At 68.7% G+C, this 57,671-nt stretch carries 53 protein-coding genes (1 of these 53 running past the window's edge); 18 read left to right on the top strand and 35 right to left on the bottom strand.

Annotated elements, in window-relative coordinates; translation table 11 throughout:
* The 22 genes from ACIA77_RS11295 to ACIA77_RS11190 all read right to left on the bottom strand — a co-directional run.
* Positions 1-110, bottom strand: the beginning of a protein-coding gene (locus tag ACIA77_RS11295; RefSeq protein ID WP_395885708.1) for a DUF5047 domain-containing protein. Its footprint begins 862 nt before the window's first position; only the first 110 of its 972 coding nucleotides appear in the window; the start codon lies at positions 108-110; the stop codon falls past the left edge of the window.
* 176 nt (positions 111-286) lie between these two features.
* Entirely contained in the window at positions 287-1,672 is a 1,386-nt protein-coding gene (locus tag ACIA77_RS11290; RefSeq protein ID WP_395885707.1) for a hypothetical protein, read from the bottom strand.
* 11 nt (positions 1,673-1,683) lie between these two features.
* Positions 1,684-3,462: a hypothetical protein gene (locus tag ACIA77_RS11285; RefSeq protein WP_395885706.1), complete on the bottom strand. Its 1,779-nt coding sequence runs from the start codon at positions 3,460-3,462 to the stop codon at positions 1,684-1,686.
* An 853-nt stretch (positions 3,463-4,315) separates the two neighbouring features.
* Complete coding sequence (locus ACIA77_RS11280) at positions 4,316-4,591, bottom strand: hypothetical protein (RefSeq protein ID WP_395885705.1); 276 nt, start codon at positions 4,589-4,591, stop codon at positions 4,316-4,318.
* Positions 4,592-4,672: 81 nt separating this feature from the next.
* A complete protein-coding gene (locus ACIA77_RS11275) occupies positions 4,673-4,936 on the bottom strand; it encodes a hypothetical protein (protein WP_395885704.1) in 264 nt (87 codons plus the stop codon).
* A gap of 100 nt (positions 4,937-5,036) precedes the next feature.
* Positions 5,037-5,447 carry a hypothetical protein gene (locus tag ACIA77_RS11270; protein ID WP_395885703.1) on the bottom strand — a complete coding sequence of 137 codons (411 nt, stop codon included), beginning with the start codon at positions 5,445-5,447 and terminating at the stop codon, positions 5,037-5,039.
* Between the two features lie 8 nt (positions 5,448-5,455).
* Positions 5,456-5,635: an HNH endonuclease gene (locus ACIA77_RS11265; protein WP_395885702.1), complete on the bottom strand. Its 180-nt coding sequence runs from the start codon at positions 5,633-5,635 to the stop codon at positions 5,456-5,458.
* Positions 5,636-5,862: 227 nt separating this feature from the next.
* A complete protein-coding gene (locus tag ACIA77_RS11260; protein WP_395885701.1) occupies positions 5,863-6,219 on the bottom strand; it encodes a hypothetical protein in 357 nt (118 codons plus the stop codon).
* Positions 6,216-6,554, bottom strand: coding sequence for a head-tail connector protein (locus ACIA77_RS11255; RefSeq protein WP_395885700.1), 339 nt, complete (start codon positions 6,552-6,554; stop codon positions 6,216-6,218). Before ACIA77_RS11255 ends, ACIA77_RS11260 begins: the two co-directional genes overlap by 4 nt.
* Positions 6,555-6,618: 64 nt before the next feature.
* On the bottom strand, positions 6,619-7,905 hold the full coding sequence (locus ACIA77_RS11250) for a phage major capsid protein (protein WP_395885699.1): 1,287 nt from the start codon (positions 7,903-7,905) through the stop codon (positions 6,619-6,621).
* Between the two features lie 105 nt (positions 7,906-8,010).
* Entirely contained in the window at positions 8,011-8,571 is a 561-nt protein-coding gene (locus ACIA77_RS11245; protein WP_395885698.1) for an HK97 family phage prohead protease, read from the bottom strand.
* Positions 8,564-9,757 carry a phage portal protein gene (locus tag ACIA77_RS11240; RefSeq protein ID WP_395885697.1) on the bottom strand — a complete coding sequence of 398 codons (1,194 nt, stop codon included), beginning with the start codon at positions 9,755-9,757 and terminating at the stop codon, positions 8,564-8,566. The genes ACIA77_RS11245 and ACIA77_RS11240 overlap by 8 nt, the downstream gene beginning before the upstream one ends.
* 9 nt (positions 9,758-9,766) lie before the next feature.
* Positions 9,767-10,990, bottom strand: coding sequence for a terminase (locus ACIA77_RS11235; RefSeq protein ID WP_395885696.1), 1,224 nt, complete (start codon positions 10,988-10,990; stop codon positions 9,767-9,769).
* Between the two features lie 169 nt (positions 10,991-11,159).
* Positions 11,160-11,414, bottom strand: a complete 255-nt coding sequence (locus ACIA77_RS11230) for a hypothetical protein (RefSeq protein WP_395885695.1) — start codon at positions 11,412-11,414, stop codon at positions 11,160-11,162.
* A gap of 1,369 nt (positions 11,415-12,783) precedes the next feature.
* Positions 12,784-13,077 (bottom strand): endonuclease domain-containing protein, encoded by a 294-nt coding sequence (locus ACIA77_RS11225; RefSeq protein ID WP_395886191.1) that lies wholly within the window; start codon positions 13,075-13,077, stop codon positions 12,784-12,786.
* A 1,722-nt stretch (positions 13,078-14,799) separates the two neighbouring features.
* A complete protein-coding gene (locus ACIA77_RS11220) occupies positions 14,800-16,389 on the bottom strand; it encodes a recombinase family protein (RefSeq protein ID WP_395885694.1) in 1,590 nt (529 codons plus the stop codon).
* 223 nt (positions 16,390-16,612) lie between these two features.
* Positions 16,613-16,873 (bottom strand): hypothetical protein, encoded by a 261-nt coding sequence (locus tag ACIA77_RS11215; RefSeq protein ID WP_395885693.1) that lies wholly within the window; start codon positions 16,871-16,873, stop codon positions 16,613-16,615.
* A gap of 447 nt (positions 16,874-17,320) precedes the next feature.
* Positions 17,321-17,530 carry a hypothetical protein gene (locus ACIA77_RS11210; RefSeq protein ID WP_395885692.1) on the bottom strand — a complete coding sequence of 70 codons (210 nt, stop codon included), beginning with the start codon at positions 17,528-17,530 and terminating at the stop codon, positions 17,321-17,323.
* Positions 17,531-18,172: 642 nt separating this feature from the next.
* Positions 18,173-20,680, bottom strand: coding sequence for a S8 family serine peptidase (locus ACIA77_RS11205; RefSeq protein WP_395885691.1), 2,508 nt, complete (start codon positions 20,678-20,680; stop codon positions 18,173-18,175).
* A gap of 218 nt (positions 20,681-20,898) precedes the next feature.
* Positions 20,899-22,119, bottom strand: coding sequence for an MFS transporter (locus ACIA77_RS11200; protein ID WP_395885690.1), 1,221 nt, complete (start codon positions 22,117-22,119; stop codon positions 20,899-20,901).
* On the bottom strand, positions 22,116-22,760 hold the full coding sequence (locus ACIA77_RS11195) for a GntR family transcriptional regulator (protein ID WP_395885689.1): 645 nt from the start codon (positions 22,758-22,760) through the stop codon (positions 22,116-22,118). The genes ACIA77_RS11200 and ACIA77_RS11195 overlap by 4 nt, the downstream gene beginning before the upstream one ends.
* A gap of 55 nt (positions 22,761-22,815) precedes the next feature.
* Positions 22,816-25,146, bottom strand: coding sequence for a glycoside hydrolase family 2 protein (locus ACIA77_RS11190; protein WP_395885688.1), 2,331 nt, complete (start codon positions 25,144-25,146; stop codon positions 22,816-22,818).
* Between the two features lie 274 nt (positions 25,147-25,420).
* On the opposite strand from ACIA77_RS11190, the gene ACIA77_RS11185 reads away from it, so the two are divergent.
* The 7 genes from ACIA77_RS11185 to ACIA77_RS11155 all read left to right on the top strand — a co-directional run bounded on the left by ACIA77_RS11185 (position 25,421) and on the right by ACIA77_RS11155 (position 34,710).
* A complete protein-coding gene (locus ACIA77_RS11185; RefSeq protein WP_395885687.1) occupies positions 25,421-29,464 on the top strand; it encodes a carboxypeptidase regulatory-like domain-containing protein in 4,044 nt (1,347 codons plus the stop codon).
* A gap of 105 nt (positions 29,465-29,569) precedes the next feature.
* A complete protein-coding gene (locus tag ACIA77_RS11180) occupies positions 29,570-30,733 on the top strand; it encodes an NAD(P)/FAD-dependent oxidoreductase (RefSeq protein WP_395885686.1) in 1,164 nt (387 codons plus the stop codon).
* Positions 30,730-31,008 carry a (2Fe-2S)-binding protein gene (locus ACIA77_RS11175; protein WP_395885684.1) on the top strand — a complete coding sequence of 93 codons (279 nt, stop codon included), beginning with the start codon at positions 30,730-30,732 and terminating at the stop codon, positions 31,006-31,008. Before ACIA77_RS11180 ends, ACIA77_RS11175 begins: the two co-directional genes overlap by 4 nt.
* Positions 30,989-32,368, top strand: a complete 1,380-nt coding sequence (locus ACIA77_RS11170; protein WP_395885683.1) for an FAD-dependent oxidoreductase — start codon at positions 30,989-30,991, stop codon at positions 32,366-32,368. The genes ACIA77_RS11175 and ACIA77_RS11170 overlap by 20 nt, the downstream gene beginning before the upstream one ends.
* Positions 32,361-33,620: an aconitase X gene (locus ACIA77_RS11165; protein WP_395885682.1), complete on the top strand. Its 1,260-nt coding sequence runs from the start codon at positions 32,361-32,363 to the stop codon at positions 33,618-33,620. The genes ACIA77_RS11170 and ACIA77_RS11165 overlap by 8 nt, the downstream gene beginning before the upstream one ends.
* Complete coding sequence (locus ACIA77_RS11160) at positions 33,608-34,033, top strand: aconitase X swivel domain-containing protein (RefSeq protein WP_395885681.1); 426 nt, start codon at positions 33,608-33,610, stop codon at positions 34,031-34,033. Before ACIA77_RS11165 ends, ACIA77_RS11160 begins: the two co-directional genes overlap by 13 nt.
* Positions 34,034-34,374: 341 nt before the next feature.
* Positions 34,375-34,710, top strand: coding sequence for a hypothetical protein (locus ACIA77_RS11155; protein WP_395885680.1), 336 nt, complete (start codon positions 34,375-34,377; stop codon positions 34,708-34,710).
* Positions 34,711-34,714: 4 nt separating this feature from the next.
* On the opposite strand, the gene ACIA77_RS11150 is transcribed toward ACIA77_RS11155, so the two are convergent.
* Positions 34,715-35,941, bottom strand: coding sequence for an amidohydrolase family protein (locus ACIA77_RS11150; protein ID WP_395885679.1), 1,227 nt, complete (start codon positions 35,939-35,941; stop codon positions 34,715-34,717).
* A 16-nt stretch (positions 35,942-35,957) separates the two neighbouring features.
* Positions 35,958-37,367 (bottom strand): MFS transporter, encoded by a 1,410-nt coding sequence (locus tag ACIA77_RS11145; RefSeq protein ID WP_395885678.1) that lies wholly within the window; start codon positions 37,365-37,367, stop codon positions 35,958-35,960.
* A 112-nt stretch (positions 37,368-37,479) separates the two neighbouring features.
* Here ACIA77_RS11145 and ACIA77_RS11140 point away from each other — a divergent pair, with 112 nt between their 5' ends.
* The 5 genes from ACIA77_RS11140 to ACIA77_RS11120 all read left to right on the top strand — a co-directional run bounded on the left by ACIA77_RS11140 (position 37,480) and on the right by ACIA77_RS11120 (position 41,959).
* Positions 37,480-38,388 (top strand): dihydrodipicolinate synthase family protein, encoded by a 909-nt coding sequence (locus ACIA77_RS11140; protein WP_395885677.1) that lies wholly within the window; start codon positions 37,480-37,482, stop codon positions 38,386-38,388.
* Between the two features lie 3 nt (positions 38,389-38,391).
* Complete coding sequence (locus ACIA77_RS11135) at positions 38,392-39,393, top strand: proline racemase family protein (RefSeq protein WP_395885676.1); 1,002 nt, start codon at positions 38,392-38,394, stop codon at positions 39,391-39,393.
* Positions 39,390-40,283 (top strand): ornithine cyclodeaminase family protein, encoded by an 894-nt coding sequence (locus ACIA77_RS11130; protein WP_395885675.1) that lies wholly within the window; start codon positions 39,390-39,392, stop codon positions 40,281-40,283. The genes ACIA77_RS11135 and ACIA77_RS11130 overlap by 4 nt, the downstream gene beginning before the upstream one ends.
* Positions 40,280-40,954, top strand: coding sequence for a GntR family transcriptional regulator (locus ACIA77_RS11125; RefSeq protein WP_395885674.1), 675 nt, complete (start codon positions 40,280-40,282; stop codon positions 40,952-40,954). Before ACIA77_RS11130 ends, ACIA77_RS11125 begins: the two co-directional genes overlap by 4 nt.
* Before the next feature lie 372 nt (positions 40,955-41,326).
* On the top strand, positions 41,327-41,959 hold the full coding sequence (locus ACIA77_RS11120) for a class I SAM-dependent DNA methyltransferase (protein WP_395885673.1): 633 nt from the start codon (positions 41,327-41,329) through the stop codon (positions 41,957-41,959).
* Here the strand turns inward: ACIA77_RS11120 and ACIA77_RS11115 are convergent, their stop codons facing one another.
* Complete coding sequence (locus tag ACIA77_RS11115; protein ID WP_395885672.1) at positions 41,960-42,856, bottom strand: oxaloacetate decarboxylase; 897 nt, start codon at positions 42,854-42,856, stop codon at positions 41,960-41,962.
* A 103-nt stretch (positions 42,857-42,959) separates the two neighbouring features.
* Here ACIA77_RS11115 and ACIA77_RS11110 point away from each other — a divergent pair, with 103 nt between their 5' ends.
* Genes ACIA77_RS11110 through ACIA77_RS11095 form a run of 4 tightly spaced genes read left to right on the top strand, consistent with a single transcriptional unit; the run spans position 42,960 to position 48,288 of the window.
* Complete coding sequence (locus ACIA77_RS11110; protein ID WP_395885671.1) at positions 42,960-43,625, top strand: GntR family transcriptional regulator; 666 nt, start codon at positions 42,960-42,962, stop codon at positions 43,623-43,625.
* Complete coding sequence (locus ACIA77_RS11105) at positions 43,622-45,796, top strand: hydantoinase/oxoprolinase family protein (protein WP_395885670.1); 2,175 nt, start codon at positions 43,622-43,624, stop codon at positions 45,794-45,796. Before ACIA77_RS11110 ends, ACIA77_RS11105 begins: the two co-directional genes overlap by 4 nt.
* A 3-nt stretch (positions 45,797-45,799) precedes the next feature.
* On the top strand, positions 45,800-47,677 hold the full coding sequence (locus ACIA77_RS11100; protein WP_395885669.1) for a hydantoinase B/oxoprolinase family protein: 1,878 nt from the start codon (positions 45,800-45,802) through the stop codon (positions 47,675-47,677).
* Positions 47,674-48,288 (top strand): isochorismatase family protein, encoded by a 615-nt coding sequence (locus ACIA77_RS11095; RefSeq protein WP_395885668.1) that lies wholly within the window; start codon positions 47,674-47,676, stop codon positions 48,286-48,288. The genes ACIA77_RS11100 and ACIA77_RS11095 overlap by 4 nt, the downstream gene beginning before the upstream one ends.
* A 131-nt stretch (positions 48,289-48,419) precedes the next feature.
* Here the strand turns inward: ACIA77_RS11095 and ACIA77_RS11090 are convergent, their stop codons facing one another.
* From ACIA77_RS11090 to ACIA77_RS11070, 5 genes are all read right to left on the bottom strand, one after another.
* Positions 48,420-48,620, bottom strand: a complete 201-nt coding sequence (locus tag ACIA77_RS11090) for an antitoxin (RefSeq protein ID WP_395885667.1) — start codon at positions 48,618-48,620, stop codon at positions 48,420-48,422.
* Between the two features lie 117 nt (positions 48,621-48,737).
* A complete protein-coding gene (locus tag ACIA77_RS11085; protein ID WP_395885666.1) occupies positions 48,738-49,037 on the bottom strand; it encodes a putative quinol monooxygenase in 300 nt (99 codons plus the stop codon).
* Between the two features lie 50 nt (positions 49,038-49,087).
* Positions 49,088-49,357, bottom strand: a complete 270-nt coding sequence (locus tag ACIA77_RS11080) for a hypothetical protein (protein WP_395885665.1) — start codon at positions 49,355-49,357, stop codon at positions 49,088-49,090.
* The gene (locus ACIA77_RS11075; RefSeq protein WP_395885664.1) at positions 49,354-49,584 is read right to left on the bottom strand and encodes a non-oxidative hydroxyarylic acid decarboxylases subunit D; all 231 of its coding nucleotides are present in this window, start codon (positions 49,582-49,584) and stop codon (positions 49,354-49,356) included. Before ACIA77_RS11075 ends, ACIA77_RS11080 begins: the two co-directional genes overlap by 4 nt.
* A 23-nt stretch (positions 49,585-49,607) precedes the next feature.
* Complete coding sequence (locus ACIA77_RS11070; protein ID WP_395885663.1) at positions 49,608-51,029, bottom strand: non-oxidative hydroxyarylic acid decarboxylases subunit C; 1,422 nt, start codon at positions 51,027-51,029, stop codon at positions 49,608-49,610.
* A gap of 117 nt (positions 51,030-51,146) precedes the next feature.
* On the opposite strand from ACIA77_RS11070, the gene ACIA77_RS11065 reads away from it, so the two are divergent.
* On the top strand, positions 51,147-51,554 hold the full coding sequence (locus tag ACIA77_RS11065) for a MarR family winged helix-turn-helix transcriptional regulator (RefSeq protein WP_395885662.1): 408 nt from the start codon (positions 51,147-51,149) through the stop codon (positions 51,552-51,554).
* Between the two features lie 50 nt (positions 51,555-51,604).
* On the top strand, positions 51,605-52,699 hold the full coding sequence (locus ACIA77_RS11060) for a CaiB/BaiF CoA transferase family protein (protein WP_395885661.1): 1,095 nt from the start codon (positions 51,605-51,607) through the stop codon (positions 52,697-52,699).
* Between the two features lies 1 nt (position 52,700).
* Here the strand turns inward: ACIA77_RS11060 and ACIA77_RS11055 are convergent, their stop codons facing one another.
* The 5 genes from ACIA77_RS11055 to ACIA77_RS11035 form a co-directional block, all read right to left on the bottom strand.
* On the bottom strand, positions 52,701-54,032 hold the full coding sequence (locus ACIA77_RS11055; RefSeq protein ID WP_395885660.1) for an MFS transporter: 1,332 nt from the start codon (positions 54,030-54,032) through the stop codon (positions 52,701-52,703).
* Position 54,033: 1 nt separating this feature from the next.
* On the bottom strand, positions 54,034-54,408 hold the full coding sequence (locus tag ACIA77_RS11050; RefSeq protein ID WP_395885659.1) for an MmgE/PrpD family protein: 375 nt from the start codon (positions 54,406-54,408) through the stop codon (positions 54,034-54,036).
* A 342-nt stretch (positions 54,409-54,750) separates the two neighbouring features.
* Positions 54,751-54,915, bottom strand: a complete 165-nt coding sequence (locus ACIA77_RS11045) for a hypothetical protein (protein ID WP_395885658.1) — start codon at positions 54,913-54,915, stop codon at positions 54,751-54,753.
* 133 nt (positions 54,916-55,048) lie between these two features.
* Positions 55,049-56,407, bottom strand: a complete 1,359-nt coding sequence (locus ACIA77_RS11040; RefSeq protein WP_395885657.1) for an MmgE/PrpD family protein — start codon at positions 56,405-56,407, stop codon at positions 55,049-55,051.
* A 55-nt stretch (positions 56,408-56,462) separates the two neighbouring features.
* Entirely contained in the window at positions 56,463-57,398 is a 936-nt protein-coding gene (locus ACIA77_RS11035; protein WP_395885656.1) for a LysR family transcriptional regulator, read from the bottom strand.
* Positions 57,399-57,671 lie beyond the last annotated feature (273 nt).

Here is a 57,671-nt window from a genome sequence, read left to right as displayed (position 1 = left end):
TCAACGTAGATTTCAGACCCATACGGAGTGCCCGGGTCCGAGGCCCGTTGGGGCCAGGGATAAATGGTGGTGAAGTCCAAGGTTGCCTGAACATCGGCGGTCATGTCCAAGGTCACATCCCCGGACAAGATGGGAAGCTCCCCCGTGTCCGAGACTCCAGGAATTGGAATCCCGGTTGGGGTCACACCCGTCTGGCCCGGGGTTACGAGCCTGGCCCTGGCCACCATGTGGTGAGGACCCCGGAGGGTCGCAAGGAAGGATTCAGAAACAGGCCTCACGACACCTCCTAAGGCACGATGACTTCGGCCTGGACAACCAGGTCCATCAAATTGAAATAGGTCGACACAGACGAGGCCACGGTGTTGTACGAGGCATAGAGCCCAGGCAAGTCCGCGTAGGTGATGGTTCCGCCGTACACGGTGGGTGCCGGTATGGAGACCTCAACCACGTCCAGGTCAAAGAACCTGCGCTTACCCCGGTGACTGGTCCTGCGCCACGAATAGCCGGAGGTCACGAAGTACAACGTGGGCACCACGGAATCCGGGTCCGGGGTCTGAAGGAACAAAGCGTCCCCGGCCGCAAGACGGGCATCCAGGTCCGAGGCCCCGTCCGCGTCATCCACCATGATGGTCAAGGAGAACTTGCGGGACGAAGCCACGTCCGAGACCACAACCGGCATGGTCCGGCCGATGACATCGAAGGTCCCAGACCGGGAATCCCGGGACAGGGGCCCAACCTCGGACACAATGACCGCAGTGTTCAAGCTCGGACGACGCGGGTTCTTCAGCCAAGCCGTGTCCAACATGGGGGTCACGGTGGCCGTGGCCTGGGTGATGTAGTCCTGCTTCCCAAAGAAGAGGCTCACACCCTTGGACACAGCGGCTGAACCCCCGGTCACGGTCAAGTTCGTTGGCGTGAAGCTAATCTCAGCATCCGGGGCCTGAACCGTGTACTCCCACCACATGGCCGAAGTCGTGGCCCCGATAGCCGAGGTCCAGTCTCCGATTTCTGCGAACCCCCGCCCGGTTGTGGCGCCAGTCCACGCGTTCTGTTTCCAGGCAAGCCACAGGTTCAAGGTCGCCGGGGTATCGACATTCAAGGCGGGAAGTGCCACATTCTGGTTCGAACCATTATCGTTCTTGGCCACGGACCGAGGGAATTGACTAGCATTGTGGAAAGCCGTAACCTGGGCCATGACATCCGACCCGGAAACCCCGCCCGTGAACGATACGGTGGGGGCCGTGTCTCCGGTGACGTAGCGCTTGGAGAACAAGGCCACGTTTCCGAAGTCCACAATCTTAGTCCAACCGGTCGGGGTGTTCACGTCCGTACCCGATACACTTCCGATTGAGGCGAACAGGAACATCGTGTCCCCGGGCAGAAGGCCCGTAGCCGGAAGCGGAGGGGTCAGGTTCGTGTTGTCCCCGGTGACCGTGGTTCCCGGACTAGGAACCGAGGTGATGGGGCCCGAGTCCACGAACGAAACCCGGTAGGTGTTGAGAACCCCGGCCGTGAACTCGTAGTCATCCAGGAAGCCCGGGGCCAAGGGCACAACGTCCCCGCCCCGGACCGTGGTCCAGTTCAAGCCGTCCGTGGACCGCTCCACAACCGCATAGTCAGCCGTGGCCGGGGCCCCGGAGAATGAGACCCGAACCCGGGACAGGTCCGTCATGTAGGTAGCGGTTACCGCCACGCCACACCCCCAATTCCGGCACCCACAAGCCTGGCCGTGCCACGGTTCTGTTCGTCAAGCTGGACTTGAATTCGCTGAGCAATACCCTCACCCAAGTCAAGGTTCAGGGTGATTTCAGTCGGACCCCCAAAGGTCTGGGAGTTCGAGACCACACGACCCGTCTGACCGGGGATGAAGAGTTCGGGGCCACGCTCACCAACAATGTGGGGCTTGCCTCGAAGGGCCGTACCACCACGAGCCAGGTACGGGATATCCGGAATGCCCGGGATACCGACCACACCGGTCACGTTGTTGATACCGTGAATCGCACCGTTCAGGAGCCGAATGGCCCCGTTCAGGGCAGACTTCAAGCCGTTACCAATCCCAGACCAAATCCCGGAGAAGAAGCTCCCGACGCTGGACCACACACCCTTAATCGTGTTCCAGGCGCTGGAGAAAATGTTCTTCACAGCGTCCAGGGCCATGGACACCCCGGTTTTGATGCCAATCCAAATGGCTTGGAACCAGGCCACAGCCCCGTTCCACACACCAACGACCCAGGCCCAGGCCTGTTTCATCCGGTCCCACACCCACGAAGCAGCAGCCGTAACCGCATCCTTCACCGTGTTCCACAGGTTCACGAAGAAGTCCGAGATAGGCTGCCAATACGTGATGATGGTCGCCACAATGGCAATCAGAGCCCCGATGGCGAGGATGACCAAGCCAATCGGGTTAGCGTCCAGGGCCGCGTTCAGAAGCCACTGGGCCGCAGTCCACACCCCGATGGCGATGACCAGGGGCGTAATCCACGAGGTATTCTGGGCAATGAAGTTGGCAATGTTCTGGAGGACCGGGGCCAGGAACTGAATCACTGGAACCAGGATGTTGGACAGCGTGGTAGCCAGGTCAGCAAACGCTGAAGCCAGGGGCGGAATCGCCGGACCGATAGCCTGCAACGCGGCACCGAGGACCTTGGACAAAGCCCCGGCCACCTGGTTCAGGGAATCGAAGAACCCGACCAGGGTGTCATGACCCTCGGCCGAGTCCAAGAACTCCCGAACCGTCTTCAGAAGCGGGCCCAGGAAACCGAGGCTTCCACCACCCGCATCCTGAATAGCTCCGAACACGTCACCGAGAATCCCGACCACATCCGAGGCCAGGTCAAAGAACGACTTGAACCCGGCCACGGCGGAGTTAATCCACTGCTCCAAGCCACCCGAGTCCGCGAAGTGCTGGACAGCCTGATTGAAGGCCTCACCCGCTGCACCCAGGTTCGAGGTCAAGCCCACGAGAATGGGCATGGCCACGGCACCGATGCGAAGGAAAGCCTGAATGACCGGGGCGAGGAACGAACCCAGATTCTGGATGATGCGGGACGTGCCCGAAAGCATCGTGTTCAGTTCACTCGTGCCCTGGGCCGAGGCCAGGAAAGCCGTGACCTTGGTAGCCACGCCACCAATCGCGGTCACAATCTGCTGGAACCCAGAGGTCAGCTTCGGAAGCACAACCTGAAGGTTTGAGACAGCCGGGTTCAGGGCCTTCTCAAACGAAGACGAGACAGCCGACTTCAATGCGTCAAGCTGAGGGTTCAGGCCCTGGAATGCCTTCTTAGCCCCATCGGCTCCAAGCTTGATTGCCACCATGGCCGAGGCGAAAGCCAAGCCCCCGGCCGCAACCAGGGGCAGAGCCCCGGCCGCAGTAATCAGGCCGTTGATAATGACCGGCAGGACATTCAGGGCCGTGGACGCGGTAGCCGCATTCTGGGCCATCGACAACAGGCCCTTGCCCATGGACCCGATTTTAGAGGCGAAGTCAGATACAGCCTTAGAGCGCTTCTTCTGGTCATCGGCCAGGGACTTGATAGCCGCCTTGGCCTCAGCCGCAGCAGTGATAAGGCCCTTGGCCGTGCCATCAAACCTAATACGGACAGTGCGTTCGCCTGAAGCCATTACGCACCCCCGTGTGAGAACTTGCGGACAACCTCATCAGCCGCCGCATACCATTCGCGAGAAATCATGGGGGCCTCACGCTCAACTAGGGGGAAGAACGCATAAGCGTCCTGGCCCTGGTGAGGCCTGTACTGGCGACCAACGTCACCCGAATACTTCGAGGCCGAATACCAACCGGACCGGCCATTCATGCCGAAGATGGAACCAAACAGCATGCCGTAGGCGGGGGCACGATTCCGGCCCAGACGACGAGTACCGCCAACCTGGATAACCGGAACCCGGTCCCTGACAGCCTTGACAGTGGAGGCCAAGAGTCGGCCCTGAGGCCCACCATGAGCCACCATGTCCACCACGGCTTTGGGTACAAGCTTCCTGGCAATAGCCTGGGAATGGTCTCGGAGTGCGTTGCTCGCATCCTTGGGTAGGACCGAGAAAGCCCGGAGTACTTCCCGGGCCCCCTCGACCGTAACCCTGACTGTGAGTGTGGACTTAGCCACGAGTCTTCTCCCTCGGGGTTAACCTGAATACTGAACGGGCCCCGAATGGGCCGGGCCTTGTCCTGGCCCCGAGGATTTAGATTGCTTCTCTTGTTCTTCCAGAATCGCGGACAGAGTCCTGAGTTCCCTGAACGTCAAATTCCTGACCTCGCTAATGGGCTGCATGGAACCCACTGCAAGTTCAAGAACGGTTCGGGTCAGGCTTCCGCGTTCGTAGGGTCCGCGTCCTCGCGTTCCACAACCGGGTCAACGTCCCAACCCTCTTCAAAAACCTTCAGGGTCTTCGGAGCATTAACCGAGTCCACACGACGGAACGTGACCCACGCCAAGTGGTAGAGGTCCGCGAACGACAACCCCTCCTCCAGGTCCGAAAGCTTGACCTGAGTTTCACGCTCGAACCGCAGAATGTCCCGGGGCTTGGCCTCAAGCTCAATAGCGAGGCCCTCGTCATTGGTGACAACAAACTTGAACACGATGAATTCCTTTCGGTAAGGGAAACCCGCCCCGAGTCCTGGCCCTTACTCCAGAACCCGGGACGGGCCGAATGGGGTGAATCAGAAGGTGAGAACCGAACGCTTCAGGTCCGCGTACGTGCCCGTGTAGTCCACGAAAGCCCGGTCAGCATTCACGTCACCCTTGGGGAAACCGAAAGCCTGACGAGGAAGCGGACCAATGAGCTTCGTGGCCCCGGCTGCAAGAGAAACCGTGAGGTCCTCAGCCTCAAGGCCATAAAGCGTGCCCTGAGTTTCAACCGTGACCGTGGCCGGAGAAGCACCGGTGTTCGAGACCAGAAGGAAGACCGTGGAACCCGTGTCCACGATGTCCCCCTCAGCGGTCGGAGACGTAGCCGTAGGAACAACCCCGGCCCGGGTGATAGTCTGAGTGGTAACAGACTGACGTGCCATGAATCAGACCTCCTTACGGGCGCGAGTACACGGGGTCGCCGATAACCTGGAACGTGATTTCCGTGGTCTCGTTATCGCCACGGTCACCACCCACCGGCGCGGGCTGAACCATCAGGGAACCAGTCCACTGGACGTGCTCCGCCGTGATGTCCGGGTGGTGGTCCAGGGTGAAAGCCGCAACCGTGCCCCGGTTCGTCCAGAGGAAGTCCTCAAAGCCACCCTCAACCCACTTGCTGTAGGCCGTGATGGCGAGAGTCGGTTCCGAGTCAGTCTCGGCAACAGCCGCACCGTCCGGGCAGTACGTGTAAATGCGGTCCCCGTCCTGAACACCCGGGTCCAGGGTCCAGCTCGAAAGCTGGCACTCAATCGACTGAGAACCGATGGTCAGGGTAATGACCTTCAGACGCCTAACGGTAAGCGCCATAATTCCTCCTAAATATCGTAACGCTCTAGAACTTCTCTAGCCCAATTGACCAGGTCCTCGGGGCGTTGTCCCCGTGGCTGAGAGGTCACCCAGAGCTCAAGATTTTCAGGGCGGTTGTCGTTGCGAACGCCGTTTATATGGTGGACGTTTTCGCCGGGAAAGAGCGGACGTCCGAGAACCTCAGACATGACGAGAACGTGTTCAAGTACCGTGCCATTAGCTCGCGCATTGGGGTGTCCGGGACAGGACACAACCCGATAGCCCTGGCTATTTGTATTGCCGGAACCTTTTGGCGCCAAAGCTCGCAAGGGGCGAAGCTCTGTACCACGTTTCTGCTGCATTACATGCCCGCTACATAGCCCTTGCCTGCTGTCCGAGGGACGACCACACTGCGGAAAAACACACGCTCGACGTGTCATAGTGCGGTGTCCACGGAAATGGCGTAGGTAGGTAGCTGAGCCCCGCCCGACTGGAGCAGGCCCGGGGAAGCGGACGACACCGAAAACCGGGGGTCCGATTGGATAGCGGTGACCACAGGTTCCAGAAGCTCATAGAGCCGGAACGTGGCGTACTCGTCGAAAGGCACAACCAAGTGCACGACGAACGTGGCCTCGGTCGGGTCCTCACAAAACGACTCCCACGACAGAATCGGGGGCGTGATGACGGCTCCAAGGCCCTGAACTGAGGCTCCGGGGTCCAAGTACACAACCAGGTCCGGAATCGTCTCCAGGACTTCCTTAAGCCCCGCAACCGCGTCCTGAAGCACGGTCATGCGACCACCGGACCCCGATACCGGCCAATACGGAGCAGACGCTCAATGTCCGGGTCAAAGGAAGGAACTCGGGTCGAACCCAATTCCCCCATGTCCACCAGGGCCTCAGGAGACCGGCGACGAGTGAACCAACGCCCCGCCAAACGAACAGTGCCCAGAATGACCTGGGAGTCAGGAGCCGGCCCCTCGGGTTCATCCGCGAAATCCAGGTCCGAACGAACACCCTCGACAAAGGCCACGGCCGCATCCAGGTTCTGCTGAAGGACCGGGTCATCCGACGTGGTAGGGATTTTGAGGTCCGCCTTCAGTTGTTCAAGAGTGGGCGGCCAAGCCATGAGTAAACCTCCGAGGGTCAACCCCGGGGCCCAGGCGGTTAACCCAGACCCCGGGGGACGTGAATCAGGCGGAAACCGTCACGGTCTGGACCGAAACCGACTTGGGGTTACGGACCAGGACACCGACGTACGCCCAGATGCCCATGCGAATGAACGCCGGGCCACCAACCTGGTCGTAGGTGAACTGGGTCACCGGGGACTCACCCAGAATCACGGCCTGCGAGCGCAGAACCGCGTACTTCTCCGGGTAGGCGGTCGCGACACCGGCCGAGGCGATAACGTCCGAACCCTCAATGTCACCCACAAGCTCGTTACCCAGAGCACCGGTGGCGTTCTGCGGCACGAAGCGGGAAACCGGCATGAGCGGACGACCGTTGTCGTCCTTGAGCTTCCGGAACTCGCCGAAGCGACGGAAGTTCATAATGACCAAGTCCGCCTGACCGCGAAGGTCACTGGCAACCGCAGTCTGAGCGTCGATAACCGCATCCAGCGCCGCACCCGACGCGTGCCAGGCAGCCTCAGTCGCGAACGTGGTACCGGTAGCCGTGCCACCAGCCAGAATCGCGGCACAAACCAGGCTCTCAACCTTCTGGTTCCAGGCACCCATGAGGTCCTGGAAAATCAGACCATCGACAGCCGGGTTACCCGAGTCCAGAAGCTGACGCGCAACGTCCTGGTACGCGCCATAGGTGTCCGGGGTCAGGGTGTCAACGTCCGTGGTGAAACGGTCCGTACCCCAACCCGGGGTGTTCGCACCCTCAGCCGCCTGGGGCAGAATGTTGGCGTCCGTGCCACCGGTCTGCTTCGGCAGGGTCAGGGGACGCGGGTCACGGCCCAGGTCAATGTGACGAACCCGGGAAGCAACCGCACGCTGCTGACGGGCCAGGGCCTGGTACTCGGAGGTCAGCCACTTGGGCAGAACCACACCGTCACCACCCGAAGCCTGGGTCACCGCACGGTTGTGCTCCGCAAGCCGACCCTCAGCCTCACGGTCGCCCATCTTCTGGGCGCGGTACATGTCACCGAAGAACGAGTGCTGGCCACCGTCCTCGGCACTGCGGTAATGGCCCGGGTCCCGGTCCACGGCCGTGGTGCTCGACTTACGAACCTCCGTCGCCGGAAGAACACTGGCGGTCATGCCCTGAACCTGAGCGTTACGGTTCTCAATCTCAGCCAGGGGCTTAATCTGCTCCGCAATGGCCTTGGCCTCAGCACCAAGCTCGTTCACCGAACGAAGCTCAGCCTCAGTCAGGTCCCGGCCATCCTCAACGGCCCGAGTCTGAAGAGCGGAAATGGCGTCCTGCTTCTCGTCAAAACGAGTGCGCAGGCCATCCAGGTACGCGTTAGACATACTTGTCTCCTAGAAAGAATTCATGGAATGGGGAATGCGAGGAGGTGCCGGGTGCGAGGTGTCCGTTTCCGGGGGTGTCGCTATCGGGGTGTCCTCAAGCCGGAATCACCAAGAAGGGAGTTCCGGGAGACTGCCGAGGACGTTCCTCGCAGCAGCCAGATTCGGAGTCTCGGGCGCAACAGCCCGGACAGATTCAACAGCGGCGTTCTCGCCATAGGCCCCGTTCAAAACCACGGAAACCTCAATCAGGTGGGCACGGCTACGAACCGTGACCCCGTTACGCGGGGGATTGGGAGCAAGGTCCCGGAAACCGATGGACAGTTGGTCCAGGGCCCCATCCTCAAGAAGGGCCAGGGTCTCGTCACCAAGCACAGTCCGGGAAACCCGCCACTCGCCGTAGAGCCCGTCTTCACGGTCCTCAAGCCGAATGGTTCGACCGATGACACTCCCGCCAAGGGCCATGTGGTCCCGGGTGAAGGGAATTCGGTGTCCCGCACGAAGCTGGTTGGCGAAAGCCCCGAACTCGAATCGTTCAGTCAGGTTCCGGGTAATGACCTGGTCCACGTTGTAAGGAACAGCCCGTCCAACTACGGTCCGGCCGTCACCACCCTGGGCCCGGTTCAGAATCTTGAAGTCATCCGGAGCCACGCGATAAAGGTCAGTCAACGTTATTCACCTCGTCACCGGGGTCCTGGTTTTGGGTAGGAGGTGCCGGTGTTGCATTTCGGATAGGTTCGTCGCCCCAGGGAACGGGGGCGAGGTTCTCCAAGGCCCGGACCTCATTCACGGTCATGAACTGACTGGCCAAGGCCACCGAATACGCCTGGAATCGGGTCAAGGTGTCGGCCCGGAGAAGTGCATCCAGGGTCAATTCAACCTTGGTGCCATTCGGGAGAAGGTCCGAGAGAGCCTGTTCAATCCGGGCAATGTGACCCTGAAGCGAATACTTGACCAGGTTCAGGGCCTCTTGCTGAACGTTCGTATACGTGCCAGACGCATTCTCGGCGTTCAGGAAGTACGGCGGAATCCCGAAGATGAGAGCAAGCTCCGTGAGGGAGAACTTCCGGGTCTCCAGGAGCTGGGCCTCAGTCGGGTTCCAGGCCAGGGGCATGAACTCCGTCGTGGCGTTCAGGACACCAATCGTCCGAGTAGCCTGACCTGCAAGCCATGCGGACTTGACACCTCGAAGGTCAGCCTCCGTGGCATCCGGGTTCAGAACCTTGAGCAGGCCCGAGGGCACACCCTTGCCAATGTCCTGGGCCTGGTCCGTGAGCCCCTGAGCAAGGTCCAAGGTCCGGAAATGAAGCTCCAAGGCGCCCAGGCCTCGAACGTCCCCCGGCTCATGCGGACCCCGAACGTGGAAAACCTCGTTCTGGGTGTACGTGTTCCCGAGGTACGAATACTCAACGGCCCCGGTTTCCGTGCGCCGAATCCCCACCTGAGAGGCAGGAATGGGAAGCAGGCCATTCGGTGTCCCGGATGAATCCCTGGACGCAATCAGGGCCAGGGCATTGCCGTTCAGGATGAGGTCCAGAATCATTCCGGACCAGGCCTCAACCCGGGTCAAGGGATAGGTGGGTCGTTCGAGAATCAGGTAACTGACTTCCTCGGTCGGGTTTCCAGCCCGGTTCCGATAAGCCTTCTGTGGGAGTGAAGCAATCGTGTCCGCAATCAACGTAGCCGCACGATGCACGCCCGGAATCGAGAGCGCACCCCGGTACGAGCACGAATACGGGGCTGCAAACCCGCCATTGAGGTCAAGTGCGATACCCGGGAGAGTCGAAATAACCCGGTGCTCAAGAGCCGGCCCCTGGGAGCCACGGCCCCAAGTTCGGGGATTCCACCAAGCCATATAAGGCCCCTAAAATACAATCATGGGCCGAGGCATCTTGACGGGCTCCGGCTCTGTGAACAGGGCATAAACAGCCGCAGCAGCGGCGTACGCGGCATCCACATGGCCCACGCCCTTGCGGACGAATCGCCACGAGTCACCGGAATGGAACTTCTGGGTGTTGGTCACATGAGCGTCCAAAAGCGGGTCACCCGGATGCACGAGGCCCCGGTTAGCAACCAGGTCCGCAAGCCCCTGACACGCTTCGCCCACGGCAGAGCCCTTGATTTCCACGCTCCCGGGCAATTCCCGGAGCATGGGGGCCAGAGCCGCAGCAGGCCCAGCAGGCAGCCAGGCAAAGGCACGGGGCTTGATACGGGCCACGAGAGCCGGAAGCTCACGCCTCAGGTCCTCGGTGTTCGACCACGCCTCCACGACTTCGAGCCGGGGGAGTTGGCCCTCACGGCATCCAGCCGCAACCAACGTGGCGTGCAATCCATCCGGGGCCACGTCCAGGCCCAGGACAACCGAATCCCGGACGTCCTCCAGGTTCATCTGAGGGTCAGCCAGGGAGGCCCAGGCACTCGGGTCTACAGCCGCATCCAGGACGTCCACCCTCTGGCACAGGACCTCGGTCCGGAACACGTCCGGGGGGTCCACGGCCAGGGCCGAACGGATGGCCTCCTCGGTCACCAAATAGCCCATGGCCGGGTTCGCCTGGGCCCAAGCCTCAGGGTCATCCAGCGCACAGCCATCCGGGGCCGACCACTCGAACAGACCCAAACTCGGGTCCTTACCGGCCAGGGCCGAATCCCGAAGCTGATTCAGGACTACCGAGAACCGGTCACCGGCGTTCGAGATAGCCCACACTTGGGCATTCGGGCGGGCATTCGTAGTCTTGGACAGAGCCGACCAGGCATCGAAGGTCCGATGCTCTCGAATCTCATCCAGAGTCAGATGGTCAACCGAGAGGCCACGGCCCGCACTCCGAGTAGCAGCCGAAATCTTGTACCGGCCACCGCCCCGGATTCCGAAGAACTGTTCGCCGTTGGCGAATCGGGGCTTGGTCAGGAAGGGCCTGAAGTCCGAGGAATCCGAGGCAATCGCCAAGGCCCCTTCCCACACCTCTTTAGCAATGGAAAGGTCCTGGGCCACCCCGAGAACCAGGGGCACGTCATCCACGAAGAGTTTGAACAAGGCCAGAAGCTTCGAGAACTCGGACTTACCGTTCTGACGTGCAACCTGCACAATCACAGTCCGGAACCGGTAGTTACCGTCTGGCTTCAATTCCAGGGCCCGAATGGCAAGTTCCTCTTGCCAGGGCAGAAGTGGACGCCCCAGGGCCTCACAGAACTCAATGAACCGGTAACCCTTGGTTGTGGCCGGGGTCAGGTCCCTGAGTGAGGGAGTGGAGAGCCGAGGCTCACGCTTCCCGTACCGAACCGACGGCCCTGAGCTTGCCAAGGCGTGAGTCACTTGGCACCTCCTGAGCCTTGTGGTCCTCCGTTAACGTCTGAATCACGGCATGCAACTTGGCAGCCAATTCCGAGGCCGTACGCCCCGACTTCTCGTCATCAATTCGAGAGGCCAGATTCCGGGCCAATTCTGCGAGACCCGCATCCACAGACTTGAGGTCAAGCTCATCCAGGGTCTCGTTAACCGCGTCCAAGAGGCTCATTGGGCCTCGCAATTCGGGTCCTCGATACGACACACGGCCGGGGCCGGGAGAAGCTCATCCCAAGTACCCTCGTCAATCGTGAATTGGTCCTCGGAGGTCAATTCGTACGGGTCCAGGTATTCGGTCATGCCTGCACCTTCCGAGGACGCCCAGGGCGACGCTTGACCGGCGCCGGTTTCGGTTCCTCAGCCGGAGGCTCAACCTCAAGCCAAGTCTTGTCCTCGGGTGCGGGCCTCGGAGCCTCAACCGGGAGCCCGACGTGGCGAACCGGACGCATGTGGTCCGGGTTCACACACTCGGAATTCGAGCAGATGGGGTCCAGAACGTGGCCGAGTTCCACAGGTCCACGCTGAATCTCGAAGACTTCCTCACGAGTGAGAGCGGTTTCCCCAGGCCCGACCTCCAGGGCCAGGCACCCGGTTCCGGGCGTTGATTTGAAGGTCAAGGGCATGAGCGAAGCTCCAAATTCGTGGGTTTTGACTCCGGGGAGAGATTTCACAGGGACGTGGATGAATGGGCCGTAGAGGCCTCAGAAAAAGACCCGGGGTACCTGAGCCTTGGAATCAGGCCTCATCGCGTGTACGGGCATCTGAGGGCCGGGAATGGGGTGTCTGAGCACCCTGATTAAGTAGGTGGACAGCTGAGCATCAACGCGGCCGCACCGTTCGTGGCTGTCCTACGCTTGAGGCCCTGCCCTACCATTGAGTCCTTGGTCTGGGCTTGGGGTCCTGGCTCTTGGGCGACCCTGCCTTGAGGTTGCAGTCCCGACACATGGCCTGAAGGAACCTCGGGTCATCACCGTGTTCCACACCACGCATGTGATGGACCTGGGCTGCATCCGGGTCATAGCGTGGGGTGTCTGGTGAGAGGGCCTTACCGCAGCCCTGACACTCCCAATGGTCACGGTTCAGGACATCCAGGCGAATCTTCCGCCACTTGGCCATGTCTGGTTTATTGCGCCACGCACTGGACATTAGAACTCCGAAGAAGCTAGACCCCGGTCTCAACCGGTATTCCGAGGTCCGCGTTTAAGGGCCCCGGGAGTCACTGTGAGAGGTTCAGGACTCAACCGGGGCGCCGGATGCGGGATTACCGCTCTGAGGGTCCGGTACTCCTCATCCAAACAGGCTCAGGCCACACGGTGGGTGTCGGCCCATACAACGTGTGAATTCCACCTGTCGGCTATCCGAGGAACGGGGAATCAGTCCCCCTCCTCATATAGTGGCTGTAAACGTGACAAAATCCGAACCCTGACCGCTCCGAGTTCTGGCCCCACCGATTAACTGACTGTCGGTGGGGACCAGCCTCTCCGCTAACCAAATCCCTGGGCTCCGAGTCTGCGCACCTTTTGCCGTTGGCTGCAAGGCGCTTAGCTCTCCGCTGTCAACACCAGGTCTACGTGCGTTGTCAGGTACCTAACGGCGGCTTCCAGGGATTGCACGTTGTCCCGGAAGTAGCCGAGACCAATGTTGCACCGAGTGCACAAGAGGCCCCGGACGCACAGCCCGCACGAACCCTGATGTGAACAACACGCGTGGTCATGGTCCACAGCGGGAAGCTTCTGCCCCCGCTCGAAGACCCCGCCACAAATGCCACATGAGAAGCCTTGGCGACGCATCAACGCCGTGTATGCCTCGTCCGTCAGGCCCCATTTCTTGAACACGCCCGGAGGCACCAGCGCCACAACCCACACCCTTTACGCGGAGGACCTTCCCCCTTCATCTAGTGGATGTAGGCGTGATAAATGTTCGGCACGCCGAAACCCCGGGGGCCCTTGTTTCTGCCGTCTGGGCCCCGTACCCTCTGGATTCAAGGGCAGGGACCTCGGTCTTTGGCTCAAGGGTTTGACCTGTGCTTATCACTCTGTGTCGACAACCCGTAAAAGCAACTGTAATCACACTGAGTACGAGCGTACGGTTTAGGGATTCCAAGCCTCTGACCTGGGACTATAACGCCAAGGTAACTTACTTGCACACGCGGGGGTCTTAGGACCTCCAAGCCCCTGACCTGCGAAAACATGCCCTCGCCTAAAGGGAACCCAAGTGAGCCCCTCGCCTAGCGCAACCACGAACCCAAGCCAATAAGAACCAAGTTTCCGGTCCGAGAACCCCCAACGGCGCCCGAAGGAGCGCCAGGTGGAATATTCGTGCCGGACATTTGACCCTTAATTCTAATTCTAACTAGTTTCTCTTTCACTCTATTTCAATTCAAATAAGACACTAGAATCCTATTTCTAATGGTAACTAGAATTCTATTGGAATGAGTAACCAAATGGATGAGATTCTAGTTACCTGGATACTAGGAACCTGGAACTAGTAACCCTAGTAATACAGTCTTTAGTCCTTAGCCGCGCGGGCGCGTACACGCGTGTGTGACAACTTTTGTTTTCGGTGAGGTCCAGGGTCCTGGTCATCGGTCAGCCTGGGCAAGCGGAGCCTTGGCGGAGCGGGATGAGGGTCTGAGGGGAGTTGGATTCTCCAACCGACTCGGTCCGGGTGTCCAGGCTCCGAGGACCCCAAAACAGGGGCTGAGAGCCTCTCTAAGGCGTTGAGGGTCGGGGACATGGCTCCAGGATGCCCATTCCTGCCCCCTGAGAGCCTCATAGACGAGAGTAGAGGTCGAAATAGGGTCCTTGTACCGGGGACGAGGTCTGAACCCGTTAGAGAGGCTCTGAGAGTTGATGGTCTGAACCGGGTCCTGTAACGGGTAGCAGGAGCACGTTTCGACCCGAGTCGATGTGTTACAGTGGTTGGGCACTCGGGGACAGGCTCCGGGGCGGAAGGGTGGTGGGTCGGATGTCACACACGGCGGAGCAGATTGCAGGGCACTTCTACGGAGGACCGGAGCGAATGGCGAGGCTCCGGGAACTCGGAATCGAAGACGAAGACATTATCGCCACGCTTCAGGCGGGCGCCTCGAATCGAACCGTGAAGCACCCGGACGTGTTTCAGGTGCCGGTCACCGTGTACGAATCCCGGTTCGAATGCACGGATTGCGAGGGACAGTTTCTGGCGTCAGGTGCCCGGGTCTCGGAGACCGGCGAACTCATCTGCACCCCGTGCTCTGGCAAGCGCTACGGACACGGCGGGGGCTACGACTACTGTCCCGAGTGCGGGCAGACCAAGCCCGTGGACGAGTTCGCGGTACACGAGCCTTATCACCGGAAGTTCGACTCCCGAACCCCGTGCCACGCGTGCCAGGTGGCAGCCATGAAGCCCGCAGGTCCGAAGACGAACACCTGTGCCCAGTGCGGGGGCGAGTTCGAGTCCAAGCGTTCGGATGCGAAGTTCTGCTCTGGCAAGTGCCGGGTTGCGGCTCACCGGGCTGCCCAGGCGTAACGGCTGGAGTCCGGGTCAATGTGCCCTCCGGTCATCCGTTACGAGGGTCAGTCGTCCAACCGGCCCGGGTTCTCGGCCCTCCACGCCTTCACGTCCTCCACCGAGGCCTGAGCCCCGTACAGGGCCCATCCCTCGTTCACCGGGTCCGTGAGCCCCAACCGCTCGTGCAAGTCCTCCGGAATCTCGACCAGGACACCGAGTCCGGACCAGTCGTAGGCCAGGGTTGCCCGGATTCCGGAATTCACCATGAGGTCCCGGACATCTTCCACAGTCATTCCGGCCAGGGCCTCGGCGTAGGTTTTCCCGGTTTCTCGGTATTCGGTCCGGGCGGGGGATTGGGTCTCGGCGCTCAGGTCATGAATCTGGGCCGTAAGCCCGTCCAGTTGCCTCGTGAGGGACTCGAAGACCTTGGGGGTGGGTGCCGTGTTCAACCGGGCTGAGACCTCGTCATAGGCCCTTTCAGCCTGTTCCAGCCGGGCCGTGTTGTCCGTGGCCGGAATGAAGACCTTCTCTACCTGGCTCACAGGTCCGAGGGCATTTTCCAGGTTGCTCATGACCATGTCCTCAACCAGACCGGCCGGGGCCATGCGGTTGTGACCACAGGCTGAGCGGTAGTACACGTATTCGTACACGTGGCCATCCGCCTTGGTCTTCTTCTGCCGGTTGTAGTGGAGACCAGCCTCACACTCCGAACACACGAGGGCTCCGAGCAAGGGGCCGGCTCCGCGCTCCCGCCGGGGAATCTTGAGGGTCTCCCGCCGTGCGGTTTCGGACTGGAGTTCTTCCCAGCGGGATGGGGTGATGAGGGCCTGAGCAGCCTGGACCGGGCCCCCGCTCTCGTCCCGGACCGTGGAGCCCTCATTCGTGGACCAACCCATCAGGGCCGGGTTCGTCATCATTTCGGCGATGGCCTTGGGGTACCAGCGTGAGCCCGTCGGTTCGGCCCCCGTGTACTCCTCGCCAAGGGCCTGGGCCTCCCGCTTGGCCCGGGTCCGGTAGTAGTCCAGGGGTGACAGGACCTCGTCCTGGGTCAGGCGCCAGGCAATCCAGTCCACGGGCTTGCCCTCCAGATACAGGCCGATGATTCGTTCCGTGACCCGGGCGGGTTCGGGGTCAAGGACGAGGGTGTGGCCCGTGCCCTGTTTCGTGGACTTCAGCCAATAGGGCGGCTTGCCTCCAGCCCATCGGCCCACACTCCGGAGGTATTGGCGAGAGCCGAGAGTTCGTTCCTGGACTGCCTCCCATTCGCCTTGGCTCATTTCTGAGAGCACGTGGAAGATGAGTCGCCCGTGTGTGGTGTTCAAATCGATATCAATTGTGGTCGTGTTCAGGTTCTTCTTGTGGTCCACGCACCACGAGAGCAGATGTGCGAGGTGATGTCCGGCCCCGAACCGGTCCAGGCGCCAGGCCACGGTGATGTCCCACTGGTCCACCTTCTCGGGGTCTGTGAGCCAGGACCCGAACTCGGGGGCCTCGAACGGGCGCACGGAGCGGGAGAAGTTCTCATCCACGGCCCAGGCCACGACTTCATGACCCCGGGCCTTGCACCACTCGGTAATCAGTTGCTTCTGCCGGACCACGGAGGTGCTTTCCTCGGTCCACCTGGAGAGCCGGACTCGGCCCAGTACGCGTGCCATGCGTGTAGTGTAGTATGTGAACCTGAGAGTTCGCCCAGGGACGCGGAGGCAAGAAGATGGCTGAGACCCACACCCCCGGTTACGAGATTGAGACAGTCATCCTGAATCCGATTGAGGAGGAGGAAGGCCAGGATGAGGGCCCAGAGCCCCGCTGAGAAGGCCCCAGACGTGAGAAACCCCGGCCCAGGGACTTGGGACCGGGGTTCTCTGGTTTCAGGGGCTCTCAGGCCTTCTGAAGCCTGTCTAGGGGCACTTGTTCCCCAAGGTCATCCCTCAGAGCCTCGGCCATTTCCCGAGAGGTGAAGGTCTGGACTTGGTACATGGCCCGGTCCAGGCCCTCGCTGAAGGCCCAATGCCGGAACAGTCGTCTCTGCTCCGGTGTGAACATCGGGGTTTCGGTCATGTCCTCGTCCTCCTCATCCTCGGAAATCAGGTTCCCGTCGTCATCAAAGACGTTGCCCTCGTCGTCGATGTGCCAACCCATGAACCCACCCCCCGGCATTCGGGGCAGACTCGGTATTGAGCAATGCCTCTCAAATCGAGGTCACATCGTTCGTGCCTGTCTTGGGGGTCCTTGTCGAATTGGCACCAGGGAATCAGCCACTGAACGGTAGGGTCGGCTAACCGGCGCTTCATGTAGAAGTGAAGTGCCTGTTCTGGTCGGTAGCCCCTGAGCGTGAAATCCCCGGACTTCATTTCGACCCCCATCGCCTGGGCAAGGGTCGGAACGTGTTCAGGTACCAGACGTAGAGCCTCAGTCGCAGCATAAAATCACCCCGTGGAACCCGGAGCCCTTGACTTGGCTCCGAACCCAACGGGGTTTCAGACCAAGCCGCATTCTCTGTGTCGAAACACAGTCGCCTTGTGGTGTCATCTGTAGTTGTCCTAGCTTGATGCCCGACCCTGTGCCGGGCGGTCTAGACAGGGTAGCTCAGGGTGTGGGCTCTGTCACCTGGACCTTGTATCGGGTGTGACCCACCTGCACCGAACCCTCACCCATGAGCAGGCGGTCAGCCCCTGCCTCTGAGGCCCTGGCAAGGTCCGGCTTCCCGAGGTGGTCCCAACCCTGGGCCAGGCGCCTCAGCTCTGCCACAAGCTCCATGCGGGTGCCGGTGACCTCGGTCAGGTTCTTCGTGTCCATGCCCGGGAGCTTAGCGTCTGACGCCCAGGGCCCAGTCATCCGATGATATCGGCCGGGGAACTCATTCAAAACGTGGTACTCTGAAATCTGGGAGATGGCTTCTCAAGCCGCATTTTCCCGGGTCAAATTAGTCAGTGATTCTGACTAAAAGGGCCATTTTTGGTAGAACGTGTTTCAGTCCAGGAAGACCGCCGAATAATCTCCGTGGTTCAGGTCACACTTAAGGGTACCCGAATACAGATTCCGGGCATTCGACGAGGCCCAGACCAGCGGTTTTACAGGTGTTATTATTCCGTGACCGACTCCGGGTGTTCAGAAGTGTCAAGTAGAACAGGTTCTGCCAATTCTGACACTGTTTTCGAGGACATCCTACGTCCTATTTCCGACCCTTGTGGACCCTGCTTAAGCCTCTGACCTGCGAATATGCGGGAAAATGGGGTCACAGGATATTTTTCTTGACGCTCACCGGTAGTACTATGTAGGAGGGTATGTTGCGGGGACAAGCCCCTAGGCGAGTCCGAAATCCCCACGGACAACCCGACTCCAGAAGGCCCCGTAAAGGCCCCTCAGATGGCCGTAGACGGCCGCAAGGGTCGAGTTGGATAGATGATACCGGAGAAGGGTCTCAGGGCCTCTCAGGCCTTACCCCTGAAATCGGCTCAGACCTCGGATGAATGAGGGCCAGGTGCCCCGAACTCCCCTGGCCACTGAGTGTGGTCCGGCCCTGCATGCTAGTATGTGAAGCACATTGTTCGACACGTCGAACTCGTACGAGAACGTCTGCCCCGGCGAGACCGCCCGCGCGTTGCCGCCGGTGATGGTGCCGCCGAAGGAACCCTTGCCGTTCTTGGTGGGGATCAGCGAACGCAGCACGGCGGACACCGTGGTCTGGTGGCCGTCGGAGCTGCCGAAGGTGATCGAGTAGTCCGCGTCGCCCCCGGAAGCCGGCGTGGCCAGCGAGACCTTCACCGGCTTGGTCTGGCCCGGCTTCAGCGCCAGCACGGCCGGGGAGACCTGGCCGTACGGGACCGCTCGCTGCGTGGACGTGGCCAGCTGGATGTCCCCGGTGTAGCCGGTCGCGCCGGCGGCCGAGTACAGCACCGCGGTCCACGTGCCCGCGGCCGGGCGCGTGACGTCGACGTTCGCGTAGTTCGCCGTCGCCGCGCCACCCTGCGGGCGGCTGTTGGCCACGAACGTGCCGTCCGGCGCCAGCAGCGTCAGCCGCACGACCGGCGTCACGGACTGGCCGTTCACCGTCTTCGGGCTGCCCTGCCACGCCATCCGGGCGAGCAGGCGCTGCGCCCCGGCGGGCACGCTGAACGTGACCTTCTTGTAGGCCCAGTCGGTGCCGTTGTAGTACGGGAAAGTGGGCAGCGTCTTCGAGTCGAACGCGGTGGTCTGCGTCTGCGTCGCCTGCGGCGCGAACGAGCGCGTGCCCGCCGTGACGGTCAGCGGCTTGTTCCCGACGTTGGTCACGTTCACCGTGGCCTTCTGCGTGCTGCCCGGCGCGCCCTCCAGCGTGAGCTGGTCGGCCGACAGCGCGATGTTCGACGCGACCCCGGCGGGAGCACCGCTGGTGCCCGGCGACGTCAGGGCCGCTTCCACGGCCGCGCGCGCGTCGAGCAGACCGGAGCCCTGCTCGTCGGCCGGCAGGCCGAGGTCCCGCGTGGTGCCGGTGATGAACTGCTTGACCTGCGCTGGTGTCGGCGACGCGCCGTGGTGCGTGCCGCGGTAGGCCTGGATCACGAGCGCGGCGACACCCGCGGTCAGCGGGGCTGACTCACTGGTGCCACCGAAGGACTCGAGGTCCGTCGGCTGCGGCACGGTCTTGAAGTCGCGGCATTCGGCGTACGCCGGCGCGCAGTCGGCCCAGTTGCCTTCGCCCGGGGCGACCAGGTCGATGGTGCGCCCGTCCTGCGTGATGCCCGACGACGACAGCGCGGAGATGTTGTCGCTGGTCCACTTCCCGTTGGAGAAGGGGAACGCGGCGTAGGTCGTCTGCGCGTAGAGCCGGTTGTCCGTGGTCGCGCCGGCGGAGATCACCAGGGGGTCGGTGGCCGGGCTGCCGATGGTCGAGGTGATGCCCGCGTCGCCGCTGGACGCGGTGACCGTGACCCCCGCGGCGACGGCCTCGTCGTTGAACACCTGGAACAGGTTGCGGGAGCTCGCGTCCGGGTACTGGTTCAGACCGAGCGACTCGTTGATCACGTCGACGTGGTCGACGGTCACGGCGTAGTCGATCGCCTGCAGGACCGCGGAGTTCGTGGCGGTGGAGCCGAAGACGTTGAGCCCCACCAGGCTCGCGCCCGGCGAAACGCCCTTCACCACGATGTTGCAGCCCGCCGGGAGCGGGTGCTTCTCGTTCACGAACTTCGACAGGTCGTGCACCACCACCCCCTGCGCGGCGATGGACGACGCGTCGCCGAACGCCTCGGCGCCGGACTCCGTGGTGTTCGGGCCGTCACCGGAGAAGTCCTGGAAGTCGGTGAACACGTGGGAGCCGTCGGGGCGGATGAAGTCCGCGTAGTTCGGGTCCATGTTGTCCGCGAGGAACGCGACCTTCACGCCCTTGCCGTCGGCGAGGTCCGAAGCGGACTTGGACCCGTCGGTGCTGTACGCGTGGATCGAGGTCAGCGCCTCGGGCTCCAGCAACGGCTTGGCCGGGTCGCTCGGGCAGATCGCGTTGGGGTCCTGGTTCTGCGCCGTGGCGCCGCCCGCCTTGGGCGCTCCGGCGTCCGCGGACTTGGCCGGGTTCGCGTCCGGCAGCGTGACCTTGCTGTCCGGCAACACCTGCGCGACGGCCGGGTCGGCCGCCAGCTGCGCCGCCTGGTCGGGCGTCACGGTTGCGGAGAACGCGTTGCCGAGCGCGAAGTGCTTGACCTTGGCCGGCGCCGTGCCCGTGAGCTTGGCGAGCACCGACTCCTGCTGCTGGGTCGCCTGGGCCCGCCGGGTCCCGGAGGCGGCCTGGGTGGCCGGCGCGCCGGGCAGCTGGTCCTTGAGGACCACGATCACCGATTGCGGTGCGCTGCTCGCCTGAGCGACGGGCGCGGCGACGGCGGCCTGGCTGCCGAGCTGGGTGACCCCGGCCAGTGCCAGACCGCCTGTCGCGGCTATGACGAGGGCGCGAACGGATCGCGAGGAACGCCGCATGTGCAGCTCCCACTTCCTTCTCGAAGGGTTCGAAAGTTACCGGCCCCGACGAAATCGAACCCGGTCGTGCCGGGTTCGATTTCCCAAGTGGGAGAACTATTTCGCGCGTCTCGACGATCCACAAGCGACAATAGTGGTGAAGCTGGCCGAACAAATGGGACGGCATTTCCGGATTGCCCGGAATGGCCGTCCCATTTGCGGTGAAAGCGAATTCCGGCTCAGGTCACAGGAAGGTGACTGCGGGAGTGGCGCGCGACCACGAGCGTGCCCGCGAACGCGACAACGGCGAGACAGCCGAGGAGCATCGGGTAACTCGCGACCCCGCTGAGCGCCGCCAGCAGCGACGGCAGCAGGAAGCCGATGTAGGCCAGCGCGTAGTAGACGCCGGTCAGCTGAGCGATTTCCGCCGGCCGGGCGAGCCGTTGCAGCTCCAGGAGTCCGGACACCACGACGAGGCCGTACGCGGTGCCGAGCACAACGGCCGTCACCAGCGCGAGCCACGGCGACCCCAGGTCCGCGGCGACCGCGCTGAGGACCAGACCAGCGCACAGCACCGCCATGCCGGTCAGCACCGCGCGGGCGCTCGTGGTCCGGTCCACCCGCTTGGCGATCGGCTGGATGCCCACGCCCGCGCCGATCGCGCACACCGTCAGCAACGTGGAGTAAGCGAGCGACCACGAGCCGAGCTCGGCCTGCACCAGCTGCGGCATGATCGCGTAGGCGACGCCGCACGAGCCGAAGATCCACGGCGCCATCGGCAGGATGATCCGGCGGAAGCGCGGGTGCCGCGTGGTGGCCGGCAGCCGGCTCAGCGCGGGTTTGCGGCTTTCGGTGCCGAGGGTCTCCGGGCTGCCCGCGGCGATCGGCAGCGCGAGCAGTGCCAGTCCGATGTGGACGGCGAACGGCAGCACCATCGGCCACGGCGCCCACTGCGCGAGCACTCCCGCCACCCCCGGGCCGATGCCCAGGCCGAGCGTGAGGCACAGCGCCGCGCGCCGGGTGCCGAGGTCGGCGGCGCCGGCCGGGTCGGCGTCGGCGAGCTCCTTGATCCACGTGGAGCCCACGGCCATCGCGACCGCCACGGCCACCCCGGTGAGGAACCGGCCCGCGGCGATCCACGCGACACCTTCCTCGCCGAGCGCGATGAGCAGGCTGGCGAGCAGCGACAGCACGGTGCCCGCGAACATCACGGGGCGGCGACCGTAGCGATTGGACAGTCCACCTGAGAGCAACAGGCCCGGCACGAGGCCGATCACGTACGCGCCCAGGAGCGCGTCGACGGTGAAGGTGGAGTAGCCGGCTTCCTTGTACATCACCAGGAGTGGTGTGAACTGGTTGCCGCCCCACCCGCACGCGAACACCGCGGCGGCGGCGCCGAACCACTTCGGCCGGGTGGTGATCGCTTCGGGCGGCGGGGCGCTTTCGGCGGTCGCGGTCATCGGCGGTGCACCTGGTCCAGGTGTGAGCGAAGGGCCGGGCCGAACGCGTCGGCGTTGGCGCGTTCGATGATGGCCAGCAGGTCCTCGTGCTCGCGCAAGACCACCGGCAGCAGCGTCGGCACGGGACGCAGCGCGTGCACGTTCATGCGGCGCTGGCGGTCGGCGAGCGTCGCGTAGAAGTCGAGCAGCAGCGCGTTGCCGCCCGCCGCGACGATGGTGCGGTGGAACAGCTCGTCGGCCTCGGCGAAGCCGTGCAGGTCGGCGGCCTCGGCGTGGCGGCGCTGGGTGTCGAGGACGCCGCGCAGCTGCTCGAGCGCGTCAGGGATCAGGTCGGGTCGCCGCACGAGCCGCCGCACGGCGGCGCCCTCGACGGCTTCCCGCGCGTCCAGCACGTCCTCGGCTTCACCCGGCGGCACGGGCACCACGACGGCGCCGCGCTTCGGGATCAGGTTGAGGAACCCCTCGACCTGAAGCCGCAGGAACGCCTCGCGCACGGGCGTGCGGCTCACGCCCAGCCGCTGCGCGATCTCGCCTTCGCTGAACAGGTGCCCGCCGGGCAGCTCCCCGGTGAGCACGAGCTCCTTCGTGAGCCGGTACGCCCGGTCGGCCGCGCCGGGCGCGGTGTACTTGGCAGGTGTCACGGCTTGGACGCTAGCATGCGTTCAAGCTTGTATCTAAGCGGTTGTGACCTGCTGCTCACCCGACCCAGCGGAGCACCGGTGCCGTCGTCAGTGCGGCGGGCTGGAGGCGTGCGGCGGTCTCGACGGTGAAGGTCGCCGACTCGCCCGGCAGCAACGTGACGAGGCAGTGGTCCACCGTGGCGTCGGCGGCGAGTCGATCGGGGAACAGGCACACCTCGCGCATCAGCGTTTCGGCGACGACAGTGACCTCGTACCCGCCGTCGAAGCCGGTGACGGCGTGGGTGAAGGCGGCCTCCGGGTAGGCGATGTCCTTGTCCTCGGCGAAGAACCAGAGGGCGCGTTCGTCGCCGGCGTCGGCGACGAGGAACTCGCGGGTCGGGTCGGCGGGGGTGAACTCCGGCCCCAGGACGGTGCCGGGGGCGACGGACGCCGACGCCAGTTCCTCGCCGGACACCGACATCCGGCGCACGTCGATCGCGGCCGGCGAGAAGCCGAGGGTGAACACCGTGAGGCCCTCGGGGCGCGGCTGGATCGTCAGCAGCTCGTCGGCGTAGACCTCGCGCAGCGTGTACCACAGCGGCTTCGGCCGCCCGGCGCCGTCGACCGCCGCCCACGAGGTGACGGGCCAGCAGTCGTTGAGCTGCCACACGATCGCGCCCGTGCAGCGCGGCGCGTGCGAACGGTAGTGCTCCACGGCGAGCCGGATCGCCCGGGACTGGTTGACCTGGTTGAGGAAGTGCCAGTCGTCGAACGTCTCCGGCGGAGCGAAGTGCGGCGCGAGGCCACGGGCGAGCTTTCCGTTGCCGTCGAAGGCTTTCTGGTGGTGCAGCACGCCGGGGGAGTCCGCGGCGAGCGGTTCGTCGGGCACGGCTTCGGTGAGCGTGGCGTACGTCGGCGGCGCCTGCCAGCCGAACTCGGACACGAAGCGCGGCACGGTGTCGCGGTAGCCGAGGTAGTCGCGCTCGTTCCACACGTCCCACACGTGCTGGCAGCCGTAGTCGGGGTCCAGCGCGTCGCGTTCGGGCGAGAGCGCCCACGGGCTGCCCGGCACGTACGGCCGCGTCGGGTCCAGTTCGGCGACGACGGCGGGCAGCAGCTTCTCGTAGAAGCCCGCGCCCCACGGCCGGCCCGCGAGCCGTTCCTGCCAGTCCCCGTGGAACCAGCCGAGGTAGTTCTCGTTGTTGCCGCACCACAGCACGAGCGACGGGTGCGGCGCCAGGCGCGTCACGTTCTCGCGCGCCTCGGCCTCCACCTCCGCGGCGAGCACGTCCTCGGGGTAGGGCATGCAGGCGAACAGGAAGTCCTGCCACACCAGCACGCCCTCGCGGTCGCACTCGGCGTAGAACTCGTCGCTTTCGAAGATCCCGCCGCCCCACACGCGCAGCAGGTCGATGTTCACGTCCTTGGCCTGTTCGATCCGGCGCGCGTACCGCCCGGCGTCGACGCGGTGCGGGAAGCAGTCGTCGGGGATCCAGTTGGCGCCACGCACGAACAGCGGTGTCCCGTTGACCGACAGCGTGAACGCGCCGGCGGTCGTGTCCAGCGCCACCGTGCGGAAGCCGATCTCGCGCGTCCAGCGGTCGAGCACGGTCCCGTCGGCGGCTTCCAGCGTGACCTCCAGCGGGTACAACGGCTGCTCGCCGAGCGTGTGCGGCCACCACAGCCGCACGCCGGGCACGCGCGCGGTGTCACCGGCCGCCTCGACGTCCCCGACGCGGACCCGGACGCGGCCCTCGCCTTCGACCTCCGCGTGGACGGTGACGACCCCGTCCGCGCCGTCGACCGTGATCACCGGCCGCACCGAGGCGAGCCGGCCCGTCGTCACCTCGAGCCGCGCCGGCCGCCAGAGCCCGGCGGTGACGAGCGACGGGCCCCAGTCCCAGCCGAAGTTGCACGCCATCTTGCGGATGAAGTTCGACGGCTCACCGTCGTTCGTGCGCGGCAGCGGGTGGCCCGCGGCGCGCTTCCGTGCGTAGCGCACGGCGGAGGCGAAGGTCACCGCCAGCTCGTTGCCCGTGGGCCGCAGCTCGCCGGTGGGGAAGCGGTACGAGCGGTGCATGTTCTCCGTCGTGCCGAGCACCCGGCCGTTGAGCTCCACCGACGCGACCGTGTCGAGGCCGTCGAACGCGAGCGCCGCCGTACCCGGCTCGTCCGGGCGGTCGAACGTGGTCTCGTAGCGCCAGTCGGTGAGCCCGATCCACTGCACGAGGTCCTCGTTGCGGTCGAGGTACGGGTCGGGGATCAAGCCGGCGGCGAGCAGATCGGTGTGCACCGAGCCGGGCACCGTGGCCGGCACCCCGGAGCGCAGCCGCGCCACGAGCTCGGCCGGTACCCCGGCCAGGTCGCCGGTCGCGCGCACCGTCCACCGCGTCAGGTCCATCCGCATGCCTCGCGTCCTCTCTCCCGGGCCGGCTCCGGCCGTCGCCGCGATCATGCCCTGTCTCGTTCTTGTCCACCGGCGCGAGGCGCTGCGGGCTGGCTGCTCTCAATGGTCTGAACCACTGCTCCCTTCGCCGTGCGAGGTTCCCGGACATCGGCAAATTCCCTGATCCTGTCCGGTTTTCTGTCTGCCGCCGGGTGATCGGCCGCCGGGTGGCGCTGACAGAATTCCGCGACGTCGGGTGAGCAGTCGACCGCGGTTCGTCAGCGAAAGGACGCGCATGTCGTTCTCCAGAGCTGCCCTCAGGATCCTCCTCACGTTCCTCTTGGCGACGGTCGCGTTCGCCGTCGTCCCCGCGGCGCAAGGGGTCACCACCGCGCCGCCCGCGCCGGTGACCGGGCGCCGGGCGTGCCCCGAGACGCCGAAACCCGGTGAGGTCACGTGTTTCGCGCTTTTCCGCGCCGACGCGCACGGCGTCGCGCGCGCCGCCGCGCCGCAGGGCTACGGGCCGGCCGACCTCGCGAGCGCGTACGAGCTCCCCACGGCCACCGGCGGCGAAGGCATGACGGTCGCGATCGTCGACGCCTACGACACCCCGGACGCGGAAGCCGAAATGGGCGTGTACCGCGCGCAGTTCGGGCTGTCGCCGTGCACCGTCGCCAACGGCTGCTTCACGCGCGTGGACCAGCGCGGCGGTCAGGACTTCCCCGCGCAGAACACCGGCTGGCAGCAGGAGACCATGCTCGATCTCGACCTGGTCTCGGCCGTCTGCCCGCGGTGTCACATCCTGCTCGTCGAGGCCGACGACGCGCTCGTGCCGAACATGGGCGCGGCCGTGAACCGCGCCGTGGCGATGGGCGCGAAGTTCGTGTCCAACAGCTACGGCGCCGACGAGGACCCGGCCGAACTCGACCTCGACGCGGCCTACTACGACCACCCCGGTGTCGTGGTCACCGCCAGTGCGGGCGACTACGGCTACGGCCCGCAGTTCCCGGCGGCCTCGCCGCACGTGACGGCGGTCGGCGGCACGTCGCTGTACCGCGATTCGAGCGCCCGCGGCTGGCGCGAGACGGTGTGGTCCGGCACGGGCAGTGGCTGTTCGGCGTTCGAGCCGAAACCCGCTGCCCAGAACGATTCCGGCTGCGCCAACCGCACCATCGCCGACGTCTCCGCGATCGCCGACCTCGCCACGGGCGTCGCGGTGTACGTGAACGGCGCGTGGGGCCTGGCCGGTGGCACGAGCGCGTCGTCGCCGATCATCGCGGCCGCCTCCGCGCTCGCCGGCGCGCCCGCCGCGGACAGCTACCCCAACGCGCTGCCCTACCGTCCCGGCGCGACCTTCAACGACGTCACCGAAGGCGCCAACGGCACGTGCACTCCGGCGTACCTGTGCACCGCCGGCCCGGGTTTCGACGGGCCGACCGGGCTCGGTACCCCGCGCGGCATCTCGGCGTTCACCCCGGGCGCGACCGGCACGATCGCCGGCACCGTCCGCGACGCCGGCGGCGCGCCGCTGCCCGGCGCGCAGGTGAAGGCGGGTGACCTCGCCACAACGGCGGGCGCCGACGGCCACTACGCGATCGGCGTGCCGGTCGGCACCTACGCCGTGACGGCGAGCAAGTTCTCCTACCGCGACGCGACCGTCGACGGCGTCACGGTTGAAGCCGGGAAGACCGCGACCGCCGACTTCTCACTGGCGACGGTGCCGTCGGTGCGGATCAGCGGCACCGTACGCGACGGCAGTGGCCACGGCTGGCCCGTCGCCGCCCACGTGCAGGTCGCCGGGCAGCCGACCACGGTCGTGCCGACCGATCCGCTCACCGGCCGCTACGCGCTGACCGTGCCTCAGGGCGCGACCTACTCCGTGCAGGTCGATCCGGACTACCCCGGGTACCTGCCGGATTCGGCGCCCGTGGCTGTCGGCGACACCGGCGCCGCGCACGACGCCGCGGTGAAGGTCGACCCGGTCACCTGCGGCGCGCCCGGCTACACCGACCGGTTCACCGGTACCACGCAGGACTTCGACGCGCCGTCGCCGTGGACCGTCGTGAACAACCTCGGCGACGGCGCCGCCACGTGGTCGTTCGGCAACCCCGCCGGCCGCGACAACTACACCGGCGGCACCGGCGCGTTCGCCACCGTGGACAGCAACTCGATCGGCGGCGACCAGGACACGTCGCTCGTGAGCCCGGTGACCGACCTCAGCGGCGCGGCGAACCCGACGGTCCGCTTCGCGACGGACTACCAGGGCACGCAGGGCCAGGGCGCCACGGTGGACTACACCACCGACGGCGGAGCCACCTGGACCACGGCGTGGCGCCACGGCAGCGACACCGTGGCCGGTCCGTCCGTCCAGGTCGTGCCCATCCCCGGGGCCGCGGGCAAGCCGGCCGTGCAGGTGCGCTTCCACTACACCGACCGGAGTTTCGGGTTCTGGTGGCAGGTCGACGACGTGCTCATCGGCGATCACGCGTGCGACGTCGTGCCCGGCGGTCTCGTGACCGGCGCGGTGCACGACCACCTGACGGGCGCGCCGCTCGGCGGGGCTTCGGTGGACAGCGCCGACCGGCCCGGCGAGGGCGCGGCGACGCAGCCCGACGGTTCCTACTGGTTCTTCTCGAGCGTCACCGGCAGCCACGCCTTCACCGCGACAGCCACGAACTTCGTGCCCGGCACGCAGCAGGTGCTCGTCGCGCCGGACGCCGTGACGCCGGCCGACTTCCGGCTCGACGCCGGCCGGCTGGAGGTGAACGTCGCGTCCGTCGACAAATCCGTGGCGTGGCAGGGAAAGACGACGGCGACGGTCAAGGTGCGCAACACCGGCACCGCGCCCGTCGACGTCCGCCTCGACCCGGTGACGGGCACGTTCACCCCGGCCGTCGCGGCGGCGCCGCTGCAACGCGTGAAGGGTGACTTCAGCACCGGCCCGCTGGTGGGCCGCGCCAAGCAGAGCGGTGCCATGCCCGACGCTGTCCCCGCGGCCGCCGCGTGGCAGACGGTGGCCGACTACCCGACGAAGATCATGGACAACGGCGTCGTCTCCGTGAACGGCAAGGTGTTTTCGTTCACCGGCCTCGACGGCGCGGAGCTGACGACCAAGAACTTCGTCTACGACCCGGGCACGCTCGCCTGGACGCCGATCGCCGATCTCACGACGCCGCGCGAGACACCGGTGGTGGCGGCGATCGGCACGAAGGTCTACCTCTCCGGCGGCTGGGCCGACGGCAGCGTGCCCGAGGCGAGCACCGAGATCTACGACACCGTCACCGGCACGTGGACCGCGGGGGCGCCGATGCCGACGGCCACCGCCGCGGCCGGTGTCGCCGTGGCCGGCGGCCGGATCTACGCCGTCGGCGGCTGCGGCGGTTCGAGCTGCGGCACCACGCGCGTGCAGGTTTACGACCCGGCGCTCGACCAGTGGTCGGCGGGCCCGGACCTGCCGGCCCCGGTGGGCTGGACCAACTGCGGCACGATCGCGGGCTCGATCTACTGCGCCGGCGGCGTCAGCGGGTTCGACAACCTGAAGACCGCGTACACGCTCGACGTCGCGAAGGGCACGTGGTCCCGCGTCGCCGACCTGCCGGTGCGGATGTGGGGCTCGGCCTCGACCGTCGCGAACGGACAGCTGCTGCTCTCGGGCGGCATCGCCGACGGGGACCTCACGAACGCCGGGTACGCCTACGACCCGCAGTCGAACCAGTGGTCCGCGCTGCCCAACGCCAACGAGACCCTCTTCCGCGGCGGCAGCGCGTGCGGCTTCTACCGCATCGGCGGCTCGGCGAACGCGAGCTTCAACCCGACGAACCACGACCTGCTGCTGCCCGGCTACGGCGAATGCGGCGAGTACGTGACGATCCCGTGGCTGTCCACCAGCCCGGCGGCGACGACCGTCGCGGCGGGCGCGACGGGGACGTTCACGGTGACGCTCGACGCGAGCGTCGCGGCGATCACGCAGCCGGGCACCTACACCGCCCAGCTCGTCGTGGGCGCCCGCGTGCCGGAGGCGGTTCCGGCGATCCCGGTGTCGTTCACGGTCAAGCCGCCGTCGACGTGGAGCAAGCTGACCGGCACCGTCACGGGGGCCCGGTGCGGCGCGAGCGCCGGCCCGCTCGCCGCGGTGACCGTGCAGGTCGACAGCTGGACGGCGAGCTACACGCTCAAAACCGACGCCGCGGGTCGCTACACGCTGTGGCTCGACCGCCGGAACAACCCGCTCACCCTCATCGCGGCCCGCGACGGCTGGCAACCCCAGACGCGGACCGTCAAGCTGGTGAAGGGTCAGGCGGTGACGGCGGACTTCGTGCTGAAACCGGACGCCTGCTGAGGCGCGCCAGGACAGCGGCGGGGGCCGGCCCACGGGGTCGGCCCCCGCTCGTGTGTGGCGGGAACCGCACGTCCAGTGGTTGTGCAATGTGACATACTACTGGCCATGGTGGCGACGGGAAGGTCCGCCGACGTGCTCGTGGTGGGCGCCGGAGTGGTCGGAGCGGCGTGCGCGTACTACTGCGCCGCGGCGGGCCTGCGGGTCGCCGTGCTGGACCGCGGCGGGGTCGCCGGCGGCACGACCAGTGGCGGCGAGGGCAACATCCTCGTGTCGGACAAGGAACTCGGCGCGGAGCTCGACCTGGCGCTGCTCTCGGTGAAGCTCTGGGCGGAGCTGGGGGAGCGGTTCGGGCCGGGCGCGCTGGAGCTGGAGCACAAGGGCGGCGTGGTCGTCGCGCAGTCCGCGGACGCCGCGGCGGGCCTGGCCGCGCTGGCCGCGGAGCAACGCGCTCGGGGCGTCGAGGCCGTGGACCTGACGTCGGCCGAGGTGGCCGACCTCGAGCCGAACCTGACGAAGAACGTCGCTTCGGGCGCGTATTACCCGCAGGACAAGCAGGTGCAGCCGATGCTCGCGGCGGCGGAGCTGCTGCGCCAGGCCGGCCGGCTCGGCGCGCAATTGCACACCGGCACGGAGGTGCGCTCGTTCCGGCGCAGCGCCGACGGGGCGTTCGCCGGGGTCACCACCAACCGCGGCGACTTCTCCGCCCGCCGGCTCGTGAACGCGGGCGGTACGTGGGGCGGTGAGATCTCCGCGCTCGCGGGCGCCCCGATCCCGGTGCTGCCGCGCCGGGGGTTCGTGCTGGTCACCGAACCGCTGCCGCGCGTGATCCGGCACAAGGTCTACACCGCCGACTACGTGGCCAACGTGGCGAGCGGCGACGCCGGGCTGGAGACGTCCGTGGTCGTGGAGGGCACGCAGTCCGGCACCGTGCTGATCGGCGCGAGCCGCGAGCGCGTCGGGTTCGACCGGCAGTTCTCGCTCGCCGTGGTGCGCAAGCTGGCGGCGCAGGCGATCGGGGTGTTCCCGTTCCTGGCCGACGTGTCGTTGCTGCGCAGCTACCTGGGGTTCCGGCCGTACTGCCCGGACCACCTGCCCGTGATCGGCGAGGACCCCCGGTTGCCGGGGCTGGTGCACGCGTGCGGTCACGAGGGCGCCGGGATCGGGCTCGCCGCCGCGACCGGGCACCTGGTGGCGCAACAGGCGACGGGCGTGCAGCCCGACCTCGATCTCGCGCCGTTCCGGGCGGATCGCTTCGAGGAGGTCGCGTGACGGATCCGGTGGAGTTCTCGTTCCGGGGCGAGGAGATCGTGGCGGAAGCGGGGCAGAGTGTGGGGGCCGCGCTGATCGCCGCGGGCCACCGCTCGTGGCGCACGACGCGCCGCGAGGGCGCGCCGCGCGGGATCTTCTGCGGCATCGGCGTGTGCTTCGACTGCCTGGTGGTGGTCAACGGCGAGGCGGGCCGGCGCGCGTGCCTCACGGAAGTGCGCCCGGGTGATGTGATCGAACCGCAGGAAGGAGCGGGCCGTGGCGATCTCGCCTGCTGACTGCGACCTGGCCGTGCTGGGCGCCGGACCCGCGGGCCTGGCCGCCGCGGTGGCCGCGGCGAACGCCGGGGCGCGGGTGTCGCTCGTGGACGCCGGCCCGCGCGTCGGCGGGCAGTTCTGGCGGCACCGCGAAGGTGACGACGGCGCGGGCCACCACGACTGGCGGACGCTGGTGCGGCTGCGGTCCGGACTGTCGCGTGTGGACCTGCGGACGCGGCACGCGGTGTGGCACGTCGAACGCACCGAGGCCGGGTTCACCGTGCACACCGACCGCGGTGAGTTCACCTGCCGCGCGGTGGTCGTCGCGACCGGCGCGTACGACCGGCAGCTGCCGTTCCCCGGCTGGACGGTGCCGGGGGTCTACGCGGCCGGCGGAGCGCAGGCGTTGCTCAAGGGCCACGGCGTGCGGGCCGGGAGCCGGGTCGTGGTCGGCGGGACGGGGCCGTTCCTGCTGCCCGTCGCGGCCGGGCTGGTCACCGCGGGGGCCGACGTGGTGGGGGTGTTCGAGGCCGGCTCGCCCGCCGGGTTCGCGCGGTCGCCGCTGGCGGTGCTGGCCAACGCCGGCAAACTCGCCGAAGGTGCCGGTTACCTCAAAACGCTGGTGCGCCACCGGGTTCCGTACCGCAGGCGCATGGCGGTCGTCGCCGCCCACGGCACGGACGGCGTCGAGGGGGTGACGGTCGCGTCACTCGATCCCGGCTGGCGGATCGTGCCGGGGACCGCGCGCGAGATCGCGTGCGACACCGTCGCCGTCGGCTACGGGTTCACGCCCCAGCTGGAGATCCCGCTGCAGCTGGGCTGCGACACGACACTCGGCGCGGACGGTTCTCTGGTGGCCGTCGCCGACGACCGGCAGCGCGCGTCCACCCCGGGGGTGTACCTGGCCGGGGAGGTGTGCGGCGTCGGCGGGGCCGCGCTGTCCGTTGTGGAGGGTGAGCTCGCCGGCCTGCACGCGGCGCTGACGACCGTGGGCGCGGCACCGAACCGCGACGTCGTCGCGCGGTTGCTGCGGCAGCGGAAGTCGTTGCGCGCCTTCGCGTCGGCGATGCACGCGGCGCACCCCGTCCGGCCGGGCTGGCAGACGTGGCTCGACGCCGGCACCCAGGTCTGCCGCTGCGAGGAGGTGTCCGCCGGCACGGTGCGAGCCGCGGTGACGGACTTCGGCGCCACGGACGCGCGGACCGTGAAGCTGCTGGCGCGCCCGGGCATGGGCCTGTGCCAGGGCCGCGTGTGCGGCTACGCGACGGCGTGCCTCGTCGCGGCCGAGTGCGGCCGGGAGCCCGCGGCGGCCGACCTCGCCGGCGTCGCGGCACGCCCGATCGCGCAGCCGGTGAAGCTCGGTGACCTCGCCCGTGGCTGACCTCGAACTGTCCGAAGAGGACGAAGCGGTGCTCGCCGGCGCGCGGGGTGAAGCGGCTCGCCTGTGCCTGCGGATGGTGGTCGCGCTCGCGCGCGTGCGGGCGGCGCCGCGGCTGCTGACCGTCCGGAGTGCCCACGTCGACGGCTGCCTGTACCACGGGCAGGCGGGCCTGGACTTCGTCGAACGGCTGGGGGAGCTGGCGGGGCGGGTCGCCGTGCCGACCACGCTCAACGTCGGTTCCCTCGACCTGCGTCACCCGGACCTCGTGCGCGCCGAGCCCGAAACGGCCGCGGCGGCGCGCCGCCAGATGGCGGCCTACACCGCGCTGGGATGCACGCCGACCTGGACCTGCGCGCCGTACCAGCTCACGCACCGGCCGGCGTTCGGCACGCACGTGGCGTGGGCGGAGTCCAACGCGATCGTGTTCGCCAACTCCGTGCTCGGCGCCCGCACCGACCGCTACGGCGATTTCCTCGACATCGCCGCGGCGATCACCGGCCGCGTCCCGGACGCGGGGCTGCACCGCGACGAGAACCGGCGCGCGACGATCCGGCTCGACTGCGCGGGGTTGTCGCCGCGGCTGCTCACCGAGGACGCGGCGTGGGGTGTGCTCGGGCACCTCGCGGGCCGACTGGCCGGGAGCGGGGTGCCGGTGGTGACCGGGGTGTCGTCGGACGTGACCGAGGACCAGCTGAAAGCGTTCGGCGCGGCCGCGGCGTCGAGCGGCGGAGTGGGGCTGTTCCACGTCGCCGGGGTGACGCCGGAGGCACACACGCTGGAAGCTGTTGCGCCGCAAGGGATTCCGGCGCACGTGGTCGACGCGGCGCAGCTGCGGGCGGTGCGGGACGAGCTGACGACGGCACGCGGTCCCGCGATCGACGCGTTGTGCCTGGGGACACCGCACTTTTCGCTGACGGAGTTCGCCCGGCTGGCGGGGCTGCTCGGGGACGGCGCGCCGTTCCGCGTGCGGGCGTACGTGACCACGAGCCGCGCCGTGCTGGCGGAGGCCGAACGGCTCGGCTACGCGGAAACCGTGCGCGCGGCGGGTGGCCGGATCGTCGTCGACACCTGCACGTACCTCACCCCGATCGTCGAGCAGGACGTGCGCACGGCGATGACGAACTCCGGCAAGTGGGCGTGGTACGCGCCGGGGAACATCGGCGTGGCCGTGGTGTTCGGGTCGCTGGCCGAGTGCGTCGCGTCGGCGCGGGCCGGCCGGGTCGTGCGGGACGAGGCGCTGTGGGCGAGCTGACCGGGCGCACGGTGTTCCCCGGCTCGGCGACGGGGGACCTGCTCGTGCTCGACGCGCCCCTGTCCTTCTGGGGCGGGACGGACCTCGCCGGCCGGATCGTCGACGAGCACCACCCGCAGCGCGGCGCGGCGCTGACCGGCCGCGTGGTCGCGCTGCCGCGGGCGCGGGGGTCGAGTTCGTCGTCTTCGGTGCTGGCCGAGCAGATCCGGGCCGGCACGGCGCCGGCGGCGCTCGTGCTCACCGAGCCGGACGCGATCTTGATGCTCGGCGCGTGGGTCGCGGCCGAGCTGTACGACCTGCGGCTGCCGATCGTGGTGCTCGCTGAGCGGGACTACGCGCGGCTCGTGGCCGGTTCGGGCCCGGTGTCGGTATCGGCCGGCCCGGATTCGGCGGTGGTTGCGCCAATCCGCTGATCATCGACCTCGGCTTCGGCCGCGGACCCGGCACCCTCGACGAAACCGCGATCCGCGCCCTGCGCCGCGGCGCGCCCATGCCCGAGCGCGAGGAGTACGAACGGGACGCGGCGGAGCTGGCCGGATACACGTCGCCGGCCGGACGGCGTTGTCGTCGTCGCTGGGCACGCCGACCACGCCGAACTCTGGGCGCCGGCCTCGTCGTCCGACGGCGCGGGCCCGGCGGCCCGGCTGGGGCTGCCGCTGTCGTTCGCCCGCCACCTCCGCCCGGACGACACGGATTCGGCGCTGGAGCTCTACCGGGGGAGTTCAGGCCGTCGGACCGGCTCGCCGAGCCTCGCGTGACGGTCTCGTCCCCGGCCGGGTGCGCCGAAACCGCGGACCGCGCCGAGCACCTCGCCCGGCCCTGGTACGTCTCGCCGGCGCGGCGGGCCCACAGCGACACCGGCCCGCTGCCGGCGGCGGCCGAGGTCACCGCGCGTGAGCTCACCGGCGAAGAACGCGCCGCGTTCCGGCAGCCGTGGGCCCCGGTGACCGGAACTCCGGCCGTCGTCGCCACGCAGCGCGCGGACCTGGTGAAGAGCACCGACGCGGACGAACTGCTCGTCATGACACCGGTGTCCGACCCGGCCGGCCGCGCGCGATCGATCGAACTCGTCGCCGCGGCGGCCGGCTGAGCGCTCAGCGCCGCACGCGCACCACACCGCCTTGCACGACGGCGGCGACGCCGGACGACGGGTTCGCGAGCACGTCGAGGCTCTCCAGCGGATTCGCCCGGGCGAGCACCACGTCGCCGGTCGCCCCGGGCGTGAGGGTGCCCAGCGTGCCCTCCCGCCGCAGCAGTTCCGCCGCCACGGTGGTGGCCGAGCGCAGCACCGCGCCGGGCGTCTGGACCTTCGCACGCAGAGCGAACTCCTCCGACTGCCGCGCCTGCATGGCGCCGAGGAGGTCGCTGCCGTAGGCGATGCGGACGCCCGCGGAGTCCGCGAGCTGCAGGGCCTGGTAGCCGTTTTCCGTCACGCGCACGACCTTTTCGTACTGCTCCGCCGTGAACCCGAGTTCGCGGCTCTGCTCCAGCAGCGCCTGGTACGTGATGAGCGTCGGCACGTAGAAGGCGTCGTGGGCCAGGAACAGGTCGATGGACGTCGCGTCGAGGAGGTTGCCGTGTTCGATCGTGCGGACGCCGAGGCGCAGGCCGCGGTTGACCGCGTCCGCGGTGTAGGCGTGGCCGGCCGTGTAGAGGTTCGCGGCGGCGGCCTCCTCGACGATCGCGGTGACCTCCTCGTCGGAGAACTGCAGGGAGTCCACGCGGTCCGTCGGGCTCGCGCAGCCGCCCGACAGCATGATCTTGAGGTGGTACGCGCCGCGGCGGATCTCGTCGCGGGCGGCTCGGCGGACCTCGTCGACCCCGTCGCACACGCGGCCCAGCACGGGGATCGCGTAGTGCTGGTCGTGCACGTCGCGCCCGGCCGGACGCAGGTCGCCGTGCCCGCCGGTCTGCGAAAGGGCCTTGCCGCCGAAGAAGATCCGCGGCCCCGTGAACAGGCCCTCGGCGACTGCGGCAGCGATGCCGAAGTCCGCGCCGCCGACGTCACGCACGCTCGTGAAACCGCGCGCCAGCATGTCCTTCAGCAGGTGGGAAGCCTGCGCCGCCACGTACGCGGGCGACGCGTCGGCGACCGTGCCCAGCGCCGCGCTCACCGCGTTCACGTGCACGTGGCAGTCGATCAGCCCCGGCACCGCGAACAGGCCCGAGCCGTCGAGTTCGCCCGCGCCAACGGGGTCGCCGGGATCGGGCTCCACCGCCGTGATCCGCCCGGCCGCGATGCGGATGGCGCGATCACCGGCCACGTCTTCGGTCGCCGGGTCGACGACGCTCACGTGCCGGACGGTGAGGTCGGCTGTCATCAAGGCACCTCCGGGTTCAGTCACGTCCCATGGTCTCCTGTCCGATCGTCTCGAGCGAGCGCCCGGTCGTGCGTTGCCCGAACACCGCGACCACGGCGGCGCCGATCAGCAGCAGCACCAGCAGCATCGTGAACACGCCGCCGAAGCCGACGGTGCTGTAGGAGAACCCGATCACGATCGGCGCGATGATCCCGCCGACCCGCCCGACCGCCGACGCGACGCCCAGGCCGGTGGTGCGGATCATCGTCGGGTAGATCTCCGACGTGTACGAGTATTCGAGCGCCGCGTTGCCGTTCATGAAGAACGACAACACGATCCCCCACACGAGGATCTGCGTGCTGCTGCTCGCGAACGCCAGCCCCAGCGCGCCGACCGCGCCGCCCGCCAGGTAGATCACGATCGTCCACTTGCGCTCGAGGCGTTCGCTCACGAACGCGGCCGAGTAGTAGCCGGGGATCTGCGCGAGGTAGATGACGATGGAGAACAGGAAGCTCTTCGAGATGTCGAAGCCCTGCTTCACCAGCAGCGACGGGATCCAGGTGAAGAAGCCGTAGTAGGTGAAGATGGCGACGAACCAGTAGATCCACGACGTGATCGTGGTCTTGCGCAAGCCCGTCGACACGAGCGAGCGCAGGTTCGACCCCACCGTGCCCGACGACACCTGCACGTCTTCGTCCTGTGTGGACACCTGCGGTTCGGGCAGCGGCCCGACGCGCTCGCGCACCTGCCGCTCGATGTCGGACACCACGAGCTCCGCCTCGGCGGCGCGCCCGTGGACGTGCAGGAACCGCGGCGATTCCGGCAGCGTGCGCCGCCACCACAGCAGCATCAGGATCGGTACCGACGTGAGCACCTGCACCCAGCGCCAGCCGTGCGGCACGTCGCTGACCACGAAGTAACCGAGCAGGCTCGCGAACACGTAGCCGAACGCGAAGAACCCGGCCAGCGAGCCGACGTAGCGCCCACGTACGCGCGAGGGCACGAACTCCGACAGGTACGGCGCGATGATCGCGCTCTCCGCGCCGGTGCCCATGCCCGCCACCACGCGGGCGACGAACAGCACCGCGAAGTTCGGCGCGGCGGCCGCGACCAGGCTCGCGATGCTGTAGAGCACGAGCGCGCTGATCATGACCTTGCGACGGCCGATCTTGTCGCCGAGGATGCCGGCGCCCAGCGCGCCGAAGAGGAACCCGATGAGCAGGCTGCTGCCCAGGATGCCGGTGGCTCCGCTCGAGAGCCCCCATTCCTTCGTGACCGACGGGAGGATGAAGGCGACGATCGCGCCGTCCATCGCGTCGAAGGTGTAGCCGAGGCCGCCCGCGAAGAGCAGCTTGTAGTGGAACCGGGAAAGGGGCAGGCGCTCGAGCCGGGCTGCCATCACGTGGGATGTCAGCTGCTGCGGCGCCGCGCCGGTTGTCTCGGACATGGGGCCTCCATGGCGGGGAACCAGGTCAGGACACTGTACAATGTCACATGACACATGGCACGATGAATTTCGGACTTAACTTCCTGGTGACATCGACTGGTGTGGAGGGCTCATGACCGGGCGGGAAAAACCGTGGCACGGCGTGCTGGTGGCGGCGGCACTGCCACTGCGGGAGGCCGGGCCGGGCGCGCTGGCCGTCGACTTCGCCGCCTATGCGGAGCACGTGGCGTGGCTGGCCGAAAGCGGCTGCGACGGCGTCACCCCGAACGGCTCACTGGGGGAGTACCAGACGCTGAGCGCCGAAGAGCGCACGCGCGTGGTCCGCACGGCGGTCGAGGCGGCGCCCGAGGGCTTCACGGTGATGCCGGGCGTCGCGGCCTACGGGGCCGCCGAAGCCCGGCGCTGGGCCGAGGACGCGGCCGAGGCCGGTTGCCCGGCGGTGATGCTGCTGCCGCCCAACTCGTACCGGGCCGACGAGCGCGCGGTGATCGCGCACTACCGCGAGGTCGCGAAGGCCGGCGTGCCGATCGTGGCGTACAACAACCCGTTCGACACCAAGGTCGACCTCGTGCCGGAGCTGCTGGCCGAGCTGCACGCCGAAGGCCTGATCGTCGGTGTGAAGGAGTTCTCGGGTGACGTGCGCCGGCCGTACCGGATCGCGGAGCTCGCGCCGGAGCTCGACGTGCTGTGCGGCGCCGACGACGTGCTGCTGGAGCTCGCGATCGCGGGCGCGCCCGGCTGGGTCGCCGGCTACCCCAACGCGTTCCCGAAGGCCACGAGCGAGCTGTGGGCCGCGGCGTCGGCGGGTGACCTGGAGAAGGCCGTGCCGCTGTACCGGCTGCTGCACCCGTTGCTGCGCTGGGATTCGCTCACGGAGTTCGTGCAGGCCATCAAGCTGAGCATGGACATCGCGGGCCGCTACGGTGGGCCGTGCCGGCCGCCGCGGGTGCCGCTCACGCCCGAGCAGGAGAAGGCGGTCCGCCAGGCGACCGAACGAGCGCTCGAGGAAGGGCTTTCCTAGACCATGCGCGCCAAGCGGCTGTTCCACGCCGTCGACTCCCACACCGAGGGCATGCCGACCCGCGTGATCACGGGTGGGGTCGGCGTCGTGCCGGGGACCACGATGTTCGAGCGCCGGCAGCACTTCGTCGAGCACCTCGACCACCTCCGGCAGCTGCTGATGTACGAACCCCGCGGGCACTCGGCGATGAGCGGCGCGATCCTTCAGCCGCCGACGCGCGAGGACGCCGACTGGGGGGTGCTGTTCATCGAGGTCTCCGGGTGCCTGCCGATGTGCGGGCACGGCACCGTCGGCGTGGCCACGGTGCTCGTCGAGACGGGCATGGTCGAGGTCGTCGAGCCGGTCACCACGATCCGGCTCGACACCCCGGCCGGGCTGGTGGTCGCCGACGTCGCCGTGCAGGACGGGGCCGCGCGGTCGGTGACGATCCGCAACGTGCCGTCGTTCTCGCTGGGGCTGGACCGCAAGGTCGACGTGCCGGGCTTCGGCCAGGTGCGCTACGACCTGGCGTTCGGCGGGAACTTCTACGCGATCCTCGGGCTCGAGGAGCTGGGGCTGCCGTTCGACCGCGCCGAGAAGCAGCGGCTGCTCGACGCGGGACTGTCCATCATGGACGCGATCAACGCCCGGGACCGGCCGGTGCACCCGGTGAACCCCGAGATCTCGGGCTGCCACCACGTGTACCTCGCCGCACCGGGTTCGGACGCGCGCCACTCGCGGCACGCGATGGCCATCCACCCGGGCTGGTTCGACCGCTCGCCGTGCGGTACCGGCACCAGCGCGCGGATGGCGCAGCTGCACGCGCGCGGCGAGCTGCCGCTGAACACCGACTTCCGCAACGAGTCGTTCATCGGCACGCACTTCATCGGGCGGCTGGTGGAGGAGACGACGGTGGGCACGCTGCCCGCCGTGATCCCCACGATCACCGGGCGCGCGTGGCTCACCGGCACGGCGCAGTACTTCCTCGACCCGGACGACCCGTTCCCCGCGGGGTTCCAGCTGTGATCGAGGTGCTCGACGCGCGGCCGTCGATGACGTCGGCGATCGCGGCGCTGCGATCGGCACTGGCGGACGGGCTCGACCCGGCGGCGGACCCGGCGCGCGCGGTCGTGCCCGTGCCGAGCGGGCAGTTCCTGCTGATGCCGGCGTTCTGGGGCGACTACGCGGGGGTGAAGGTCGCGACCGTGGCGCCGGACAACCCGTCGCGGGGGCGGCCGCGCATCCAAGGTGAGTACCTGCTGCTCGACGGGCCGACGCTGACGCCGCTGGCCGTGCTGGACGGGGTTGCCCTGACGTCGGTCCGCACGGCGGCGGTGTCGGCGGTGGCGGTGGACGCCTTGGCGCCCGAAGACGCCTCGCGGCTCGTGGTGTTCGGCACCGGCCCGCAGGCGGCGAGCCACGTCGAGGCGCTGCGGGCGGTCCGGCCGGTGGACGAGGTCGTGGTGGTGGGGCGGTCTTCGGCGGAGGCCTTCGCCGCGGCGTGCGGCGGCCGCACCGGGACACCGGCCGACGTCGCTTCGGCCGACCTCGTGGCGTGCTGCACGACCGCGTCGGCGCCGCTGTTCGACGGCTCGCTGGTCGCCGACGGCGCGGTCGTGGTGGCGGTGGGTTCGCACGAACCGCACGTCCGGGAGGTCGACTCGGTTCTGGCCGGCCGCTCGGCCGTGGTGGTCGAAGCGGTGCCGACGGCTCTGCGCGAGGCCGGTGACGTGGTCCTGGCCGTTTCCGACGGGGCGCTGGCGCCGGACGCGCTGCTGCCGCTGGCCGACGTCGTGCGCGGGACCGCGTCCGTGCCCGGGTCGGGGCCCCGCTTGTTCAAGAGCGTCGGAATGGCGTGGGAGGATCTCGTGGTCGCCGCCACCACCTACCAGGCCGCCCGGGGAGAACCACGTTGACGACGGAGGAGCACCTCACGCTGACGCTGCCCACCTTCGGCGTCCAGCGCAACCTGCGCGACCAGATCACGCAGACGCTGCGCGCGGCCGTCATCTCCGGCGAACTGCGCCCCGGCGTCGTCTACTCGGCGCCCAGCCTCGCCACCCAGTTCGGCGTGTCCGCCACTCCCGTGCGCGAGGCCATGCTGGACCTGGTGAAGGAAGGTTTGATCGACACGGTGCGCAACAAGGGGTTCCGCGTCACCGAACCGTCCGAAAAGGACCTCGACGACCTGAGCGAGCTGCGCGCGCTGATCGAGGTGCCCACCATCCGCCACCTCGCGTCGACCGGTGTCGACCCGGCCGTCATCGCCGAACTGCGCCCGCTGGCCGCCGGCATCGAACGCGCGGCCACCGAGGGTGACCTCATCGCCCACGTCGCCACCGACATGCAGTTCCACCTGCGGCTGCTGGAACAGGCGGGCAACCCGCACCTCGTGGAGACCGTGCGGTCGCTGCGGTCGCGATCGCGCATCTACGGCCTGCGCGGGCTGGCGGAGCGCGGCGAGCTGGTGCCCTCGTCGCACGAGCACGCGGTGCTGCTGGACCTGATCGAGGCCCGCGACGCCGACGGCGCGGAAGACCTGATGCGCCGCCACATCCGCCACGTGCGCGGCATCTGGGCCGAGTAGCCAGTATCGCCACGGGATGGCGTTGGCGGCGAGGTGCATCGCCGCGATCAGGTCACTGCCCGGCCCACGCGGGGCGTTCGTCCCGGTCAGCGGGTCCGGCCCGGCCTTGCGGTCGTCGCGCGGGGTCTGCAGGAGGTGCTGCCACGCCGTGCGGAACGCGGCATCGACGCGTCCGCCCGGCTCGGCCCCGGTTGCCCGGCGGCGTCGGCCCCCTGTGCGCGCAGTTCGCCGACGCAGCCGGGCGGGACCCCGGTCCTCCTCCGAATCCCCGCGAAGCAGCCTCCGCCCGGGGGCAAAGCGTGTCAACCAACGGAAATTCACGCCGGTTCTGTGCCAGAGTGGACCGTCAGCAGCTGACGAGGGGAGTGCGGAATGAGCGAGGAAGCCACGGCCACGGCACAGGAGTTGTTCGACGCGATCGGCGCGGGTTACGACGAGGCGTTCGGCCGGCCGCCCGTGGTGGTCGCCGCGGTGCGCGACCTGCTCGCCACACTCCCGCCGGAGTCTCGGGTGCTCGACATCGGCAGCGGCACCGGCCGTCCGGTCGCCGCGGACCTGACCGCGGCCGGGCACCACGTGACGGGGCTCGACGTGTCGGGCGAGATGATCCGCATCGCGCGCGAACAGGTGCCCGCGGCCGAATTCCGCCACGTCGACGTGCGGGAGTGGGAGTCGGCTCCGGCGAGCTGGGACGCCGTGTGCGCGTTCTTCTCGTTCCTCCAGCTGAGCCGGGCGGAGACCGGGACCGTGCTCGGCAAGATCGCCCGCTGGCTCAAGCCGGGCGGGCAGCTCGCGCTCATCACGGTGCCCGCCGACATCGAGGACGTGCCGCTCGACTTCCTCGGCCACGCCGTGCGGCTCACGAGCTTCACCCCCGACGACCTCGAACGCCGGGTCCGGGCCGCCGGGTTCGAGGTGACCGGCACGCGGTCCGAGATCTTCGAGCCCGGCAAACCCGGCGCCGAGGCGGAGGAGCACCTCCTCATCACCGCGCGCAAACCCTGATCACTCGCCGGAGAAGCGCTGCTCCAGCTCCTGCACCTCGGGCAGGCCGATGAGCGTCGTGAACTCCTCGAACGTCGGCACGCCCGCCAGCGCGGCCGCCGGGGTCCCGTCGCGCCGCACGACCTCCAGCAGCGACCGGATGCCCGCCGTCGCGGCCAGCAGGGTGCCGATCGGGTAGAGCACGAGCGAGAAACCCAGCTCCGCCATGCGCTCCAGCGGCAGCGGCGGCGTGCGGCCGCCCTCGGCCCAGTTGAACACCAGCGGCGCGACGCCGCGCAGCTCCGTGGCGACGCGCTCGATGCTCTCCTCGCTCGTGGGCGCCTCGACGAACAGCACGTCCGCGCCGGCGTCCGCGTAGGCCTTCGCGCGGCCGATGGCGTCGTCCAGCCCGTGCACGGCCGCGGCGTCGGTGCGGGCGATCAGCACGAAGTCCGGGTCCCGGCGCGCGGCGGCGGCCGCGGCGATCTTGCCGACCATTTCCTCGCGCGAGATCACCGCCTTGCCCGACATGTGGCCGCACTTCTTCGGCATCACCTGGTCTTCGAGGTGGATCGCCGCGACGCCGGCCTGCTCGTACGCGCGCACCGTGCGCACGACGTTGATCGCGTTGCCGTAGCCGGTGTCGGCGTCGGCGATCACGGGCACGTCGACGGCCGAGACGATCCGGGTCGCGTTGTCGATCATCTCCGCGCCGGACAGCAGGCCCACGTCCGGCCGCCCGATGAGCGACGCGGTGGTCCCGAAGCCGGTCATGTACACGACGTCGAAACCGGCCTGCTCCACCAGCCGGGCCGAAAGCGCGTCGTACGCCCCGGGTGCGACCAGCGGCGCACCGGCCGTCAGCAGCTCCCGCAGCCGCTTGCGCGGGGTTCCGGCGGCACCGAGCAGATTTCCCACGGAATTCCTCCTTGTATACATCTAGAGCGAAACTACGCTCGAAACCTTGCGGGCGACAAGACTCCGGCCTAGATTGCACACAATCTGCGAGACGGAGTGACTGGTGACACAAACAGCGACCTCAACCACGCGTGCGGTGGACGCCTTGCGCGAGCTGATCCTGCGGGGTGAGTTCCCGGCCGGTTCGCGGCTCGGCGAGGTCGAGCTGGCCGCCCGGCTCGGCGTGAGCCGGACCCCGGTGCGCGAGGCGCTGACCCGCCTCGCCGCCGAAGGACTCGTGGAGCTCGTCCCCAACCGCGGTGCCCGCGTGAGCCAGTGGAGCGTCGAAGAGCTGGAAGGGATCTTCGACCTGCGCACGCAGCTGGAACCCCAGCTCACCGCGCTCGCCGCCCCGAACGCGAGCGACGCGGACCTCGCGGCGCTCGACGAGCTTGCCGCGCGCATGGTCGAGGTCGGTCACCCCGGACCGGGGCAGGACCTCGACGCGCTGGTGCCCCTCAACCGCGAGTTCCACGCCAAACTCGCCGAGCTCGCCCAGCACCCCGCGCTCGCCGGGGCGCTCGCGACCGCCGTCCACGCGCCGGTCGTGCTGCGCAACTTCCACACCTACGACGAACAGTCCCTGCGGCGCAGCCTCGCGCACCACGTCGAGATCGTCGCCGCCCTGCGCGCCGGCGACCCCGAGTGGGCGCGGGCCGTGATGACCGCCCACATCCGCAACGCGCGCGCGGTCATGGTCCGCGCAGCTGAAGATCAGGAGAACCCGTGACTCATCTCCTCAGCTACACCATCACCGCGGCCACCACGTCCTCCCAACAGCAACCACAGCGCGAGATCGGCTCCCAGGCGATCTCGCACGCCTCGGGGGAGCCGAGGCCAAATTACCGGCTCGGTGTCGACGTCGGCGGCACCTTCACCGACGTGCTGCTGGTCGAGGAGAGCACCGGGGCGACCTGGCGGGCGAAGACCCCGTCGACCCCCGCCGACCAGTCCGTCGGGGTCCGCAACGGCATCTCCAAGGTGTGCGCCGACGCGGGGATCGCGCTGAGCGAGGTGGCGCAGGTGCTGCACGGCACCACGGTCGCCACCAACGCGATCCTCGAGGGCAAGGGCGCCCGCGTGGGGCTCGTGACCACGCGCGGGTTCCGCCAGGTCCTGCAGATCGCGCGCTCCTACGTGCCGGGCGGGCTCGCCGGCTGGATCATCTGGCCGAAGCCGGAACCGCTGGCCGCGCTGGAGAACACGGTCGAGGTCGACGAGCGGATCGCCAGCGACGGCGCCGTGATCCGCGAGCTCGACGAGGCCGACGTCCGCGCCCAGCTGGAGAAGCTGCGCGGGCGCGACATCCAGGCGCTCGCCGTGTCGCTGATCAACTCCTTCGCCGACCCGGCGCACGAACGCCGCGTCGCCGCGCTCGCCGCCGAAGTGCTGCCCGGCGTGCCCGTGTCGCTCTCGTCCGACGTGCTGCCCGAGCTGCGCGAGTACGAGCGCACGGTCACCACCGTCGCCAACGGGTACGTGCAGCCGCAGGTGAAGAAGTACGTGGAGACGCTGGCGAGCGAACTGTCCGCCGGCGGCGTGCAGGGCGACCTCGCGATCCTGCGCAGCGACGGCGGTCTGTCGGCAGCCGACGCGGCGGCGGCGGCGCCCGTCACGATGTTGCTGTCCGGCCCGGCCGGCGGCGTGACGGGCGCGGTGTGGGTCGCCGAGCAGTGCGGCCACCGCGACCTGATCACGTTCGACATGGGCGGCACGTCCACCGACGTCGCCCTGGTGCAGGACCTCAGCCCGCGCATCGGCCGGGAGACGCAGGTCGGTGACCTCACCGTGCGGGCGTCCAGTGTGGACGTTCGCACGGTCGGCGCCGGCGGCGGCTCGATCGGCCACGTGCCGGAGCTGACGAAGGCGCTGCGCGTCGGCCCGCAGTCGGCCGGTGCCGACCCCGGGCCCGCCGCGTACGGCAAGGGCGGCACCGAACCCACGGTGACCGACGCCAACGTCGTGCTCGGTTACCTGCCGGCCCAGCTCGCCGGCGGCGAGATCACGCTCGACGTCGAAGCCGCCCGCGCAGCGGTCGGTAAGGTGGCCGACGCGATGGGCCTGCCCAGCGTCGAGGCGGCCGCCGCGGGGATCATCGACATCGTCAACGAGAACATGCTCGGCGGCCTGCGGCTCGTCTCCGTGCAGCAGGGTTTCGACCCGCGCGACTTCGCCCTCGTGGCGTTCGGCGGCGCGGGTCCCTTGCACGCCAACGCCCTCGGGAAGCTCACCGGCGCGTGGCCGGTGATCGTGCCGCCGTCGCCGGGGGTGCTGTGCGCGCTGGGGGACGCGACCACGAGCCTGCGCGACGTCGCGGCCCGCACCGTGCTGCGCCGCTTCGCGGACCTGACCGGCACCGAGCTGGCCCAGATCCTGCGCGAGCTGGGGGACGAAGCCGGCGGCCGGCTCGCCGGGCAGGGGCTCGACCGCGCCGACCAGACGCTGGGCTTCCAGGTCGACGTGCGCTACCACGGTCAGGGCTTCGAGATCCCGGTCGAGGTCGACGTGGCCTCTCTCGACACGCCCGAAACCGCGCTGGACCTCATCGCCAAGCAGTTCGACGGCGAACACGACCGGCTGTTCTCGTTCCTGCTCGGCGTGGACCACGAGCTGGTCAACGCGCGCGCCACGGTCACCGGCCCGCGCCCGTCGGTGGCGCCGGTGACGCTGCCCGAGGGCACCGGCGACCCCGCCGCCGCGCTCGTCGACACGCACCCGATCCACGTTTCCGGCACCCAGCTCGACGCGAAGGTGTACGACCGCGCGAAACTGCTGGCGGGCGACGTCGTCGCCGGCCCCGCGATCGTGACCGAAATGGACTCCACGACCCTCGTGCTGCCCGAGCACGCCGCCACCGTGCACGCGTCCGGCAGCCTCCTGATCACCCCGCTGGAGGGCTGAACCTTGGCACGCATCATCGAGACCGCGACCGGCGCCGTCGAAAAGTCCGAAGTGGACCCGGTCACCCTCGACCTGATCGAGAACGGCCTGCGCAACGCCCGTTACGAGATGGACGAGGTGCTGTTCCGCACCGCGCTCTCGCCCGGCATCCGCGAGCAGCACGACGAATTCCCCCTCATCGGCGACCCGAGCGGCAAGATGGTCGTGGGCCAGTTCGGCCTGTCCATCCCGGACTTCCTCGAGGGCTTCGACGGCACCATCGAAGAGGGCGACGTGCTCATGACGTCGGACCCGTACGCGTGCGGCGCGGCGATCAGCCACGCCAACGACTGGCTGCTCGTCATGCCGATCTACCACGAAGGCCGGCTGGTCGGCTGGGCGTCGATGTTCGGGCACATGTCCGACGTCGGCGGCAAAACGCCGTGCTCCATGCCCACCGACGCGCGCACGATCTACGAGGAGGGTGTGGTCGTCCCGCCGTTCAAGCTCTACCGCAAGGGCGAGCTCAACGAGGACGCGCTGCGGATCATCCTCAACCAGGTGCGCATGCCCGACTGGAACCGCGCGGACCTCAACGGCCTCGTCGCCGCGTGCCGCACGGCGTCGCGGCGCGTGGTCGAGATGTGCACGCGGTTCGGCACGGCGACGTACCTGTCCGCTTTGGACGCTCTGCTGCAGCGCAACTACGACGCGATGAAGATCCTGCTGCAGACGGTGTTCGAAGACGGCAAGACGATCAGCTTCACCGACTACATCTGCGACGACGGCGTCGGCTTCGGCCCGTACGAGCTGAAGCTGTCGCTCACCCGCCACGGCGAGAAGGTGCACCTGGACTTCACCGGCAGCTCGCCGCAGGCCGCGGGCCCGGTCAACTACTACATCAACGAGAACCTGACCCGGATGTTCTTCGGGATCTACATGATCACCGTCGCCGACCCGCAGATCCTCTGGAACGACGGGTTCTACCCGCTGGTCGACGTGACCATCCCGGACGGTTCGTACTGGAAGCCCAAGCACCCGGCCTCCCTCAACGGCCGCAACCACGGCATCGGGCGCGTGTTCGACCTGTTCGGCGGGCTGCTGGGCCAGACGAACCCGGCGCTGCTCAACGCCGCGGGCTTCTCGTCCAGCCCGCACTTCATGTATTCCGGGAACTACTCCTCGGGCGAGCGCAAGGGCGAATGGTTCCAGCTCTACTCGATCGGCTTCGGCGGCATCCCCGGCCGGCCGCTCGGCGACGGGCCCGACGGGCACTCGCTGTGGCCGAGCTTCGTCAACATCCCGTGCGAGTACCTCGAGTCCTACTACCCGCTGCGCATCGAGCGCTGGGAGACCGTCGCCGACACCGGCGGCGCCGGTCTGCACCGCGGCGGCAACGGCGTGGACGTGACCTACGTGTTCTCCGAACCCTGCACGATCGCCATCCACGACGACCGCTGGCTCACCTACCCGTGGGGCGTCAATGGCGGTGCGCCCGGCGCCCGCGGCACGAAGTGGCTCGAACGCGCCGACGGCACCAAGGAGGTGCTGCCGAGCAAGTGCCACGACGTGCCGGTGCACCCGGGCGACGTGCTGCACTTCGTCACGTGGGGTGGCGGCGGCTGGGGCGACCCGCTCGAACGCGATCCGGCGCTGGTGGGCCTGGAAGTGGCTCGCGGACTGGTCACCGTGGACGGTGCGCGCGGCTACGGCGTGGTCGTCGCCGAAGACGGCACGGTGGCCGAAGAGGCCACGAAAACCCTGCGCGACCAAATGCGCGCGTCCCGGCCGGCCGAACTGCCGGTGTTCGACATGGGCCCGCCGATCGAAGAGCTCCTCGCCCACTGCGAGGCCGAAACCGGCCTGCCCGCACCGCAGCGGCCGGTCTGGTCGGCGTCGTGAGCGGGCCGCACGGGTCCGCGTTCTCCGGCCGGCTCGGCTGGGGCGCGCGGCCCGCGCTGCTCGTGATCGACCTCGTGCGCGCTTACACCGAACCGGGCGGCCCGTTCGAACTGCCTTCGCCGCAGCCGGCGATCGAGGCCACCCGCCGGCTGCTCGAAGCCGCCCGCACGCACGGCCACCCGGTCGTGTGGACCTCGGTGGTCTTCACCCGCGGGCTCGCCGACGGCGGCCTGTTCGTGCGCAAGGTGCCGGCGCTGGCGGCGTTCGAGGAAGGTGCCGAGGGCGGCTGGGGCGAGATCGGGCCGCTCAAGCCCGGACCCGGTGAGGTCGTGGTGGCGAAGCAGTACGCGTCGGCGTTCTTCGGCACCTCGCTGGCGTCCACTTTGGTCACGTCCGGAGTGGACACTCTCGTGGTGACGGGGGTGTCGACGTCCGGCTGCGTGCGCGCGTCGGCGATGGACGCGCTCAACCACGGGATCCGGCCGAAGGTCGTGCGGCAGGCTTGCGCCGACCGCGCGGAAGCCGTGCACGAGAACAACCTGGTCGACCTCGACGCGAAGTACGCCGACGTGGTCGACGTCGAGGAAGCGCTGGCGCACCTGGTTTCCTGAAGCGTTTCCTGAAGCGTTTCCTGAAGCGGGCCGCGTGAAAAGCCCGGCTGCCGTGAAAATTCAGGCCCACGTGAGGAGGCCTCCCAGCCGGTTCGGGATTCCGGCGGGAGGCCTCCTCGGTGGGCGGTCGGCTACTGCGGTGGTTGCTGCTCGTCGTCGCCGCTGAAGTGGTCCTTCACCTTGTCCGCGCCCTTGTCGATCTGCTCGCCGTACTTGCCGCCGGTCTTCTCGTCGGCGACGTCGGCGGCCTTGTCGACACCCTGGTCGACCTTGTCCGGGTGCTGGCCCGCGAACTCCTGCAGCTTCTCCTTGGCCTTGTCGAACATGCTCATCTCGCGCTCCCTTCCGTCGTGCCGAATCCCGGGGTGGACGTTGCGAGGAGTACCCAGCGCTTCACCGGGTCAGCCTCATTGTCCCCTCATCGGGTGAGACGGGAGCGGAGGAAGGTTTCAGCTGAAGCGGCCGGCCCCGTCGAGGTAGGACACCTTCTCCACCGTGATCCCGCCGTCGAGCAGCTCGTCGGCCCGCGCGACCAGCCCGCGCAGCGCTTCGTTGCCACTGTGGACCTTCAGCGCGTCCGCGTCCGCGAACATCTCGTAGAACACGAACTCGTCCTCGCGGCGGTTGAGCAGGTAGAGCACCGTGCCCTCTTCCTGCCGCGCGGCGTCGACGAGCCCGCGCAGGACCCGCTCCAGTTCCGCCTCTTTGCCCGCTTTCGGGCGAATGTAGGCGATCTGAGCCACTGTCATTCGGTGACCTCCAAGAGGACTGTCGTTCCCGTCGGGCCCAACCTATCGGCTCAGGGCGCGATCCGGTTGTGATGCTGGAAGGGCCACTGCGCGACGGGCCGCGCCAGCAGGTCCTCCGGCGGGTCGGGCAGGCGCGGGGGAGTGGTCGCGCTCCAGCGCGCGATCACGACGACCCGGTCCTGCCCGCCGAGGTACACGTCGGCTGCGGCGAGGTCCGGTGTGGCTGCGAGGGCCGGGACCGCGGTGGCCTCGACCCAGGCGAGCAGATCCTGCTGGCGGCCGGGGGCGGCGCGGACTTCCCACATCAGTGTGTCGCTCATGCGCGCGACTCTAGTGGGGGCACGGCGGGGACCTCGTCGGCCGAGGTGATGTCCGCGAGGGTGAGGCGGAACGCGTCGGGGTAGGTGGCGCGGTCGGTGCGGCGCTTCGGCTCCGTGGTGCGCCAGGTGTAGCGGCAGCGCGCGCACTGCAGCACGTGCCACACGCCCGGCACGGGCGAGTCGGCGAGGTTCGTGACCTCGGGGTGGTCGCAGCGGGGGCAGGACACGGGACGGGCTCCTTCCGGGCGGGTCATCGGGCGGCCAGCACGCGCAGTTTGTCCAGCCACGCCGCGGTTTCCGGCAGGTCGCGCACGGGCTGGCTGAAGTGGCCGCGGTCGTCGGGCGCGACGGGGGTGGTGGCGTCGATGATCATCTTGTGGCTGATGCCCGCGGGCTGGGCCGACGGGTCGAGCGCGACCACGGGCAGGTTCGGCAGGATCAGCACGTCGCCGGCGGCGTTGACCTTCGTGGACATCGCCCACATGACCTGCGGCAGGTCGAACGGGTCGACGTCTTCGTCCACGAGGATCACGGTCTTCACGTAGCCGAGCCCGTGGGGTGTGGTCATCGCGCGCATGCCGACGGCCTTGGCGAACCCGCCGTAGCGGCGTTCCGTCGAAACGATCGCGAGCAAGCCGTGGGTGTACATGGCGTTCACGGCCTGCACCTCGGGGAAATCGGCCTTGAGCTGCTGGTGGATCGGCACGCACGTGTTGGCGGCCATCAGGTAGTCGATCTCGGTCCACGGCATGCCGAGGTAGAGCGATTCGAACACCGGGTGCGTGCGGTGGGAGATCCGGTCGATCCGGATCACGGGCATGCTGCGGCCGCCGGAGTAGTGGCCGGTGAACTCGCCGAACGGGCCCTCCAGCTCGCGCCGCCTGCCGACGATCACGCCTTCCAGCACCACTTCCGCACCCCACGGCACGTCGAGGCCGGTCAGCGGCGCGGCGGTGACGGGACACGGCGCGCCGCGCAGCGCACCCGCCAGCTCGTACTCGTTCTCGTCGTAGGCCAGTGGCGTGGCGGCCACGATCGGGATCACCGGGTCGTTGCCCAGTGCGATCGCCACGGGCAGGTCCTCGCCGGTGCGCTCGGCTTTCGCCAGCTGCAGCGCGAGGTCGTGCACCGGCACGGGCTGGATGCCCAGCTCCGCCCGGCCCTTCACCTGCAGGCGGTAGACGCCGACGTTCTGCTTGCCCGAATTCTCCGGGTCCTCCGGATCGCGCGAGACGACGGCGGCCTTGTCCAGGTAGAAGCCGCCGTCGCCGTCGTTGAGGCGGAACAGGGGCAGCACGGAGAACAGGTCGACGTCGTCACCCTGCAGAACGTTCTCGGCCCACGGCGGATCGGCACGCCGCTCGACGGGGACCGGGAACGACTCCCAGCGCCGGATGAACTCGGCGACCTGGTCCTTCACACCGGTGCCGGCGGGCAGGCCGAGCGCGAGCGCGTGGTTGGCCCACGAACCGTGCACGTTGAGCGCGATGCGGGCGTCGGTGAACCCGGCGATGTCGTCGAAGTACAGCGCGGGAGCGGCGGCGCCGAGCTTGGTCACGGCGTTGGCGGCCGCGGCCAGGTCCGGCTCGGGCGCGACCTGCTCGGTCACCCGCAGGAGCTGGCCCTGTTCGTCGAGCGCGGTCAGGAACGACCTGAGGTCGTCGTGGGGCATGGGTCCTCCTGGGTGTCCGGCGGGGGTTCCGGCCGGCCGAACCGGTCGAGCCCGTCGTCGAGCCTCCGTCGACTAGTTCGTATACGAACCGTTCGTCTTCATACTAACATCGGGATCATGACGAGCCGGATGGACCAGTCCGTGTTCCACGCCATGCGGCGGGCGATGCAGGAGCACGGCGCCCGCTGGCAGGCGAAGCTGCCCGGGCTCACGAAACCGCAGTACGCCGTGCTGATCGCGATCTCCGAGACGCCCGGGCTGGACCAGGCGTCGGCGGGGCAGCGGGCCGCGACGGACAAGGCCACGCTCGCGAACCTGTTGCTGCGCTTGGAAGAGCGCGGCCTGATCGAGCGGACCGTGGGCACCGACCGGCGGCGCCGCGAGCTGCGGCTCACCCCGGCCGGGGAGGAGCTGCTCGCGTCGGCGATCCCCGTGGTCGAGGGCGTGAACGAATCGATGCTCGCGCCGCTCGACGCCGGCGAGCGCGAGCACCTCGTGGCGCTGCTCACCAAACTGGCCGTCTGAGTCCCGGTAGGGTCCGGGGATCGGGCACCGGAAGACGCCGAGGAGGGCACGTGGCGGGACCGCTGAGCGGGCTGAAGGTCGTGGAGCTGGCCGGGATCGGTCCCGGGCCCCACGCGTGCATGGTGCTCGCCGACCTGGGCGCGGACGTCGTGCGCGTCGAGCGGCCGTCGGGTTCGCTGGACCTGTCCGGCGGCAAGCCGGACCCGCTGCTGCGCGGCCGCCGATCCGTCGCGGCCGACCTGAAAACGCCCGAGGGGCGCGACCTCGTGCTGCGGTTGGCCGGCAAGGCCGACGTGCTGGTGGAGGGCCTGCGACCGGGCGTCACCGAGCGGCTCGGCGTCGGCCCGGCCGACTGTCACGCGCGCAACCCGCGGCTGGTGTACGGCCGCATGACCGGCTGGGGCCAGGACGGTCCGCTGGCGCAGCGGGCCGGGCACGACATCAACTACATCGGGCTCGTCGGCGTGCTGAACGCGATCGGGCGCCCGGGTGAGCGGCCGGTGCCGCCGCTCAACCTCGTCGGCGACTTCGGCGGCGGCTCGATGTTCCTGCTCACCGGCATCCTCTCCGCGCTGTGGGAACGGGAACGCACCGGGCAGGGCCAGGTCGTCGACGCCGCGATGGTCGACGGCACGAGCGTGCTCGCGCAGATGCTGTGGTCGCTGCGCGGCCTCGGCCAGTGGTCCGACGACCGCGGCGTGAACCTGCTCGACGGTGGCGCGCCGTGTTACGACACCTACGTGTGCGCGGACGGCAAGTTCGTCGCCGTCGGCGCGCTGGAACCGCAGTTCTACGCGGCGCTGCTCGCCGGGCTGGGCCTCGACGCGGCGGAATTGCCGCCGCAGATGGACAAGGCGGGGTGGCCGACGATGCGGACCGCGTTCACCAAGAAGTTCCTCTCGCGCACCCGCGACGAGTGGGCCGCGGTGTTCGCCGGCGTCGACGCCTGCGTCACCCCCGTGCTCGAACCGGACGAGGTCGCCGCGCACCCGCACATCGCGGCGCGCGCCGGCCTGGTCGAGCTCGACGGCGTGGTGCAGCCCGCGCCGGCGCCGCGCTTCTCGCGCACCGTGCCGGACCTGCCGTCGTCGCCGCCGAAACCGGGCGCGGACACCGACGCCGTGATCGCGGACTGGGGCGTCTGACTCAGGCCGGGGACGGTGCGCGCTCGGCCACCGGGGCCAGCGCCGCGCGCCGCGGGGCGAGCAGCAGCACGGAAACCGCGATCAGCGCGCCGCACGCGCCGACGAACACGAACACCGGTGTGTAGCCGAGCGTCAGGTAGATCTGCCCGACCACGAGCGGGCCGAACGCGTTGAGCAGCCGGCCCGCGCCGTAGCAGAGCCCGGTGGCCGTCGCGCGGATCTCGACGGGGAACAGCCGCGGCGTGTAGGAGTACATGAGCGCCACGAGCGCCTGGTTCAGCGCGGCCACGAGGAAACCGAACACCACGATGGCAGCGGGCGCGAACGTCAGTCCATACGCGACACCCGAAGCGGCGAACAGCAGGCTGAGCACCGTGATCGGGCCGCGCATGCCGAAGCGATCCGCGACGGGCCACGCGAGCAGCGCGCCGGGCACCGCGCCCAGCGTCGTCAGCGCCGTGTAGCCGACGCTGTGGGTGAGCGTGAACCCGTGGTCGTGCAACAGGGCCGGCGCGAACGACGCGAAGCCGTAGTAGCTGATCGTGAGCAAGACCCACACGGTCATCAGCAGCACCGTGCGCCGGCCGAGCGGTCCGAAGAACAGCAGCCGGACGCGCAACCGCGGCGGCACCGGCACCGGCGCCACGACGACCACGGGCGGCAGCGGGCGCCCGACCCGAGTTTCGATCGCGGCGACGGCGTCGGCGGCTTCGGCCGCGCGCCCGTGCGCGAGCAGCCACGCCGGTGATTCCGGCAGCCATCGCGTGATCACCAGCGACACCAGGCCCAGCGCGCCGAGCACGAAGATCAGCCGCCAGCCCTGCGGGCCGAGCCCGATCACCACCCGGGCGGAGAACGCCATCGCCGGGATGCCCAGCAGCCCGGCGGCGAGCGTGCACGCCTGCAGCCGGCCGCGCTGGTTCGCCGGCACGAGCTCGGCGAGGTGGGTGACGGCGACGACGGTCATCGCGCCCAGGCCGCACCCGGTCAGGAACCGTGCCGCGGTCAGCGTGGCCGCGTCGGGCGCGGCCGCGTTGGCCAGGGAGAACACCGAGAACCACACCACCGACGCGCGCAGTCCCCGGCGGCGCCCGAACCGTTCGGCGAGCCGTCCGCCGAGCGCGGCCCCGGTGAACATGCCGAGGAACCCGGCCGCGGTGACGACCGAGATGGCGCGGAAACCGATCCGCAGCGCCTGGTGCACGGCGGGTGCGGCGTAGGCGAAGGAGTTGATGTCGGCCAGCTCGAACGCGAAGCAGAGCGCGAGCGTCCCCGCCACCTGCCACTGGTAGCGCGACCACGGGAGGCGGTCGAGCCTGGCCTGGAGCGTCACGTCAGTCCCCTTCGGACAGCAGGGCGTAGAGCCCGCGCCTTCCTTCGAGCGGCTGCTCGGCCGAGGTGAACCCGCTGCGGCTCAGCAGCACGGCTTCCACGGCGTTGGCCGCCGCCTTGCCGACCTGCAGCGGGCCCAGCGGGGTTTCGGCCGCGGCGGACAGCCCGGCGGCCTGGGTGGCGCAGAGGCCGACGGCGTGGCGCAGCGGACCGGCGCTCAGCCCGGCGGCGCACCCGGCCGCCGCGACGGCGCCGAGCGCGCCCGCCGTCGCTTCCTGGCACCCAGCCCGACAGCACGTGCCGGGGGCCGAGGGCGGCCGCCACGCGGGCGGCCACTCCGTAGCCGATCGCGATGGCCCGCACCTCGCGGCCCGCATCGCCTTCGCTCAGGGCGACGGCGGCCGCGTACACGGCCACCCACATCGGCTGACCGGCAGCGCAGGCCGCCGCGGTGCCTTCGCACCACGCGGTTCGCGCCGGGTCGCCGTCGTCACCGGGCAGTCGCCGCACGGCGAGCGCGGCGGTGCTGGCGCGGCCCAGTGCGACGGCGCGGTGGAAGCGCGTCAGCTCGCCGGCGGCGTGGTCCGGCGCGCCGGCCGGTGGCGGTGTGAGAACGGCGGCGACGAGGTCTTCGGTCGTGATCATGCTTCAGAGGTGGGGCACCGCCCCGCCGAGGGTGGTGGCGGGGCGGTGCCGGGTCGTGCCGGTGGCCGGTGCGGTCACCAATCGGCTTGCGGACGGGCCGGACGCGGCAGCTCCGGGGATGCCGGGCGGGTCGCGCCGGCGACGACGCCCGCGGGCGGGGTGGCTTCGGCCCCGATGGCGCACGCGAACGCGGCCAGGGCCCGGTCTTCGACAGCGGAGTGGACTGCGGCGGGGCTCACCAGTCGGCTCCGAACGCGGGGAAAGCGGTAGTGGACTTCACGGTACGGACTCCTTCGGCTCGATCGATCTTCGCGGGGACGAGCGGGGGAGATGGTGGGGTGGCCGCGACCCGAGAGCTCGCGCGGTTCGCGGTCACCGGTCGGCCCCCTCGGCCGGCCGGGTCGCCGCGAGGAGCGCCCGGGGATCGGGTGCCGCGGCCAGGTCCCGCACGGCGGCCGACAGCCGACGCGGCGCCCCGGGACCGAGAACGGGGACGACGAGGTCGCGCACCTTCGCGCCCAGTTCGTCGTCGGTGAGCGGGCGGGCCAGGCTGCCGCGCGCGTGGGCCACGTGCTCGCGCAACCGCCCGCCACCGGCGAGGGAGACCGTCACGGTCGCCTCGTCGCGCGCGCAGCCCGGCACCGGGCAGAGGCTGATCAGGTCGCGCAGCCGGACCACGTCGGGGTCCACAGCGCGAGCGTCACCGAATTCGGGGATGCCGGCGCGGCCGCCGAGCAGGCCGACGGCCACCGCGTGGCGGGCGCTGAACTTCGCCTGCAGCCCGTCGTTCGACTGGTGGCGACCCATCAGCTCCGGCACGAGCGGGTGGCAGCGCACCTCGACGCCGGTGATCGCGGCCGGGTCCGTGAGCCGGGGCGCGAGCGCCACGGCCGCGTCGATCGCCGGGTGCGCGACGATCCCGCACGGGTACGGCTTGACCGTGTTGTCTTCGAGCTCCCAGCGGCCCTCGCGCACGAACGCGTTGCTGTCCACGGTGTCGGCGAACACGGGCAGCACGCCTTCGTCGCCGAGCGGGTCGGCGAACCCCGGCACTCCTTCGGCCGCCAGCCGGGCCGCGAGCACGCCGTTGGCGGCGGCCTTGCCGGCGTGGAACGGCTTGGTCGCGCTGCCGAAACCCTCGCGGTGGCCGAGCACCATCGTCGACGCGCACGCCAGCGCGTGGGCCAGCTCGGGCGCGGAGAACCCCATGAGCACCCCCGCGGCCACGGCCGCGCCGAACACGCCGCAGGTGCCGGTGATGTGCCAGCCGCGGTCGTAGTGGCTCGGGGAGATCGCCGCGCCGATCCGCAGCTGCACCTCGCAGCCGAGCGCGAACGCGGCGAGCAGGCGCGCGCCCGGCGCGTTCCGTTCGGGCGCCAGCGCCAGCACCGCGCCCAGCGTCGCGGCACCGGGGTGGATCACGGTGGCCAGGTGCGTGTCGTCGAAGTCGTCGTGGTGCGCGGCCGTGCCGGCGATGATCGCGCCCCAGTGGGAGTCCACGGTGTCCACCCGGCCCGGCACCACGACCACGCCGGTGCCCCCGCTCGTGCGGGCCGTCGTCAGGAGCGCCTCGACCACGGGCGTGCGGGCCGCGCCGATCGCCGTGCCGAGCACGGTGAGCAGGCTCCGCCGGGCCGCGTGCGCCACCTCGTCGGGCAACGGCGCCACGGCGGCGTCGAGCACCCACGTGCAGAACTCGGAAGTCCTGGTCCGGGCGGTGGTGGCGACCATGATCGAAAAGCGTAGGGAGGTCTACGGTGGGGAACAACGCCAACGCGCGGCGGGATCATTGCACACGGCGCAACGATCGAGACATGAGCCGGCCGCGCTCGCGCGCGAGGTTCGCCAGCGCCTGCACGCTCTCGGCCACGGTCGAGCTGCGGTGCCAGGCGAGGAAGATCGTGCGGCCGGAGAACGACGGATCGTCGATCTTGATCCGCGTGATCCGCGGGTGCTGGTGGTCGTTCATGCCCTCGGGCACCACCGACACGCCGATCCCCGCGCCCACCATGGACTCGACCACGAACAAATCGTTGCCCTCCACCGCGATCCGCGGCACGAACCCGGCCCGCGCGCACGCGTTGACCATGTGCGTGCGGCTGCTCGAGCCCGGCTCCATCGCCACGAACGGCCGGTCCCGCACCTCCCGCAGCGACACCCGTTCCCGGTTCGCCAGTGGGTCGCCGACCGGCACGGCCAGCAGCAGGGACTCGGTGAACAACGGCTCGACGACGAGGTCGGTTTCCGTCGGGGCCACCGAGGAGAAGCCGACGTCGGCGTCGCCGCGCAGCAGCATCTCCACGACCCCGGTGGCCGGACCCTGGCTGCAGCGGAGCCGGAGTTCGGGGCGCTCCTCGAGGAGATCGGCGAGGACGCGGGGGACGAACCCCAGGCCCAGGGAATAGGTGTGGGCGATCCGGAGCAGGCGCTGCGGCTCGCCGGCGTCGGCGAGGGCCGCACCGACGGCGTCGGAACGGGCCCGCAGCACGGCGTGGGCTTCGCGGACGAGGACATGGCCGGCGGGGAGCATGCGGACGCGGCGGCCGTCCTGTTCGACCAGCCGGATTTCCAGTTTTCGTTCGAGGGCCCGGATTCCCCGCTGGACGGTCGCGACGCTGACCCCGAGCTCGGCGGCCGTGTGCCCGAAGTGCTCGGTGTCCGCGAAGCTCAGCAGGAGCTCGAGGTCGGCGAAGGTGACCTTCCCGGCGCGTGCGTCGTCCACGTGGTGATTATCCGCTTTGTGGCGGAGGTGGAGGGGGTGTGGTGGGGGATGGGGGTGGAAAGTACTTGAGTGGGTGTATTTGCGGCTCGTCGCGCTGGGGCGTTGGGGCTGGGGGATCGGTGAGGTGGCGGTTGGGTCGCGGGCGGCTCGTCGCGCCTGGGGGCGCGACGTTGCGCTGGGGACTCGTCCTGCACCCCGAAGCCGATGATGGTAACGACGGTCTGGATCACCTTGTCAAGGCTGGAAAGCGTGCCTTGACAAGGTGATCCAGAC

Origin of the sequence: Amycolatopsis sp. NPDC051903 (assembly GCF_044452505.1) — a bacterium.
In the GTDB taxonomy this organism is placed as follows: Bacteria; Actinomycetota; Actinomycetes; order Mycobacteriales; family Pseudonocardiaceae; genus Amycolatopsis.
Note: the sequence above shows the minus strand (reverse complement) of the source record. Positions and strands in the feature narration are given on the sequence as shown.

Bases quoted from the DNA above. Each gene is read 5' to 3' on its own strand.
- ACIA77_RS11290 (WP_395885707.1), bottom strand. From the start codon at position 1,672: ATGACGGACCTGTCCCGGGTTCGGGTCTCATTCTCCGGGGCCCCGGCC.
- ACIA77_RS11285 (WP_395885706.1), bottom strand. From the start codon at position 3,462: ATGGGCAAGGGCCTGTTGTCGATGGCCCAGAATGCGGCTACCGCGTCC.
- ACIA77_RS11270 (WP_395885703.1), bottom strand. From the start codon at position 5,447: ATGGCGCTTACCGTTAGGCGTCTGAAGGTCATTACCCTGACCATCGGT.
- ACIA77_RS11265 (WP_395885702.1), bottom strand. From the start codon at position 5,635: ATGTCTGAGGTTCTCGGACGTCCGCTCTTTCCCGGCGAAAACGTCCAC.
- ACIA77_RS11260 (WP_395885701.1), bottom strand. From the start codon at position 6,219: ATGACCGTGCTTCAGGACGCGGTTGCGGGGCTTAAGGAAGTCCTGGAG.
- ACIA77_RS11255 (WP_395885700.1), bottom strand. From the start codon at position 6,554: ATGGCTTGGCCGCCCACTCTTGAACAACTGAAGGCGGACCTCAAAATC.
- ACIA77_RS11250 (WP_395885699.1), bottom strand. From the start codon at position 7,905: ATGTCTAACGCGTACCTGGATGGCCTGCGCACTCGTTTTGACGAGAAG.
- ACIA77_RS11240 (WP_395885697.1), bottom strand. From the start codon at position 9,757: ATGGCTTGGTGGAATCCCCGAACTTGGGGCCGTGGCTCCCAGGGGCCG.
- ACIA77_RS11230 (WP_395885695.1), bottom strand. From the start codon at position 11,414: ATGAGCCTCTTGGACGCGGTTAACGAGACCCTGGATGAGCTTGACCTC.
- ACIA77_RS11220 (WP_395885694.1), bottom strand. From the start codon at position 16,389: ATGGCACGCGTACTGGGCCGAGTCCGGCTCTCCAGGTGGACCGAGGAA.
- ACIA77_RS11215 (WP_395885693.1), bottom strand. From the start codon at position 16,873: ATGGGTTGGCACATCGACGACGAGGGCAACGTCTTTGATGACGACGGG.
- ACIA77_RS11210 (WP_395885692.1), bottom strand. From the start codon at position 17,530: ATGGACACGAAGAACCTGACCGAGGTCACCGGCACCCGCATGGAGCTT.
- ACIA77_RS11205 (WP_395885691.1), bottom strand. From the start codon at position 20,680: ATGCGGCGTTCCTCGCGATCCGTTCGCGCCCTCGTCATAGCCGCGACA.
- ACIA77_RS11200 (WP_395885690.1), bottom strand. From the start codon at position 22,119: ATGACCGCGACCGCCGAAAGCGCCCCGCCGCCCGAAGCGATCACCACC.
- ACIA77_RS11190 (WP_395885688.1), bottom strand. From the start codon at position 25,146: ATGCGGATGGACCTGACGCGGTGGACGGTGCGCGCGACCGGCGACCTG.
- ACIA77_RS11185 (WP_395885687.1), top strand. From the start codon at position 25,421: ATGTCGTTCTCCAGAGCTGCCCTCAGGATCCTCCTCACGTTCCTCTTG.
- ACIA77_RS11180 (WP_395885686.1), top strand. From the start codon at position 29,570: ATGGTGGCGACGGGAAGGTCCGCCGACGTGCTCGTGGTGGGCGCCGGA.
- ACIA77_RS11150 (WP_395885679.1), bottom strand. From the start codon at position 35,941: ATGACAGCCGACCTCACCGTCCGGCACGTGAGCGTCGTCGACCCGGCG.
- ACIA77_RS11145 (WP_395885678.1), bottom strand. From the start codon at position 37,367: ATGTCCGAGACAACCGGCGCGGCGCCGCAGCAGCTGACATCCCACGTG.
- ACIA77_RS11140 (WP_395885677.1), top strand. From the start codon at position 37,480: ATGACCGGGCGGGAAAAACCGTGGCACGGCGTGCTGGTGGCGGCGGCA.
- ACIA77_RS11135 (WP_395885676.1), top strand. From the start codon at position 38,392: ATGCGCGCCAAGCGGCTGTTCCACGCCGTCGACTCCCACACCGAGGGC.
- ACIA77_RS11120 (WP_395885673.1), top strand. From the start codon at position 41,327: ATGAGCGAGGAAGCCACGGCCACGGCACAGGAGTTGTTCGACGCGATC.
- ACIA77_RS11090 (WP_395885667.1), bottom strand. From the start codon at position 48,620: ATGAGCATGTTCGACAAGGCCAAGGAGAAGCTGCAGGAGTTCGCGGGC.
- ACIA77_RS11085 (WP_395885666.1), bottom strand. From the start codon at position 49,037: ATGACAGTGGCTCAGATCGCCTACATTCGCCCGAAAGCGGGCAAAGAG.
- ACIA77_RS11080 (WP_395885665.1), bottom strand. From the start codon at position 49,357: ATGAGCGACACACTGATGTGGGAAGTCCGCGCCGCCCCCGGCCGCCAG.
- ACIA77_RS11070 (WP_395885663.1), bottom strand. From the start codon at position 51,029: ATGCCCCACGACGACCTCAGGTCGTTCCTGACCGCGCTCGACGAACAG.
- ACIA77_RS11065 (WP_395885662.1), top strand. From the start codon at position 51,147: ATGACGAGCCGGATGGACCAGTCCGTGTTCCACGCCATGCGGCGGGCG.
- ACIA77_RS11050 (WP_395885659.1), bottom strand. From the start codon at position 54,408: ATGCGGGCCGCGAGGTGCGGGCCATCGCGATCGGCTACGGAGTGGCCG.
- ACIA77_RS11040 (WP_395885657.1), bottom strand. From the start codon at position 56,407: ATGGTCGCCACCACCGCCCGGACCAGGACTTCCGAGTTCTGCACGTGG.